Origin of the sequence: Corynebacterium silvaticum (assembly GCF_004382825.2) — a bacterium.
Taxonomy (GTDB): Bacteria; Actinomycetota; Actinomycetes; order Mycobacteriales; family Mycobacteriaceae; genus Corynebacterium; species Corynebacterium silvaticum.
Window position 1 is genome coordinate 286,686 of the sequence record NZ_SDQO02000001.1, and the last position, 57,671, is coordinate 344,356.

The window sequence follows — 57,671 nt, forward strand, 5'->3', positions numbered from 1 at the left end:
ACAGATCTACCTAATGATGTTGCTGCAGTGAAGGACTTTATCCTGGAGAGTATTGCTCGGGATTCTGAAGAGGCCTAAGTAGCCCCATGTTGAAAACCACCGGTTGTGCGCCTAAAGCTTGTGCGTAAACCGGTGGTTTTGCGTTGTTGGGCCCGTTGCGTGCACGTTGTATGCAAAGAAGCGGGGTCCTTCTAACTTGCTTGTTACTCAGCTTGGCAAACAAACACAGCTGGGTTGCGCCGAAAAACGTGTCGGACACTAGACTTTTATTAAAAGATTGCTACGTATCCTGAATAGAGAGAGCACTATGGCACAAGAACAATTTGCAGGTCCAGAGTATTTTACCGAGTTTGACCCCAAGGCTTTTGCCGAGAAACTTAAAAAAGAAGCTGCTGAGAAAGCTGCACGTGAGGCAGCACAAAGCTCGGAAGAACCATCTGCGGATTAGCCCGCAGAGGATACAACCGTAGCTTTAGATATAAGGACCTTTAGCATGCCAACACCCAATTTTATCCTTAAGATCAGAGACAAGATCGGCCATGACCCATTGTTTTTACCTGGGGTCACAGCCATCGTGATTAAGGATGTTCCTGAAGGCGCGCCTATTACGGCAGTACCGGAAGTACTGCTGGTTAAAAGGAGCGATAACGGGGAATGGACGCCCGTGACAGGCATCGTGGATCCCGGTGAACAACCGCACGCAGCAGCTGTGCGGGAGGTGAAAGAAGAAACGTGTGTTGACGTGACCGTAGACGCTCTGCTCGGCGTGGGTGCCGTGGGGCCTGTAGAGCATGCGAACGGCGATATTAGCTACTACATGGACACTGCGATGCGTTGTAGCGTCGTGGGGGATTGCACTCCGCGTGTTGGAGATGATGAAAGCACGGAGGTGCGGTGGTTCTCTGTCATGCAGATGCCGCCGATGAAGCCACGTTTCCGTTTGCTAGTTGGCGACGCAGTCGCACAGCTTAAACATCCAGCCGGATTCCGCCCTCGGATGGGTTATGAAAAACGCGATCGCACGAGATAATCCTGTAGTGTCCGAGGGTTTTACTGAGGAGCACCCGCGCAGGGCTTCATAAACTGTGAATATCTTGTGTAAAAGGGAAGGGGAGCCTATAGCTCCTCTTTTTCTTTTTATTGGGGTTATGCGCCCGGGTGATGCACCCAGAGCGCGTTGTGTGTGGACATAGCGCGGGGTTTTCCCACGTGAGAAGGGAGACCGTTGGGAAAGACCTGCCGCAACCCCTTGTAGCATGCATGGGGGTGAATGCTACAGAGAAGCAGGCGGTGCTTGATGTGCGAGGAGGAAGCGAAAAACCGCACCCAGAAGGCCTGTAGTACAAAAGCAAAACCTCGTAGAACAAAGGTTAAATTATGTGCTTGCTGTGGGTGGAGCTTCAAACGGGGGGCATTATAAGGGTTCTGGAATGGCTCATTATTACTAATAATTTAAACTCTGGCGTAATTTATTCCACATGAATGCTGTCTTGATCGCTGTCGTCGTGATGCTCGCGTTGGCCGTCGCGCGAGTCCATGTCGTTTTAGCGCTTTTTATCGGCGCTTTAGTGGGTGGACTTGTGAGCGGCATCGGGCTTGATTCCACGATGGTGGCGTTTCAAGAGGGGCTTGCAGGTGGAGCGAAAATCGCGCTGAGCTACGCGATGCTGGGCGCCTTCGCCATGGCGGTGGCTAGCTCGGGGCTTCCGAAACTGCTAGCAGATGCGATCATGAAGCGTATCGACGCCGGCTCTGAAGGCGCGGGGACCAAAGCCGTCGCTATGACCAAGTGGCTGATGCTGGCCGGTATCTTGGCTATGGCGATTATGAGTCAGAACCTCATACCTGTGCATATCGCGTTCATCCCGCTTATCGTCCCGCCATTGCTCGGGGTGATGAATAAGTTGAACCTCGACCGCCGTTTGGTGGCGTGTGTGATTACTTTCGGCCTGGTGACCACGTATATGTGGATTCCTTTGGGCTTTGGTTCGATCTTCCTCAATGAGATTCTCTTGGGCAACATTGAAGCGGCAGGTATGAATACGTCGGGGATCAACATCATGAAGGTGATGGGGATTCCGGCACTTGGCATGCTCGTGGGTCTGTTCGTCGCTGTGTTTATTAGCTATCGACGCCCTCGTCATTACGCATCTGTCGCTGTTGCGGAACAATCCGGAAGCGGTGCTGCGCAGCCGGAACACCGGGCAGTTTCCCGCTATAAGGTCGCAGTCTCCATCGTGGCTATCGTGGTCACTTTTGTTGTCCAGATCGTCATGCAATCAGTTGCTACTGACGCAGATCCGCTTCTTATCGGCGCGTTGGCAGGATTGGCTATCTTCATGCTGACCGGAGCAGTGAATTGGCGTGAAGCCGACGACGTATTTAGCCAAGGTATGAAGATGATGGCCATGATCGGTTTCATCATGATCACCGCCCAAGGCTTCGCCTCGGTGATGAAGCAAACAGGGGAAGTGGAAGCTCTCGTTCACACATCCGCTGAGCTATTCGGTGATAACAAAGCAATGGGCGCGCTCGTGATGCTGCTTGTCGGACTTGTAGTGACGATGGGAATCGGATCTTCCTTTTCTACGCTGCCCATCATTGCGACCATTTATGTTCCGCTATGTACTGCTATGGGATTTTCGCCTGCCGCCACCGTGGCGATTATTGGGGCAGCTGGCGCACTCGGAGACGCCGGTTCGCCAGCCTCAGATTCGACCCTTGGGCCAACCTCCGGTTTAAACGCGGATGGGCAGCACGATCACATTCGAGATTCGGTCATCCCGACGTTCCTTCACTATAACCTTCCGCTTATTGCTTCGGGCTGGATTGCTGCGATGGTTCTTTAGTTTAAAAGCGGCAAGGCTAGCGATGAAGCTGAGCCTTTCGTGGCCTCTGCGAAAAACGTCTGATGACGGCTGGGAGCCATCTATCAAGAACCGCTATATGGGGCGGTTTACACCGTTTGGGGGTGTTATGCGGATTTATTTTTGCTATTGGAAACGAAATTTTTTCCACGAAATAGGCCGGTTTTAAAGCTTTAAAAAACGCGCATAAACCCTTGTGAGGGTAAACCTTATGGCGTTTTTCTGAGAATTGGCTTTGTTGCAAAACGATCACGGTCGACGCACGCACGGATAACGATTTTTCCAAAAAGTACGCGAGATCCTTCAAACTGTGCCTACAGTGGAGTCACACTGAAGGCAACGAGAAAGGTTGTATGGATGGGTGATATAGAAAACAAACTGGATCAGCTTGGTGGCAAGGCCAAAGAAGCGATCGGTGAGGCTACCGAAAACGATAGTCTTGCTGACGAGGGTCGTGCAGACCAGACCAAAGCTGATGTCAAGGACGCAGTTTCCAATGCTGGTGAAAAGGTAAAGGACGCTGCAAATAAAGTCTTGGGTTCTTTCCAAAAGGAAGAAGACAAGTAAGTAGTTAGCGTAAGCTAAAAAGCAATGTCAGTGTAGCACTGGTTGCGATCTATTTAATATTTACTTTCTTTTTGAAAGTAAACCCCACAGGCCTTGAGGGATTTGGGCCTGTGGGAACCACTAATATGCCGCTGGATACTGGGCGAGGGGATGCTCACTATCGAGCAGCATATTTTTCAAGTCTTTGTGGCTGCGTTTTTTAAAAATGAGCCATGTGAATATAAAAAAGCGTTGCACATTTTGGCAACGTATGCAGGGAGGTAGTGTTTCATCTGTAACGATTCTTTGTAATGTTGAAAAATGCAGAGGCCAAAGAATCTTCATATAGAACGAGAAAACATGTATGGTAGGTGTACGTGCGATTTCTTAATGATCAAATTCCGCCGTACGAGCTAACGTATCACGATGTTTTCATGGTCCCTTCGGTATCGTCCGTAGGATCACGGATGTCTGTGGATCTTGCTACGAGCGATGAAACAGGAACCACTATTCCGCTTGTCATTGCGAACATGACCGCTGTTGCTGGTCGACGCATGGCAGAAACTGTTGCGCGACGTGGTGGCGTTGTGATTTTGCCTCAGGACGTTCCGGCAGAGATTGCTGCGGAGACCATTGCGCGGGTGAAAAACGCGCATCCGGTGTTTGAGTCTCCCATTACGGTGAAGCCTCACCATACCGTTGGATACACGCGCAATTTGCTGCATAAGCGTGCACACGGTGCGGCCATCGTGGTCGAAGGCAACCATCCCGTGGGTGTGGTCACTGAAAAAGACATTGCAAAGGTAGATAACTTTGCCCAGGTCGGCACGCTCATGTCGACCAATTTGATGACCCTCCCGGACACCATTACTCCGCAGGAGTCTTTCCGCATGCTCAATGAGCATGGGCGCAGGTTGGCACCTGTGGTCGCGAGTGATGGAACGCTCGTGGGCATTGTGACCAAGCAGTCTGCTTTGCGCGCTACGTTGTACAAACCGGCCCTCGACGCCAATGGAAAACTCCGCGTGGGTGCTGCAATCGGAATCAACGGCGATGTTGCAGGACGTGCACAAAAGCTTATCGACGCCGGCGCGGACGTCCTGGTCGTCGATACTGCGCATGGGCATCAGACTCACACCATGGAAGCCCTGAAGAAAGTTCGCGCGCTCAACCCGCCAGTTCCGGTTGCTGCAGGCAACGTGGTGACTGCCGATGGCGTTCGCGATCTGGTGGCAGCTGGTGCGAATATCATTAAGGTGGGCGTCGGACCTGGTGCTATGTGCACGACGCGTATGCAGACTGGCGTGGGCCGACCACAGTTCAGCGCTGTTTTGGAATGTGCTGCAGAGGCTAAGAAACTCGGCGCTCACGTGTGGGCCGACGGCGGCGTTCGCGATCCTCGCGACGTTGCGTTGGCACTTGCCGCTGGCGCGTCGAACGTAATGATTGGTTCATGGTTCGCCGGTACCTTCGAGTCTCCCGGCGACCTGCACTATGACGTCGATGGCCGTATGTACAAGGAATCCTTTGGTATGGCCTCACGTCGTGCCGTAGTAAACCGCAACTCGGATACTGAGGCGTTTGAAAAAGCTCGCCGCGAGATGTTTGAAGAGGGAATTTCCTCCGCAAAGATTTACCTTGAAGAGGGTAAAGGCGGGGTGGAAGATCTTATCGACCACATCATTTCCGGCGTTCGTTCCTCCTTTACCTACGCAGGTTCAGACAGCATAGCGACCTTCCAGGACCAGGCCGTGGTCGGAGTTCAGTCGGCTGCTGGCTTTGCTGAGGGCATGGCGCGACCGACTCGTTAGATACATACAAAGTTCAATCCCCGTGGGGAGACGCGTTAAGCGTCTCCCCACGGGGATTTTATGCATAAGAGCCGTTATTCAAAGTTCAGCTTGTAGTTCTCGGACGCAACCAATCCGGCTTTCTCGCATACCCAAAACGAGGCGAATGCCAGAATGATGGGTGCAATAACAAAGATCGCAAGGATGATGAGGACGTTGGCCGCCGACCAACCCCATCCCTCAGCATTGAGTGCAGCCAAGGGGCCTACCAGACCGGATATGCCAAAGCCTGCGGAGATCGGGGTGCCGGAGATTCCCAGGGCTCCTCCGGCAGCTCCCAGGACAGCAGCGCTGAGCCCCAGCGGTAAGAAGTTGAGGGGGCGACCCCAGATATTTGCCATGTGGACTTTTGGTGAACCCAGAATCGGCAGGAGAGAAGTGGCTAGTCCGTTGGCCTTCCAGCCGGCGATTGCCAGGCCGAAACCAGCGGCCACCACCCCTAAGTTGGCAGTTCCTGAAGCGACCCCAGACATATAGATTGCCGTAGCGATGCCAACCGTGGAGATGGGGGAGACAATTCCGAGGGCAAAGGCAACGGCCACGATTGCGCCCATAACGATCGGTTGAAGGCCTGTGACCCCATCGATTACGTCGCCAAGCCACACGCTAAAAGCGTTAACTGCGGGGTAAGTGATCACCCAGCCGATGCCACCTGCGATGACGATCACGATTGTAGAGAGCAAGAGGATTGTGTAATTCCCCAGCTTAGGGCCGATGAGTAGGACTACCCCCACCACAAGGGCCGCGGTGAGTCCAGTGTTAATGACAAGTCCCGTGCCTTGGAGGTGGAAACCACCATTGGGGTCCACCGTGGCAACGCCGGATCCCAGTACCGCTGCAATTCCTACGCTCGCCGTCTGGATCGGAGTCAGCTTGAACTGCATGGCTACCAAAACGCCAATGAGGATGGGGAGCATGGAGGAAGACAGCGCCACGAGCGTGAGCAGTGTCTTAAGCGTGGGCCAGTGGGGGACGAGCGCTTTGAGTAACTCGCCAAGGAGGGCTTGGGGGACCAACACCACCACAACGGCGATGGAGATTCCGTTGAGCACCTTCATGGTGAAAGAGCCGAGCGAATTCCACGTAGGTGTGGGGCTCGCAGCCGTTTCCGGATGCTCTATAGACGTACTGATGGCTTCAGGGGTTTCCGAGAGGGAATCCCGGGTTGCTTCTGTGTTTTTAGACATAGAGGGCCTTCGCGATATCTGATAAATAAAAAGTTCGCGTGCCCACTCAGGCTCGCTTACGACGTTCACAGCCGCCACACCGCTCAACGCAGCATGTTGGGCAATGATATCCACAAAACCAGCAAAGTTAATAATATTCGGTACAGAAGGGTGAATATTCTGCATAGTATTTGGTGTTGGGTGGCGGCTGGGGTAAAAGGCCGGTGCATAGGTGAACCCCCGAGAAACGCGGAGAGTGGTGTTTCTCGGGGGTGACGGGGTAATTCCTAGCAGTCGAAGTACATCTCAAACTCCTGCGGCGTCGGGCGCAGGCGGGTAGGAGTGATCTCTTCGTCGTACTTGAGTTTGATGTAGGTGTCGATGAGATCCTCGGTGAACACATCGCAGTCGGTCAGGAACTCATTGTCCTCTTCAAGGGCCTTGAGCGACTCCACCAGTGAGGTGGGGGCCTGCGGGATGCTTGTGGCCTCCTCTGGTGGCAGCTCGTAGAGGTCCTTGTCCACTGGTGCGTGCGGCTCGATGCGGTTCTTGATGCCATCAAGGCCGGCGAGCATCATGGCTGCAAAGCCAAAGTAGGGGTTGCCTGAAGGATCCGGTGCGCGGAACTCAATGCGCTTGGCCTTGGGGTTGGAGCCCGTGATAGGAATACGGATTGCCGCAGAGCGGTTGCGCTGTGAGTACACCAGGTTGATGGGGGCCTCGAAGCCGGGGACCAGGCGGTGGTAGGAGTTCAGCGTGGGGTTGGTAAACGCCAAGACCGCGCCTGCGTGGTGCAGGATGCCGCCGATGTAGTAGCGGGCCATGTCGGAAAGCCCGGCGTAGCCGGATTCGTCGTGGAAGAGGGGCTTGCCGTCTTTCCAGAGAGACTGGTGTGCGTGCATTCCCGAGCCGTTGTCGCCTGCGATGGGCTTGGGCATGAAGGTGGCGGCACGGCCGTTTTGAGCTGCGGTGTTCTTGATGATGTATTTGAAGGTCTGCAGGTCGTCGGCAGCGTGCAGCAGGGTGTTGAACCGATAGTTGATTTCTTGCTGGCCGCCGGTGCCTACCTCGTGGTGGAAACGCTCGATATGGAAACCGGCGTTGATGAGGTTGCGCGTCATCTCATCGCGAATGTCTACGGTCTGATCGTGGGGCGCGACGGGGAAGTAGCCGCCTTTGACGCGGTTCTTGCCACCAAGGTTGCGGGTGCCGTCGAGGTTGTATTCTTTGCCTCGGTTCCACCAGCCCTCGTCGGAGTCGACTTCATAGAAGCCAGCGTTGATGTCTGTGGAGTATCGGACGGAATCGAAGAGGTAGAACTCTGCTTCGGCGCCGAAATTACAGGTGTCGGCGATGCCGGTGGAGGTCAAATACTCTTCTGCCTTGCGGGCAACGTTGCGCGGATCGCGGGAGAATGCCTCGCGGGTAAAAGGATCGTGGACAAAGAACTTAATGTTCAAGGTCTTTGCTTTGCGGAACGGGTCCAAGGTCGCGGTTGCGAGGTCCGGAAGAAGGTTCATGTCGGACTCGTCGATGGTGGTAAAACCGCGGATGGAAGAGCCATCGAAAGCCAGGCCCTCTTCGATAGCGTCTTCATCCAACATTCCCGCAGGAATGGAGAAGTGCTGTTCGATGCCCGGGACGTCGGTAAAGCGAACATCGACGAATTCAACATTTTCGTCTTTGATGAACTTGATAACGTCTTCGGATGTACTGAAGGCCACGTTGACTCCTTGGGGGAACGTTGTTGTGTTTCGTTGTATGATCAGCCTTAATAGCGGAGCCAATCAAAACAAGTTGTGGGTTATGGCACCATAAAAGTCGGTTCCTCTAGGATAGCAGTAGAGAAGCTAATTACCTATCGTTCGACCGATACTCCTTGTCCATGGGTTTCCCACTCCGGCTGTTCAAGAACTACAGTAGTCCACATGGCAAAACCGAAGCGTAGTTGGCTCGACGGGCCGGAGATTCCCTCGCAAATCGACGGCGACACCCCCGCCCGCTGGCCGGGTGAACACCTTGGACTACCACAAAAAGGCCCGGGAGCTTTGGGTAGTGTCCTGCGGCGCTCGTTCGGAGTCCTCATCGACTGGGGCATCTGCTTGGCCAGTGCAACGGTGATTCACATGTTTACCCCTGCGCTCGGCGGTGTGTCCACCGCGACCCTCATCCTCTTTTTCATCCTCGGCGTAATAAGCGTCTGGCTTTTCGCCCGCACTCCTGGGCAAGCAATCCTAGGGATGGGGGTAGCCCGCGTTGACGTGCGAACTGAAAAAGTGGGTTTTGTACGCGCCCTCGTCCGCACAGCGCTTACGTGCTTTATCTTCCCCGCAGTGCTTGTCGACGCCGACGGCCGCGGTATGCACGATCGCGCCACGGGAACCGCAGTAGTTTTTGGATAAATAAAAACTACTAAGCAAAGAAAAGGCTTGGACACTAAAACAGTGTCCAAGCCTTATTGCGTAAAAAGATCCTCTTATTTGTTGCGATCTGCAGAACGACGAGCGCGACGATTCATTCCCGAGATCTTGCCGCCCTTAGGGATCGGACCTTTGGGAAGTCCTACGTTTGTCTGGATGTTATCCATGGACTCGATGCGGCTAGCGATTTCATACACATCGTTCTTCTTGTATTGGCGATCGAGCTTGAGCAAACTGGACTGCAGTTTTTTCAGTGGCACCTCGCCCTCGCCACTGCCCACAAACATCTCATGAATCGGAACACCAGGTGCTAGACGCGACAGGCGCTGACGCTGCTGATTGATCAGCGGACGCAGATGGTTCTTATTGCCCTCGCCTACAAGCACAATGCCGCAGACGCCGATAACGCGGTGAAGCACATCCATTTGCTTGGTCACGGCAATGCCGGTCTTGGTGCGCCATACAATGCCCACGCCCGAGCGTAGGTTCTCTAGCGCCCAACCTGCGGCGCCGGCCTGTCCCTCAGCCTTTTCGTAGACGCTATTTTGGAGCCTACGGGTGAAAATAAACATAGCAAGGAGCACGCCCAGCAAAAGACCAGTGGGAAGCGTAAACCACTGACCGTTCCACAACATTCCGATGAGGAAGAAAAGCAGGCCGAGGCCAAGGATCGATCCCACCATGATCGGCACCAGGGCTTTGTCCTGCTTGCGCTGGATGTTGAACGCCTGCCAGAGCTGAGACCAGTTCCGGCGGCGCTGGGCGCGCTTCGCCGCGCGCTGCTCCTTCTTCGCGGCCTTGTCGGCCTGCTTCTTCGCATCTGCCATGCGTACCAGCTTAGCGGGCAGCCCTGCACTATCTGCAATCAGACTCCAAGGCTTCCTCTATTACAGAAATATCTTTGGTGGGAATCTGCGGTGGCATACAAGGATGTCACCGCGTGGACGTGCATACTTTAAGTGAATGTAGAGAAAATGCGGAGAAAATATGTGGGCGATGAAATGGGAGTTTAGGGGCGAGGTCGGCCGATATACCAGTAAGGGCACCAGAAAATAGCGTCTGCTTCCAGTCCCCAGTCTTTGACTGCTAACCGTCGGATGTCTTTGCAAAGATTTCCTTCGCCGGAAACCCATACGTAGTCCGGCTTGTCGTGTGATTCTGACTGGAGATACTTCAGAACAGCATCTGCTTGTTCCGCGATTGGCCGGTAGAAAACCTCCACATGTTCGGCATGAGTGCGCAGCCATTCCACCGCGGAAGCCTCCACGTCGGCTTCGCTTTCCACTGTGATAACAAATCGTATGGACTGTAGCTGACCAGGGTGAAGGTCTGTCATGAACTCAGCAATGGCGAGTGCGGACGGAACAGACAAGGCATCTGCCACCACTAGTTGTCGGTCCCATCGTCGATCCCATAATCCCCGGGCGCTGAATATACCCACGGGGTCCCCAGGCCGGGCACACAACGCCCAGCGCAGGCCCGGCCCAACCTTGGTGTGAGTATGTGCGTCGGCGCTGTTAACGCTCTCACCCAGGGACTCCTGGGTGACTCCATGCGTGGCTATGTCGAAAGCCATGGTGCCTCGCTGCGCATCAAGATGGCGCACGGTGTACCAACGCAGTGCAGGGCGTTGGTCTTCATTAATGGCGTTGAGAGTTGAACGCAGGTTTGCGCGCTCCTGACGTGGGAGATTCTCTAACAGGGGAAAGAACTCGGACGTGGTGTTGAGATGCTCCGGTGGCATGACAAGCCCAAAAAACTCATCGGGTCCGGTCATGGTCATCGTCCAATCGTGAAAATCGGGGGAGGTGAGTTCAATGCGGCGCAGGTGTGGGGCAATCTCCGTCACGTCCACCACGCGTGCTTGGACCAAGTGATGGCCAGGTTCAGCTGGGGAATCCCTGAGCTCGTGATCGGCGAAGGCGGTGAGCGGTCTGGTCGTCATTAACACTCCTCAGTGTGAGTGGGGCCGGTGTTCTTGGCAGTTAGGATTTTGTCGGGGGAGTATGAGTAGGCGATGAGGTGCGAAGCTTTGTAAAGCTTACCTAAAATGTTGTAGGTTTGGCTTGCCTGAAAGGTCCATCGTAGATGGACCGTTTGAATCGACTTAAAGGTGCCCCATGACAACTGCACATCCCACACCACTTGCGTCTCGCAGTGTGCGCAACTACCGCGCTGTTGCGGTGACCGCTGCGATCGTCGTTACGCTTGCTCTCCTACTTACCGCGTGTTCCCGCAGTGACGAAGCCGCAAAGCCCGCCGCTGGCGGAGACACTAAAAACACAAGCGTTGCCGCCCTCGGACTAGGAGACGCAGACACGCTCCTTTCCCTGGGGATCACACCTGTTGCTGTCGCTCCGTGGGGAGCTCAGGGTGATGTGGACAAGAGTGGAGTGGTGTAGGGCCATGGTCCAAGGAACTCCTGGGAGACGCCACACCGGAACCCATTTACAACACGGCTCAGGGGTTCACCTCTCAGATCCTGGAAAAGTCACGGCTACCAATCCCGAGCAGATCATCGCCGTGAATCAGGCTGTGGATGCCCAAGCAAAGAAAGCGCTGGCAGCCATAGCGCCCACCACGACCCACTCAGAGCAGTTCACTGACTGGCAGGTGCCATGGGAGGATCAGGTAACCACGATCGCCCATGCCGTAGGAAAAGAAGCTGAGGGCCAAGAGCAGATCAAGAAGACCAAGAAAGCTTTTGAGGATTTCCAGGCACAGCACCCTGACCTCAAAGGCAAGCGGGCCGCTGTGATCATGCCTTATCAGGGCAAGATCGGCATCTACACCTCTGGCGACGGCCGCGGCCAGTTCTTAAAGAGCCTGGGCTTCCATATTCCCGCTGAGATCGAGGGCGACGGCAAGCAGTTCTACCGGGACCTCGCCCCAGAGAAGTACTCCGAGCTCAACAACGTCGATTACCTCTTTGTCCTGGATTACAAGGGTGCAGTGGACGCTCTGAAAAAGGACACCACATTTAACAACCTGGACGTGGTCAAGAGCGGCCGTGCACACTTCCTCCACGAAGACGTAGGCAACGCGATGAGCATGCCAAATCCGGTAACCATCCCGTGGGCGATACAGAAGTTCGCCGAATCGCTCTAATGCGCACGTCGCATAGAGCTTTGACAGTAGGAACGCTTGCACTCGTGATAGGCGCGGCGTTCCTCTCTGTCGTTGTTGGGTCCCGTTCCGTGCCCGTGGGGGACATTCTTGCGGTGCTGAGCCAAGGACCAGGAAGACTCTCGGATACCTCTGCGCTCCCGCTGTCTGCCCACCTCACCGAGGTATACGACGTGGTATGGAATTTGCGCATACCTCGCACGTTGTTGGCGTTGATTGTCGGGGCATCGCTGGCTATGGCTGGTGCCATCGCCCAGTCATGGACGGGTACCCCGTTGGCAGATCCGGGGATTATCGGAATCAACGCCGGAGCCGGCAGCGCTATTGCCATCGGATTGACATTGGGGGTGGGCGCGACCCTGACAGAACGCGGACTCTTAGGCCTAGTGGGCGCGGTGCTCACAGCAAGTGTGGTCATCCTGCTGTCTCGGCAGTCGCGCGACCCGCTCACCTTGGTTCTCGTCGGGATAGGCATCATGCTGGCGCTACAGGCCCTGACCAATCTCTTGTCCCTGTATTCTTCGCGCACTTTAGACGGCGCCAGGAGCTGGGCGGTGGGATCTACTGCGGGACGCGACATGGGCGACGTGACACTAGCGGGCATGGGGCTTCTCGTTGGCGCAGCATGCGCCGCATGGATCGCCCGCCTTTGGGTTTACTCTCCATGGGAGAGGAAAGTGCGGTGAGCTTAGGCCTATCCGTGAGATTCATCCGAGTGATCGCCGCTGCTTCAATCGTGATTCTTGCAGGAAAGGCCACTGCCGCAGTGGGCATGGTGGTATTTGTGGGGTTCGCGGCACCGCACATTGTCCGCCGTTTTACTGGCCCCACACTGACTCGGATGCTTGTGCCCTCCGCACTGATTGGTGCTCTGGGCGTGTTAAGTGCTGATATTCTGGGGCGATTCCTGCTACAACCAGGTGAGTTAGAGATGGCGATTGTCATTGCCGTGGTGGGGGCGCCTTTGATGGTGTGGTCGGTGAACACAACGAGGAGATCGGCAACGTCATGAGTCGTATCGTTGAACATTCTGCTTCCGTTGATCCCATGGCAGCAGCCGATCGCGCAGCTGCCTCTGCTTATCGACGCACCCATCGCGCGGTGCTGGTTACGGTTATCTTGTCCATCCTTGCAACAATGGCTTACTTCCTCCTACTGAGCTACGGCCCCGTTCAGCTCTCCCCACTGGAGGTGTTCGACGTCCTCACAGGCGGAGGCGATCAACGCGCTGTCGCGGTGGTATGGGAACTGCGCTTGCCGGAGGCTGTTGCCAGTGTGCTCATCGGTGCGGCGTTGGGAATGGCCGGGGCGTGGACGCAAACCATGGCTCGCAATCCATTGGCTTCTCCCGACATCCTGGGCGTGTCGGGAGGCGCAGCGGTGTGCGTGGTAGCAGGAACGGTCCTAACCCAGCCTGCTTTTGCCGCTTATATCCCAGGTTTCTGGTGGCGCGCGTTGCTGGCTCTCGTGGGGGCTGTGATCATCGTTGTGCTCCTCTTCCTCCTAGGCGGAGTAGGCACCGGAAACCGCGTGGTCCTTGTTGGCTTGGCGTTGTCGCTGCTATCCCAGTCTTTGGTGCACTACATGGTGGTGAAATCCGACTTGACCCGGGCTGCCGAAGCCCAAATGTGGCTTGCTGGCTCCACAGGGTTTATCAGGTCTGAAGCCCTGCCGCTCTTGCTGTTGGCTCTGCTTCCTTTTGTCGCGTTGGGGCTGTGTGCCAGCGCGATCTTCGCCTCCTTGCTCACGACGACGCGACGTCGCTAAGCCTCGGCGTCCACGTCACACGAATCCGCATGCTGTTACTGATCGCGGCTACTGGCGTGGTGGCCGTTGTGGTCTCCGTGGCTGGTCCCATCGGGTTTATCGCTCTTGTAGCCCCACAAATCGCCCGACTAGCTGCTCGGGCACCGACCCCGCAAGCCATTCCTTCTGCGGCCGCTGGCGTGGCCATGCTGACCTTATGCAACGTCCTGGCTGGACTTCTTCCGTTTACCGCACCCGTTGGCCTCGTCGCAGCAATACTCGGTGGGCCGATCTTGGTGTGGTTGGTGTGGAAGGAATCCCAAAAATTTCGTCGAGATTGACCGAGAAAGTGATCGCTGATATGTCCGCAACTCCTCCTAATCACAAACGCTGGTACACCTCGATCTCCGGACAGACAGACGGGCTGCGCGTGGAGGCCCGAGGCTTGCAGATCGGGTACGCGTCCGGTGAATTTGTCGTCGACGGACTAGACCTCACCGCAGAACCGGGCACAGTAACAACCCTGTTGGTGCCGAATGGCTGCGGTAAATCTACTGTGTTGAAGTCGCTGAGCCGCGTGCTCACCCCACAGGGGGGAACCGTGACAGTCGGCGGACACAATGTGCATCGCCTGCCTCCACGCGAGGTTGCGCGGATGATCGGGATGCTGCCGCAGTCGCCGCTGTGCCCCCAAGGGCTTACCGTTGGTGAACTCGTGGCGCGCGGCCGGCATCCGCACCAACGTCGCTGGATGCGACAATCGGAGAAGGATCGTCAGGCCATCGGCCAGGCTTTAGAGCACACCAACACTGCTGCGTTAGTGGATTGCGACGTGTCCGAGCTCTCAGGCGGCCAGCGCCAGCGGGTCTGGATGGCTATGGTTGTGGCACAAGAAACCCCGGTGGTGCTTCTGGATGAGCCCACCACATACTTAGACCCAGCTCACGCCATCGACATACTGAAGCTGGCCAAAGACCTGGCTTCTCAAGGTAAAACGGTCATCATGGTTCTGCATGACCTCATGTTGGCTGGAACGTATAGCGACCGGCTGGTGCTGCTCAAGTCGGGTGAGATCGTAGGGCAGGGCAGCGCCACAGAAGTGCTTACCCAAGAAAACTTGCTCAATGCTACGGCCTGCGCGCCGAAGTATGGGAAGACCCACGGGGACAAGCACCCGTTATCGTGCCACGCGGAACGATAAACCTGAACGAATAGCGCACTAGCTTATCGACGCCACAGGCTTGCCCACGCCATGGCTTGCCCATGCCACAGGCCGCGCAGATAGACCGGTTCGCGGTTACACCCGCGCACGGTGCCTCATGACGCAGAAAAAGAACTGCTCCCCACTATCGGACTGAAAAATCAGAATCCAGATAGTGGGGAGCAATTCAATTTTTCGTTACCGGGAAGAAACGACCGGCGTCTCCTGCGAGGGGCCGTATTTGTCTAGAAGCGTGGAAGCCTCTTGAGCTGTGGTTCCCGCAGACGTCTGCGCCAGGTGCGCAAGGTTTTCTGGGAGTGTTTCCCCACGGGCGGCAAGAGCTTCGGAATAGAGCTTGCCGGCTCGGTAGGAGGAGCGAACGAGCGGCCCGGACATGATTGCCCCGAACCCTAGCTCACGCGCAAAATCAGCGTGTTCGATGAATTCCTCTGGCTTTACCCAGCGCTCGATGGGATGGTACATCGGGCCAGGTCGCAGGTATTGGGTAATGGTGATGATGTCACAGCCGGCAGAATGCAGGTCTGTGAGGGCCTCTCGAATTTCTTCGACCGTTTCGCCCATGCCAAGAATCAGGTTGGATTTGGTCACTAGACCAAAGTCGTGCGCTTGACGGATGACGTCCAGGGAACGCTCATACCGGAACGCGGGGCGGATACGCTTGAAGATGCGGGGGACAGTCTCCAAGTTATGCGCAAACACTTCGGGGCGAGCCTCAAAGACTTCTTGTAAAAGATCAGGTTTGCCCGAGAAATCTGGGGTGAGATTCTCCACGCCTGTGTGCGGGTTGAGTTCGTGGATCTTGCGGACCACCTCGGCGTAGAGCCAAGCGCCCTCATCCTCTAGGTCATCGCGGGTCACTCCCGTGATGGTGGAGTAGTTCAGCTTCATTTCACGCACAGATTCAGCCACTCGACGCGGCTCATCGCGGTCGAGGGGTTCCGGCTTTGCGGAGTTAATCTGGCAGAAATCACAGCGACGCGAGCAATTGGCGCCACCGATCAGGAAGGTTGCCTCACGAGACTCCCAACACTCATGGATGTTGGGACAACCGGCCTCCTGGCACACGGTGTGCAGGCTGGCCCCGGACACTTTTTTCTTCATGTCCTGGTATTCGGGGCCAGTTTTTACCGCAGTGCGGATCCAACGTGGTTTGCTCTCGATGGGGGTCTGCGAGTTGCGGGCCTCAACTCGGAGCATTCTGCGTCCTTCGGGTGCTGTAGTCACCCTATGCACACTACTCGTGCTGCAGGTGCACGTCGAAAAGCACTCACACAATGGGGGTTAAACAGGGAAAATGGCGCGGGGGTGAGGCGATACATTTTTAATGTGTGTCGTTGTGCACAGTCCTGGGAAGTCCCTTGGTGGGATCTGGCGCAGAAGCAAACGTGTGGTCTGCGACGATCAGCTTTCCAGAGAATGCATCCAGTAGCGCCTGGATAAGCGGTTGCGTTATGGATTCGACTGTGATGTCTTCCCCCAGTTCCTGGGAAAGGGTGGTCACCCCGGCATCGGAGATACCGCAGGGGATGATGTGCTGATAGTACTCAAGGGTGTTAGAGCAATTAAGCGCTAAACCATGCATCGTCACGCCGCGGGTGATCCGGATGCCCAAAGCGGCTATCTTACGGTGATTGGCATCGCACGCGTCGGGGACCCACACTCCGGAGCGTCCGTCGATACGCCCGGCCTGGCTAATGCCGCGTTGGCGTACAACCTGGATGAGAGCCTCCTCGACGCGACGCACATAATCGACGACGTCGATGGGGTCTGCGAGTTTCAAGATCGGGTATATCACCAGCTGGCCAGGGCCATGCCAGGTAATACGACCGCCTCGATCGACATCAATAACAGGCAGCCCGTTGGTGGGGCGATCCTCCGGCTGAGTCCGCTTTCCTGCGGTGTAAACGCTGGGGTGCTCCAGAACTAAAAGTACGTCGCCAACCTCATCGGCCGCGCGTTGCTTGGCCAGAGCAGCTTGGTAGTCCCATGCCTCTTGATAATCCATCACGCCGAGATGGCGGATCTCTACGGGCTGTGTAGATGCACGGATGGATTGGTCGGCGGGGAAGAATGGGTCACGAGGCGCAGTCATGGTACTGAGGATACGCCTGAGGCGCTGCGGCTAGAAAATGCGTGAACTCTTAGCGCATTTGCGTTGACGTTAGGGCAATCGTTCAGGGTAAAAGCCATGAGTATTACACCAGATCGGGATATTTATCCCATGCCAATGTTTGTCACCCTTGCCGTTCAAGATTTTCAACGGAGTGAAGCCTTTTTCCACGCTGCCGGTTTTATTACTCTGGCCACCGTCCCAGGCCCGCAGGGTAACCCGGTGCTTGTCCATTTACGCAGGCTAAGGAACCAAGATGTGTTGTTGGTCGTGCAAGAAAACACGGAACCTATGACACACGGCGTCGCACCTGCAACCGTTCAGGTTTCCTTTTCCGCTCATGGAGAAGACCTTGATGAGCTGGCCTTGCGCTTAGAAGCTGCTGCCAGCGGGTGCGCTGAGGCGGAAAAGCCCCACGATACCTTGTGGTTTAGCAGGGATCTTGCCGTTACAGACCCAGACGTCCACCGGATTATTTTTACCCAACAAAGAGAAGAAGACGTGGCAGCAGCCACGCGTTGGACAGAAACTTTCTCGTAGAACTCGGACAAGACAAGCAGTGCCGCCATGGTGTGGCGCAATCCATGGCGGCACTGCTGTGAGCGTGGAACTTACAAAGAGGTATTTAGACCCCGTTAGCTTCCGCGTATTCGGCGGCGGTGAGAAGCTTTCCGACGGACTCAACTTCTACCTCAAAGAGCCAGCCGTCACCGAAAGGATCGTTATTGATAATGGAGTAATCGTCGTGGACTGCGTCGTTGACGGCGGTTACTGTCCCCGTGACAGGGGAGTACAGGTCGGAGACGCTCTTGGTGGACTCGACCTCGCCACACGTTTCACCGGCCTCTACGGAGTCGCCAACCTGGGGCAGCTCGGCAAAGACGACTTCGCCCAAGCGGTCAGCTGCCACCGAGGTGATGCCCACTTTGACAGTCGTCCCGGCAGCGGAATCAGCAGCTGCATCGATCCATTCGTGGTCTTCGGAATAGGAGAAGTTCTCAGGAAGAGACATAGGTTTGGTTCTACCTTTCTAGAATGCGAAACGACTCGTGTAGATCATTGTGGAGTCTATCGGTTTAGTCTTTCTGGCGGGAGTAAAACGGCAAAGAAACTACCGTGAAGGGATATTTTTTCCCTCTGATATCTGCGGTGAGTTCTGTGCCAACCTCACTGAGGTCTTTTTCCACATACGCCAGCGCGATGGGATGCCCCAGTGTTGGCGAGGGCTGCCCGGAGGTCACGGTTCCTACGACATTTCCGTCGGCGTCGAGAATATCTGCGCCGTGTCGTGCTGCACGACGTTCCGTGGAAGACAGGCCAACGAGCACTTTTGTATGAGTACTAGGAGCACTTAAGGCCTCTTTACCAACAAAGTCGCCTTCTTTTTTCTTACTCACAAGCATGCCTAGCCCCGCATCCATGGGGGTCAGCTCCCGGGAGAGCTCGTTTCCATAAAGCGGCATTCCGGCTTCAAGACGCAGCGAGTCCCTAGACGCAAGTCCGCATGGTACAAGCGAGTAGCGCTCATCCTGACCAGCTTGATAAATCGCATCCCACAATGCAGGCGCCTTATCGTTGGAGATATAGAGCTCGAATCCGTCTTCGCCTGTGTATCCGGTCCGGGCCAGGAGCACAGAAAAGCCAGCTATAACAGCGTTGCCGCATGCGTAGTAGCGCATGGTGGAAATTAGACGTGCGGTATCTGCATCCGCGTCTGCGTCGACAAGCGAAAGAAGCAGCGCCTGAGCATTGGGCCCCTGAACTGCGATGAGGGCTGTTTCTGCCGACTCATCCGTGACGGTGACCTGGAATCCCGCAGCCCGTGCGTGGAGCTCTTCCGCCACTACAGCTGCGTTTCCAGCATTGGGAACAACCAAAAATTCATCGTCAGCCAAGCGATACGTAATGAGGTCATCAATGATGCCGCCATCCTCGGAAACAATCATTGAGTATTTCGCTTTATTAACGGCGATGGCAGAAAGCTGGGAGATCAGTGCGTAATCAAGGAAATCCCCAGATTGTGGGCCACTCACCCGAATCTCTCCCATGTGGGACAGATCAAAGAGCCCACATGCTTTACGCACTGCATGGTGTTCTTCAAGCTCGGAACCATACTTCAGCGGCATATCCCAATCGCCAAAGGGCGTAAAAGCAGCCCCTAAGTCCTGGTGACGGCTATGCAGGGGTGAGGTACGGAGTTCGGAAGCCATATGCGTTAGGTCCTTTCATCGAAAAATATGTGAGCAAGCTACTGGCTTACGTGGCGCGAACACGAAAAGTCGACATCACGCCACGTAAACGTGAAGCGAGTCTAGTCCTCGCGAAATTAAAAGCCTCAGGTAGCGGGCAGGAACATGCGAAGTTCCTATCGCCATAAGCCTCATCGAGACGACGAACGGATGGGAAATACTTGTTGACTCGCAGCGAGGCCACCGGATAGGCAGCCTGAGTACGGCTAAACAAGTAGTCCCAGTTATCTCTAGCGATGGAGTAAGAGGTGAACGGTGCATGATGCAGCACGGATTCTTCATACTCGATAGCGCCGTCAGCAATTTGCTGAATCTCTGCGCGAATAGCAAGCAACGCCTCAATAAAGCGGTCGAGCTCGCCCTTGTCTTCAGACTCAGTGGGTTCCACCATCAACGTTCCCGCGACGGGGAAGGACAACGTGGGCGCGTGGAAGCCATAATCCATCAAGCGCTTAGCCACGTCTGCAGCCGTGACCCCTGTGTGATCAGTAATCGGGCGCAGATCAAGGATGCACTCATGAGCCACCAAGTCATTGTCACCGGTGTAAAGGATAGGGAACGCATCCTGTAACGACCTCGCCAGGTAGTTTGCCCCAAGAATCGCCGAGGCAGTGGCCTCACGCAGCCCTGTGCCGCCCATCATCGCAATATAAGACCACGAAATCGGGAGCACGCCGGCCGATCCATACTGCGCGGAAACCATGGGAACCCCTGTGCGGGTAGGACACGGAATTGCAGCGTCTAACTCCAGCGGATCCGTGGGCAAGAAAGGCACAAGGTGCTCTGCTACGGCCACTGGGCCGACACCCGGGCCGCCGCCCCCGTGGGGAATCGTGAAGGTCTTGTGCAAGTTGAGGTGGCTAACGTCACCTCCGAACTTTCCTGGCTGAGCTACGCCGGCTAGCGCATTGAGATTTGCTCCATCGATGTAGACCTGACCACCTGCTGCGTGAACCTTCTCGCACACGGCAGTCACTGTGTCTTCAAAAACACCATGTGTGGATGGATAAGTGATCATGATGCCGGCCACGTGTCCCTCATGCTTGGCGAGCTTTGCATCGAGATCATCGACATCAATGGACCCATCCGTGGCCGTAGCCACAACAGCTACCCGAAGATTAGCCAGAGTCGCCGACGCCGCGTTTGTCCCATGGGCCGACTGCGGAATCAGAATGATATCGCGTTGATTATCGCCACGAGATTGGTGGTAGCGACGAATCGCCAACAAACCAGCCAGCTCTCCCTGGGATCCGGCATTGGGCTGAACCGACACCCGGGCATAGCCGGTGATATCCGCAAGCCATCCCTCAAGCTCATCAATCAATGCTCGCCAGCCTCGGGTCTGAGAATCTGGGGCAAAGGGGTGAATATTTGCAAACTCCGGCCACGTGATGGGCTCCATGCCCGTGGTCGGGTTGAGCTTCATTGTGCATGAGCCCAGCGGAATCATCGAGCGATCGAGAGCAAGATCCTTGTCCGACAAAGCGCGAAGATAACGCAGCATCTGCGTCTCCGAATGCACAGAACTAAAGATCGGATGAGTAATAGGCTCGTCGCTGCGTACTGCCCATTCTGGGAAGTCGCTATAGGCCTCCTCTGTAACGCTCGCACCAAAAGCAGCGGTGAGTTTGTCGACGTCTTCCGCAGTCGCCGACTCACCAAAAGCAACGCTCACCAGATCGGCTCCGATGGGGCGCACCAAGTAGCCAGATTCCGCCAGCGCATCGGTAATCTCTTGAGCCCGCCCCGGAACACGAACCGTGACAGTATCAAAGAAGTCTTTATGCACGACCTCTAACGCAGGCTCGTTTTCTAACGCCGCAGCAAATGTGGAGGCATGGCCATGGACACGGCGAGCGATGGCCTTGAGCCCCTCAGGGCCATGCCAGACTGCGTACATCGACGCACACACAGCTAGCAGGGCCTGAGCGGTACAAATGTTACTGGTGGCGCGCTCCCGGCGGATATGCTGCTCCCTGGTCTGCAAGGCCAACCTATAAGCCGGATGCCCCTCAGCGTCCACAGAGACACCGACAATTCGACCCGGCAGCTGCCGCTTGAACTTGTCAGATACCGCCATAAAAGCGGCGTGTGGGCCACCAAAGAACAACGGGACACCAAAACGCTGGGAAGAACCCACAGCGATATCTGCATCCATCGCGCCGGGGGACTCCAGGAGAGTGAGAGCGAGGAGATCCGTGGACACAGCGGCCAGTCCACCACGCGCATGAATATCAGCGATGATGGGGCGAATATCAGCGATATCGCCTTCCGTACCCGGATACGCGATGACCACGCCTACCAGACTGTCTCCGACTAGCCCCGACGTGACATCGGCGATTTCAACCTCCACGTCGATGGCACGTGCGCGCTCGGCTGCAACAGAGAGCACCTGGGGATGCAGGCGGGCGTCGAGAAGCACTCTGTGGCCCTTCTTATTGGTGCGCGCCATTAATCCAACGGCCTCGGCAACTGCGGTGGCCTCGTCGAGCAGCGACGCATTGGCTACAGGAAGCCCCGTGAGCTCACTGACCAAAGTTTGGAAGTTAAGCAGTGCCTCCAGACGGCCCTGTGAAATCTCGGGCTGATAAGGGGTATAAGCGGTGTACCACGCGGGGTTTTCTACGACATTTCGCCGGATCACTGATGGCGTGAGGGTGTCATAAAAACCCTGTCCAAAGAATGATTTGAGAACCACATTCTGATCTGCGTACTTGCGCAGCTTGGCCAGGGCTTCTTCCTCCGACAGTGGGTGCGTGGGTTCAGGAAGATCGTGGGACCTAATCCCGGCGGGAACTGCCGCGTCTAACAGCTCCTCGAGGGAGGCGTATCCGACGCGTTTGAGCATCGCCGCCCTCTCAGTTTCGTTGGGGCCGACGTGTCGGCTCACGTAGCTTGCAGAGGGCGAGGATATCGTCATAGTCTTCAACTTCTCCTTGGGTGAAGGATGGCTAGTGATGTTCGCCATTATATGGATGAAACAGTGGCTTTGGATACGCATTGAGAAAGAGAATGCATAAAAACTCTGTGAAATTAATCGGCCGCTAGCCGTGAGGTGGGAGAATCAAAGTCGAAGGCATTAACCATGGATCTCGCTACCAGTCCGCTCTGATTGTCGTTTTTGAGAACGCTAGGCCTTATGCGTCCAGAAAACTGCAGGTTGTCATTTCTAGCGTTCTCAAAAACGAGAATTGTGCTCGCAGGGATCAAAGAAAGGCGGCAGCCCGACTCCCCTGGAAGAAGAGAGTCGGGCTGCCGCCTGAACACCAACGGAACCGCTAGTCGCGGAACCGCAGGTGCTTTAGAACGTTGTCCTAGAGGTTGAGGTCGTCCTGGAACTTAGCCTTTTCCAAACGATCCTTAATCGTTGCGGTGAAGCGACCTGCATCAGCACCGTCTACGATCTGGTGGTCATAAGAGAACGGGATGTAGCACATCTGGCGAATCGCGATGGCGTCCGAACCGTTTTCAGTGATCACTACGGGGCGCTTCTGGATTGCAGCAGTGCCCAAGATACCGACCTGTGGCGGAACCAAGATCGGGGTGTCAGCCAAAGCGCCCTCGGAGCCAATGTTGGTCACGGTGAAGGTTGCACCGGAGAGGTCATTTGGCTTCAGCTTATTGTTGCGGGCACGATCAGCCAGATCAGCAATAGCCTGAGCGATCTCTGGCAGCGTAAGCTCCTGAGCCTTGTGAATCACAGGAGTAAGCAGGCCGCGCTCGGTATCCACTGCGATCGCCACATTGACGTCGGAGTGGTAGGTGATCTCCTTGGTTGCAGCGTTGTAGGACGCATTCACGTTCGGGTGTAGGACCAGAGCCTCAACCACTGCCTTAACAAAGAACGGCAGGTAGGTCAGGTTAGCACCATACTTTTCGATGAACGCCGGCTTACTTTCCTTGCGCAGCGTTGCAACGTTGGTCATATCGACCTCTTGAAGGTGAGTGAGCTGTGCAGAAATCTGCAGTGCCTCAACCATCTTCTTGGCCGTAATCTCGCGGATGCGGTTGACCTTCTTGGTGGTACCAATGAGCTCTGCCTTTGCAGAATCAACGCTCTTGGTAGACCAGTTAGCGCGAGGATCCTTAGCCGCGGCAGCAGGAGCTGCCGCTGGAGCTGGCTCAGATCCTTGGCCGGCTGCGGCGAGGACATCCTGCTTACGGATGCGACCGCCAACACCAGTTCCTTCGATTGCATTGAGGTCAACGCCGTGCTTGTCTGCAAGCTTGCGAACCAACGGAGTCACGTAAGGAACATTCTGGTTATTGACTGGCTTTGCAGCCTCCTTAGCAGGTGCTTCCTCTTGCTTAGGCTCTTCCTTGGCGGGTTCTGCCTTGGTTTCTGGTTCGGAGCCTGGTTCGCCGATGCGGACGATGACCTCGCCGACGTCAACGGTGTCGTCTTCGTTGAAGAGGACTTCTAGGATGGTGCCTGCAACGGGGGAAGGGACCTCGGTGTCTACCTTGTCGGTGGAAACCTCGAGCAACGGCTCGTCAACGTCGACGGTGTCGCCGACAGACTTGAGCCATTGGGTGATTGTTCCTTCGGTGACGGATTCGCCGAGTTCTGGCATGACCACGTCGGTGGAGGAACCGGAGCTCTTGGGTGCTTCCTTGGCTGGTTCTTCTTCCTTTGGCTCTTCCTTCTTCTCATCGGAATTGCCAGCTGCAGGAGCCTCGCCTTCCTCACCGATGATAGCGATAACCTCGCCGACATCAACGGTGTCGTCTTCGTCGAAGCGAGCCTCCAACAGAACGCCCGCAACTGGGGAAGGAACCTCGGTGTCAACCTTGTCAGTGGAAACCTCGAGCAACGGCTCGTCAACGTCGACGGTGTCGCCGACAGACTTGAGCCACTGAGTAATTGTTCCCTCAGTGACGGATTCGCCCAGCTCAGGCATTTCAACGGAGTGCGCCATAGTGTTTAGACTCCTCGAAAGTCGTGTAGATCAAAAAGCTAATACCTAACGAGCGTACCGCCTAACCCAAACAGATGTGATGTTAAGGGGGGATTCTCTGTAGATTTTGCCCCTACAATGAACTTCTGTGTTCAATTTTTTCGGACGAAAGACCCCCAGATCTAACATCAAACCGCCCCGAGGGCCGGGCGACACTGTTCGTGAAAAAGACTTGCTCTACCTCAAACAATGGAGCGAGTCGCGCGCAGTGGTTGAGGGTTTTGTGGAGCCTGAGACCATTGTCAACGAGATGTCGATGGTGCTTGTGGACATTACGGGCGATTTCACGCGACGTAGGATTGGCGGCCCTAAAGGCATCGACGTCGTAGCAAAAGAACTGGGAATTCCCGTGTATGACGTGGAAGAAACTGGGTACCCGCAGCGCATGCGGGAAAAAATTGAGCGTGACAGGATTTTGCGTAAACGCGAAGAACAACGACTCCGGCGTGCGCAGTTTGAAAAAGACAACGACACCAACTCTTAGCCGTTTATAGCGTGTCGACGCCCCTCTTGAACCCAAGAATCGAATATTCAAGGGAAGAAAAAACCGATGACGGCCAGGCGACTGCCTCGACCATCAGCGGAATATGCGAGCTACTTTTCCTCAGAAATTTCTGCAAGAGCCGCTAGGAAGGTGCGCACCGGCACACCTGTTGCACGCTTCGGGGTGTAGCCATACACCCCTGCGCTGTTGTATGCCGGGCCAGCAATGTCTACGTGGGCCCAGTTGATACCTTCTGCAACAAAATGGCTGAGGTACCATCCTGCGGCTAGCATGCCGCCAGAGCGTGACTTGGTGATGTTGCGAATATCCGCAACAGGGGACTTGATTGCTTCGCCGAGCTCTTCCGGAAGCGGCATAGCCCAGGCCTGCTCGCCGACGGAGCGACCGATTTCTGCGATGCGGTCACGGAAAGCGTCAGAGCCCATGACACCAGCCGTGCGGTCGCCAAGGGCCACGAGCTGTGCGCCGGTGAGTGTTGCAGTATCGATCAGGTAGTCGGGCTTATCCTCGCATGCCCGCGCGATGGCGTCGGAAAGCACAAGACGGCCCTCTGCATCGGTGTTGAGGATCTCCGAGGTAATTCCGCCGTAATGGGTGATAACGTCGCCTGGTCGATAAGCATCCCCGCTGGGCATATTTTCTGCGAGTGGGATCGTCGCTGTGATCTTCACCTTGAGGTCCAGGCGGGCTGCGCCGATGACGGTTGCCACGACTGCAGCGGAACCGCCCATGTCGGAGATCATGTCATCCATGCCAGCACCAGGCTTGAGCGAAATTCCACCGGTGTCAAAGGTAATTCCCTTTCCGACCAGCGCAACGCTCTTCTTGGCTTTCTTGGGATCCCAGGTTAGCCGCACAAGGCGTGGCTTGCGTGCAGAACCGTTGCCGACCGCAAGGATGCCGCCGAAGCCCAATTTTTCGAGTTTCTTTTCATCGAGGATCTCCACGTCGATGCCGTGGCCTTCTGCTTCCTTCTTGATGATCTCAGCGTAGGACTCGGGGTAGAGGTGAGAGGACGGTGCGTTGACCAAATCACGGGCGAACATGACGGATTCTGCCGTGATCTGCGCGGCCTGGAATTCCACCTTGGCGGTTTTCTTATCGCCCAGGGACAAGAAGGTGACCTTGCCTACCGGCTTCTTGGCTGCGACAGCTTCCGCGGACTTAGAACGGATGCCCTTGTAGTCATAAGCTCCCAGTGCAAAGCCCTCTACTGCTGCGCGCAGACCAAAAGTGCCGAGGGTGGTTGCTACGGAGTCCACTCCGACCAAGGAACGAGCCGCGGTGCCAGCGGCACGACGCAGAGCCTCGTCGTCGAGCTTGTCGTTGTCGCCTAGGCCTACGCCGACGATGAAGTCCACTTCAATGCCTTCGATAGAAGGAACTCGGTGGATTTCTCCCGCCTTACCGGTTGCACCAACAGCGCTAAAGAGCTCCCAGATTGCCACCTCTAGGTCGTCATCAAAAAGCCCAGTCGCAGCAAACTCCAAACCGTCCTCGCCGGCGAAGAGCGCAACTACAAGGGCAGTGGTGTCGTCGGGAAGCTTCTTTGCGAGCGCAAGTTCTGTCGCAGAGCCACGGGACGCAAGTGAAAACTGAGTGCTCAAAGTTTAGTACCTCCAAAAGTTGGTAACGAGGCCTTTAAGACCGCGTGGAAAACGTTATTTATCAGACTATCCAATTGAGCAGAGCAATGTGGGGTGTACCTTTGGGTCATGACGTCTCTCAACTTCAGCATCCATAAAACCGAATCTCCGACTTCCGCCGAAGAACTTGCGGATATCCTTGCTAACCCAGGTTTTGGTAAGCGCTTCACTGATCACATGGTGACCATTGACTGGGACGCAGAGCAGGGGTGGCATGACGCACAGGTTGTTCCTTATGCGCCACTTACTCTTGATCCTGCCACCAGCGTCTTGCACTACGGTCAGGCGATTTTTGAGGGCATTAAAGCGTACCGTCATGCCGATGGCACGATTAAGACCTTCAGGCCGGAGGCCAATGCTGCTCGATTCCAGCGTTCCGCAGAGCGCATGGCCATGCCGGAACTCCCCACGGAGGTGTTTGTTGAGTCGCTGCGTCAGCTCGTAGACATTGATCGTGACTGGGTGCCAGTAGCTGGGGGCGAGGAAGCTTTGTACCTGCGGCCGTTTATGATCGCTACTGAGGCGACACTCGGAGTGCATCCTTCGAGCTCCTACCGCTACGTGGTGATTGCGTCGCCAGCCGGCGCGTATTTTTCGGGTGGCATCAAACCGGTATCGGTGTGGCTCTCCGAGGACTATGTTCGTGCTTGCCCCGGCGGTACGGGCGCTGCAAAGTTCGCGGGCAACTATGCGGCATCTCTGGTAGCTCAAGCTCAGGCCGCAGATAAGGGCTGCGACCAAGTGGTGTGGCTGGATGCTCACGAGCACCGTTACATCGAAGAAATGGGCGGAATGAACCTCTTCTTTGTCATGGGTGAGGAATCCGCTCCTCACATCGTTACCCCTCAGCTCTCTGGCTCGCTCTTGCCGGGAATCACGCGTGATTCCCTCCTGCAGATCGCTCGCGACCTGGGGTACACCACAGAAGAGCGTCTTATCTCTACGGAAGAATGGCAGGAGACGGCCACAAACGGCTCCATGCGAGAGGCGTTTGCTTGCGGCACTGCTGCGGTGATCACCCCCGTGGGATTTGTTAAGTCAAACCACGGTGACTTTGAAGTCAACCACAATGTCGCTGGCGATATCACTATGAAGCTGCGCGACATACTCACAGGAATCCAGCGTGGCACGGTAGCCGATCCCCATGAATGGATGCACACACTGATATAGGTCCGGGGACGTTTGGGCCATAAGTCGGTGCAGAGAAGAGCTTCGGCTTATGGCTTATGCATTCCCGCTGAAGAAATCCGGGGAAAAGGGGAGCACTTAGATAACGCATACCCCGATAGCTAAGAAAACCGCCGATGCTGCTGTACAAGAATGCATAATAAAGCCGGTGGTGTCTCCGTTCATCCCATCAAAACGCCGGCTGCAATGCCTGATCTCTATCACGGCAACACCGATGCTGAGTAGGAGGGCGATGATGACGACTACAGCTATGACGGGGCTTCCGACGAACAGCGGGATGGACACGGACACTGCAGAAATAATGCTGAACCATATCGCGATTGTGGCCGTAGGGACTGTACCGATCATCATGGCGCCAAATCCAGTCGGTTGCATCGGGTTTAAAGAGGAATGCGCACCAAAGATTGCGCATAGTCTGCCGATCATCGGTGCAAAGAAAATCATCCACCAATAGCCTCGTTCGATGAGGGCGTCAAAGCTCGCGATTTGAAGCGTCAACGAGATAAAAGCAGCGCCCATTCCGATAAGCCCGGTGGTCGGGTCCGCAATAATTTCCCTCGCTCGCTCAGGGGGCGCGTAGCTGCCTAGCGCATCGGCTACGTCTGCGAGTCCATCAAGGTGCATGAATCGTGTGAAAAGTTCCCAGAAACAAACAATCACAACTGCGATTAAAAAGGGCGTGATGTGGAAGTGAACGCCTAGTCCCGCCAACGTAGTGCCAAGAGCCCCGAGCAAAATACCGATAAGGGGGACTGAGGCCAACACCCGTCCACCAGTGATGCGGTCAAAGGCTGTGGCTCCCTGAACCGGCAGAATGGTGAGCCAGCTTAAGGCAGTGAGCGGGCCCTCGATAATCGCAGGACGATGTTCGCCTTCCACAAATCCGACTTTGCCCGACATTGTGAGAAACCAACTTTCTGTGTGAAGGGTGCACACTGAATACTTAGGCTGGCAGGAACCAATTACCACAGGCCTCAAAGGGCTTTGAGCAGTGTATTAACCCATACGGTTGGTGGGAACAGCGTCTGCCCCGAAGACCCCAGCGCTATCAAAATTAGCCATGTCATTCATAATGTCTGCGCTGATGCGAAGCAGCGGGAAAGCCGCAGCAGCTCCGGAACCTTCTCCTAGTCGCAGGCCCAAGGTCAGTAGTGGCTCAAGCCCTAAATAGTTAAGCGCAAAGCGGTGGGCAGGTTCTGCTGAAAGGTGCCCTGCCTGCATCCATTTTCTGGCACCGGGAGCAAGCTGCTCCGCAAGCATGGCTGCGGCGGTGACCACGACGCCGTCGAGAAGCACGGGCGTGCGGCGTACAGCAGCCTGCGCGATGAAGGCACCCATAGCGACCAACTCAGGCGAAGTAACCTTTTGCATCATGAGCAGCGGGGTATAGCGCAAATCGCGGGCACGGAACATTGCATCGCGGACGGCAGAGACTTTTCGCTTCCAGCCCTCATCATCAACGCCTGAGCCGCGGCCCGTGACCACCACCGGTTCTTGATTAGCCAACAATCCGATGATCACGGCAGAGGGTGTGGTATTGCCAATGCCGAGGTCTCCTGCCATGAGGACGTCCGCGCCGGAATCGACTTCCTGATCTGCGATGCGCTTTCCTATCTCAATGGCGCGTACCAGCTGATCCTGCGTCATCGCGTCCTCCCGGTCAATAGACCCGCAAGAACGCGACACCCTTTCATCGTCCCAAACATCGTGGTTTAAAGAAATATCGGCAACGCGTACGCTAATGCCGGAAGAATGTGCCACTGCGTTGATCCCGGCACCACCATTGCGGATATTTTCCGCCATTTGGATTGATACCTCGATGGGATAGGGGGAGACATTATTGGTAGCGATGCCGTGGTCGCCAGCAAAGACCACCATGCGAGGGCGCACGATTTTTTTAGGAGGAACCTGCCCCTGGCAGGCGCTGAGCCATACCCCAAGATCCTCCAAGCGTGACAGCGAACCCGTTGGTTTAGTGAGCGTGAGCTGGAAAGCTCGTGCCTGATCCGCTACCTCGGAACTCGGGGCATCGATCTTGGGAAAGAAATCGGATGGCTGCATGTTGTTGCACTCCCATGTGTTTGGCTATCGCGATGTAGTACGTAACGTCAAAGAACGCTTTTTAACTGTAATGGTTGTCCGGCTATAACAAGGAACACTCGATCGCAGACATCCGCAATCATGTGATTAAGCCTGCCTATCTCATCCCGGAATAACCTGGCTGAATGATGCTCGGGGATAATGCCCATTCCCACCTCAGGAGTGACAAGAACCACGTCGCGGTCGGTGGGGAAGACTCGGAGCAAATCTGCCAGACGCACTGATTCCAAAGTGGTGCTGCCAGCAGGGGAATCCCAGGCATTTTTAGTATCAATGAGATGGGTAAGCCATGTGCCGAGGTCGTCGACAAGCAAAGAATGCTCTGTGTGTTGCCGCAGATATGCGGGGGAGAGAACCTCACAGAGGTCTGCGCGATCCTCTGTGACCCAGTGTGGTGGGCGGCGTTGCACGTGCTGGGAAATCCGGCGTTGGAAATCCGCATCAAAGTTGTCATCACCGTAGGGGCGGGCCGTTGCCACATAACGGCAAGAGCCCGCCCCCACAAGTGCCTCCGCAAAAGCAGACTTGCCGGAACGGGCCCCTCCCAAAACCAAACTACGCACGGAATTACGCTACCGTGTCACCGATGCTGACCTGTGGTTTTGGTGTGCGCCAGCGTCGTGGCTGGGTTACACGGCCGTATGCGTAGGCGCCGATACCAAAGCCTGTTTCAGAGGTATCAGGGAAGCGTTCGCGCACCGCTCGGGCTGTTTTTCTACCGAGCACGATGGCCTCGATGGCAAAGGAAGCGATGAAGATGAGCGCTACAAAGGACATTGCGCTAGCAAATGCCGGTACCCATCGTCCGATAAAGAGAATGACAAGAAGAATCAGGGCAAGGGGCATAACAAAGTTGCCGATGTAGCGCTTGGAGTCTACGAGATCGCGGACATAACGACGCTCTTCGCCGCGGTCGCGCTGTAGGAGGTAGCGCTCATCGCCACGATCCATGGCAGCTTGAGCTTCTCGACGTCGCTGCTTGCCTTCGTCCGCGCGCTCCCGTTTATAAGCCTTCCACTCCTCCTTGGTCATGGAAGCTTTGAGCTCCTTGCGCTTCTTGCGCGATTCTCCGTAGCCTTCGCGAGCACCAAAACGAGCCTCGAAGGTTCCCGGATGTGCCTGAGACTGCTTGCGAGAAGGAGTAGCGTGGCCTTTTTTAGGTGTATAAGCCTTGGAACGATTCGCGGCATCGCCGAGACCTGAATTATGAGAAGTCGAAGAGGCCGAAGAAGCCGCTGTAGCTGCCGATGAGGAGGTACCAGTACTGGCAGAATCTTGAGAGGAGTCTTTGTTCCAAGGTAATTTCACGGTTACTAGGCTACAAGGTATCGCCATAAAAGTGGAACGCGGAAGTAACCATTGTGTGTAGGGTGCCTATAAGAGGTTAAAAACGCCAGGTAGAGCGATATATCACGGGCCTTGTATGATCTGCATATCATGCGTGGGGAGATCCCGGAGATGTCTTGGGAAGTCCTTGGTTCCACGAGTGCTTAAAGCTTTGGAATAAAATATGGCGATGTGTAGTTCTTTTATAGGAGCCAGCAGAGTCGTGGCGGAGATAAACTCCATGTCGGATTTTGCCGGACTCAATCGCTGAAAATAGAGGGTATAGTTGTCGGCTATAGCTTCTTGTAGAAGATGACAGCCGTACTTGTTGTAAGTAAGGGAACCTGTTGTGGGTTCTGTCAGGGTGCGCAGCGTCTACCACATGGGGTGGACTGCCGCATGGTGCGGACACTGCACACATCTACACGAACACGAAAGAATGAAACCGAGTAACCGCAGCGGCGGAGAACTCGAATAAGGAGACATGATGACTGCACCTACAACCTCCAACACAGGCGTTATCCTCAGCGCAGCCGCAGCTGCCAAAGCCAAGGCGCTCCTTGAGCAGGAGGGACGCACCGATTTGTCTCTGCGTATTGCAGTGCAACCCGGTGGCTGTGCAGGCTTGCGCTATCAGCTGTACTTCGACGACCGGGACCTCGATGGCGATAAGGTCGACGTTATCGATGGCGTCCGTCTTGTTGTAGACAAGATGTCGGTTCCCTACCTCGCCGGGGCAACCATTGATTTTGCGGACACGATTGAGTCGCAGGGCTTTACCATTGACAACCCCAACGCAGACGGCTCCTGCGCTTGTGGAGACTCATTCAACTGATTTTTGGCATAATACCCCTTTTAGTGGGAGATAATGCCGGTTATAAAAAATCCTCCTAACGGTGATGCATTCACGATTAGGAGGATTTTTGCTTTTCCTAGCTACGTTTGTCTGAGCCGCAAAAGACCAAGAAAAGGGAGAAAGTCCCAGGTAGAAAGAAAAATGGGCGGTGGGATTAGATGAACTACCGTCTAATCCCACCGCGGCGCGAGGGGCGCCCCACTATTCTACCGTTAGAGGTAGACCGGATAATCCTTTTTCTCGATTCCAGGATCGATTCGGTTCTCTATAAAGATTCCATGCCACACCATGAAGGCAAGCACAGTCCATAGCCTACGAGAATGATCGCTGGCTCCTGCACGATGCTCATTGAGCATGTCCAAGACGGCCTTCTTATCAAAGATATGGTCTGTGAGGGACTCCGTAATGGTGTCTTGGGCCCAGCCGAATAGTTCATCGCCGGCTAGCCAATGGCGCATAGGAACGGGGAAACCGAGCTTCTTACGGTGCAAGACATGTGGCGGAACGATCTGTTCCATTGCCTTACGTAGTGCGTATTTGGTGGTGCCCTGCGTGACTTTCAAACTATGGGGGATAGTTTCAGCTACGGCAAACACTTCTTTATCCAAGAACGGAACGCGGAGCTCAAGGGAATGCGCCATATTGATTTTGTCGGCTTTAACCAAAATATCGCCGCGCATCCAGGTAAATAGATCAAGGTGCTGCATGCGCGCGACCGGATCCATATGCGTGGACTGAGCGTAGATCGGGGCTGTTACTTCACGGTGGTCCCATTCCTTCTTGGCCCAAGGCAGAACGCGTTGCATCTGCTCAAAGTTAAAGGAGCGGGCGTTGCCATAGTAGCGTTCTTCCATCGGCATGGAACCGCGTTCCAGCAAGGATTTGCCACGCATTCCCTCGGGGAAGACCTTTGCGAGTTGCCCTAGTCCTCGACGTAGCGGAATCGGGATTTTTTCAAAGGGAGCGAGAGACAACGGCTCTTTATAAATCGTGTAGCCGCCGAAAAGCTCGTCCGCGCCCTCGCCGGAGAGGACAACCTTGACGTGCTTCCTAGCTTCTTGAGCCACAAAGAAGAGCGGAACAAGGGAAGGATCGGCCACGGGGTCGTCCAAGTACCACATGATCTGAGGGATGGCGTTGGCGTATTCCTCTGGCGACACAACTTTAACGATGTGTTCCACGCCGATCGCAGCCGCAGACTCAGCAGCAACATCAACCTCTGAGTAGCCCTCCCGCTCAAAGCCAGTGGTGAAGGTCAACAAATTAGGGTTATGGCGCTTGGCCAATGTAGCTATCGCAGTGGAATCGATGCCGCCGGAGAGGAAGGACCCGACGGTGACGTCGGCACGCATATGCTTTTCGACGCTGTCCTCTAACGCGCGAGCGATTCGATCAAAAAGATCTTGTTCCTTGCCCTTGGGAACTTCCTGTGCTGGGAATTGGGGGCGGAAATAACGAGTCTGCTTGACCTTGCCGCCGGGGACAAGCTCCCCGTAGCAACCCGATTCGAGCCGGCGGATGTGCGTGTGAAGGCTCTCTGGCTCTGGTACGTACTGCAGGTCAACGTAGTGCTCAATAGCCCGTTGATCAAGGCTGAGATCTAGACCCAGATCCTCGGCGGCCTCCAAAATGCATTTCTTCTCCGAAGAGAACATGGTTCCGGCATCTGTGGTTGCGTAATACAGCGGCTTGATGCCGAATTGATCGCGGGCGAGGAAGAGTTTTTCTTCCTGGGAATCCCAAATGGCAAAGCCAAACATGCCACGCAGGTGCTGGACGACGTCCGCACCCCAGTGGTGATAGCCGACGACAATGGTCTCGCCATCGCCTGAAGTATTAAAGGTGTAGCCGAGTTCCTGTAGCTCTGCCCTGAGCTCCACATAGTTATAAATTTCGCCGTTAAACGTCATCGCATAACGATCGGCCTGGTCTTGTGGTCCCCATTTCAGTGGCTGATGGGAGTGTTCGAGATCGATGATAGAAAGGCGATTGAACCCAAAGACGGCTTGCTCGTCATGCCACGTTCCGGCTTCGTCTGGCCCCCTGTGACGCATACACGGTAGCGATTTTTCGATGGCTGGGACGTACCTTTGGGCATCCCTTGTGCTCGTAAGCATGCCAAGAAGTCCGCACATAGTTCGCCGCTCCTTCTTATATATGAACAAAGTACTTAGCTGTCTAAGGGTACCCCGTTGGGGTTGTAGAAGGTATTGCGACGATCAGCTCTGTGGAATGTGAGCGAAAACGCTCTTAAATCCCGGGGGAGGGGACTTGGAGGCGTTCCTGATTTCTCTTATTTTTCCGTGCTGCGGCTTAAGCGGAAACGGTTTTTTGGGGCACTAACGTGCTGTTTTCTTGGGGAGGGTATACATAAGGTTGATTGCCCGTTTAGTTCCTGTGATTTGGGGCACTATATTCCGGCGTGATCTGTGCTACTGGGGTGGATTTTCCTAGGAAACCCGAAGGTTCTCGGAGAAAATACAGTGAGAAGAAGGGGGAGAGCGTGCCATGACATTCAGGAAAACAAAGAGGGGTGGACTATCCTGCACTAATAGGCGTGGGTTTTGGACTGTCCCCAATCAGAATCTGATGAGTTACGGATGGCCTAAGACTCCAAGGAAATAAGTGCGACAGGAAGGCAAACGCGCGTGGAACAGCAGCAAAAGCGTGGCATTGGGCGCAAAGCATTGCTTGGTGGCGCCATCGGCTTTGGTGGCCTTACCCTTGCGGGATGTGACGTAGATGCACCAGGCGGTGTTTTGGGTAAAGCTCTAGCCTTTGGTTGGCCAGAAGGCGTTACGCCCGAAGCTACTTCGATGTATAACTTCTGGGTCTGGGTCTGGGTAGCTGCCTGGATCATCGGCTTCATCATGTGGGGGCTTTTCATCTACGGCATGTTCGCATGGAGTGCTAAGCGTGCGGAGAAGGCCGGCAAAGATGAGTTCCCTCGTCAGACTCAGTACAACATTCCGTTGGAACTGGTGCTAACGATAATCCCGATCGTTATTGTTATGGGCCTCTTCTTCTTCACCGTCCAGACCCAGGACAAGGTAACCGCGATGGATAAAGATCCTAAGGTCACCGTGGACGTTACTGCCTATCAGTGGAACTGGAAGTTTGGCTACTCGGATATTGCTGCCGAGTTTTCGCCCACCGGTGCTGAATATAAGGGTGTCGACGAAGCTCGCCAGGCTGCAGCCGAGGCAAGCAAGGTAGACCCTAACGGCAAGAACCCAATCAACGGAATGTCTAAGACTGACACGTCTTACCTCCACTTCAACAAGATTGAGACTTTGGGTACTTCTGAAGAGATCCCAGTGTTGGTTCTCCCAAGTGACACCGCAATTCAGTTTGACTTGGCTTCTGCCGATGTCTCCCACGCATTCTGGGTTCCAGAGTTCTTGTTCAAGCGTGACGTGTACAACCACCCGGAGCAGAACAAGCAGCAGCGTCGTTTCCAGATCGCAAAGATCGAAAAGACTGGTGCGTTCGTGGGTCGCTGTGCGGAGATGTGTGGCACCTACCACGCAATGATGAACTTTGAGATTCGCGTAGTCACTCCAGAGAAGTTCAAGCAGTACATCTCTTTCCGTAATAGCAATCCGCAGGCTACAAACTCTGATGCTCTCAAGAGCATTGGAGAGGAGCCCTACGCAACCACCACGCACCCGTTCAACTCTGAGCGTGCTACGCGTGATGGCGACAACTTTGATAAGACCAGCCCCGCTGCGTAGGAACAAGGAGAAGTAGAGAACATGAAAGCTACATCCAAGATCATGTATTCGATGGCAACGTTCCTTGCCGTCATGTCAGTGATCTATGTTTTTGCCACAATGTACGTTAGGGATTCTGGTAGCCACCCTGGTTTTGAATGGGCTGGTGGAGTTTCGCTGATTCTGGCGACGCTACTCACCCTGATGTTGGGCGGGTACCTGCACTTTACTGAAAACCGCATTGACATCCTTCCTGAGGACTGGGAAGAGGCTGAGGTTGCAGATGCTGCTGGAACTCTCGGATTCTTTAGCCCTAGCTCTATCTGGCCTGCGGCTATGAGTGGTGCCATTGCTGTTCTTGGCTTTGGCGTTATCTTCCTTCACTACTGGCTCATTGCAGTTGGTGCGGCATTGCTTATCTACACCACAACCATGCTGAACCTTCAGTACGGTATGCCAAAAGAAAAGCACTAGTTGTATAGTTAGCCTTCCGCTTTTGGTCGTACCCGAGGCGCACTTTCCTTAGAAAAATAAACCCGATCCCCACTGTCGTTATGACGGGTGGGGATCGGGTTTTATCTTTGTATCTCGGCTGTCTGATTAAAGACACTGTCGATGGGTGGGAAAAGTTCCCGCGGGGTTAAAAATAATTTTAAAGGGGCAAAAAGCGTCAGACTATCCGATATTGCGCATAAAAGCGCAGGTAGTTGGGGGTCATACTAAAGTTGCAACCTTGGCAGATGCCTTCTCTTTGGAATGTGAAATATCTCTCAGGCAAATAGAGGGAAAAATAAAACTGAAGAGAACTACGCCTGAGGCCGGGGAAAGGGCTTGTGGGAAAAACTGGGCAACCTTCAGGTTTCTACTGTGGTGACCTGCGGAAACCCTCCCTCGTATGGAAAGGGTGTTTAGTTCCCGTTGTGTCTAAGAAAAACTGTGGGCTGTGGAACAGAAAAATATTGCTATGTGCAAGAAATGAGGACCTAAAAAAGGCGGGGGCAGAATGTGACTTGATCGGAAGAAACGACCATACTAATTAACGTGACGAGCGCAATAGGAAACAAAGATATGGCAGCACCGCAGCGTGTTGCGGCACTGAACCGGCCAAATATGGTCAGTGTCGGCACGATTGTGTTCCTGTCCCAGGAATTAATGTTCTTCGCCGGTTTGTTCGCGATGTACTTCACCTCGCGTGCAAATGGAATTGGTAATGGCTCTTGGAAAGAAGGAGCTGCGCACCTCAACGTGCCTTACGCATTGGTGATCACCGCTATCTTGGTGTCCTCCTCTGTGACGGCTCAGTTTGGCGTGTTCGCGGCGGAACGCGGAGATGTTTTTGGTCTTCGTCGTTGGTTCTCTCTGACCATTTTGCTGGGAGCAATCTTCTTGCTCGGTCAGAGCTATGAGTACTACCACTTGATCGAGCATGGAATGACGATCCCGAGCAGTGTGTACGGTTCTGCGTTCTACATCACCACGGGCTTCCATGCAGCACACGTGCTTGCGGGTGTTTTGGCATTTGTGGTTGTGTTGCTTCGCATTTCTAAGTCGAAGTTCACACCTGCACAGGCGACTGCTGCGATGGTGGTGTCCTATTACTGGCACTTCGTTGACGTGGTCTGGATCGGCCTGTTCATCACGATCTACTTCATTCAATAGGCGGTCTTGGCTCATATAACCGCTCAATCCGGTTATATGAACTGAGATAGCCCCTCACTTTCCGTATTCGAGAACATTAAGGGAAATGATGGATACCACCCAGAACAAGACTGAAGCGGTAGAAGTACCCTCAGCTTCAGTCTCCAAGGCCAAGAAAGTTCGAGCACGCCGCAAGGTGCGCCGGACTGCTGTTGGTGCTTTAGCGCTAGCTGTTGGCCTTACCGGTACCGGACTTTTAGTTAACGCTGTGACGCCTGACGCTCAGGTAGCTACGGCGCGCCAAGACGAGCAAGCAATGATTCAGGAAGGTAAGGACCTTTATGACGTTGCTTGTATCACCTGCCATGGCGCAAACCTCCAAGGCGTGAAAGACCGGGGTCCTTCGCTGATTGGTGTTGGCTCCGGTGCAACGTACTTCCAGGTTCATTCTGGACGTATGCCAATGCTGCGCAATGAGGCGCAGGCCATGCGCAAGGCTCCACGCTACTCTGAAGCACAGACCCTAGCGTTGGCCGCATACGTTGAGGCTAACGGTGGCGGCCCCGGCATCGTATACAACGAGGACGGCTCTGTCGCACTAGATACTCTTCGTGGCGCTAACTACAACGGAAAGATCGATCCAGCCGATGTCGCTCGCGGCTCGGATCTCTTCCGTTTGAATTGCGCTTCTTGCCACAACTTCACGGGGCGCGGTGGCGCACTTTCTAGTGGTAAATACGCACCTGTTCTAGACCCTGCAAATGAGCAGGAAATCTACCAGGCAATGCTTACTGGTCCTCAGAACATGCCTAAGTTCTCGGATCGTCAGCTCTCCGCTGATGAGAAGAAAGACATTATTGCTTACATCAAGTCTGCTAAAGAGACACCTAGCCCAGGCGGCTGGAACTTGGGCGGCCTAGGCCCAGTCTCTGAAGGCATGTTGATGTGGCTCGTTGGAATCGTGGTCTTGGTGGCCGCTGCTCTGTGGATTGGATCTCGCTCATGAGCAATAGCAATGAAAAGAAATACACAACGCAAGAACTAGAAGCGATGTCTAACGACGAGCTAGCACGTTTGGGTACAGAGCTCGACGGTGTGACTGTTGCTTATCGTAAAGAGCGTTTTCCAGTTGAGGGCGATCCGGCTTCCAAGCGTGCTTCTATAAAAGTTGGCGTTTGGTTCGGCATCGGCATCGTCTCAGCCTTGGCATACTTGGCTATTTACCTGTTCTGGCCATGGCACTATAAAGGCCTCGGCGATGACGGATTGTGGACCTACACGCTGTATACTCCGCTGCTTGGTTTGACCGCAGGTCTTGCCATTTTGGCACTGGGCTTCGGCGTGATCATTTGCATCAAGAACATCATCCCTGCAGAGATCTCTGTACAGCGTCGCCACGATGGACCTTCGGAAGAAGTGGATCGTCGTACGATCACCGCACTGCTCAATGATTCTTGGGAAACCTCCACCTTGGGGCGTCGTAAAGTGCTCAAGTCGATGCTTGGCGTCGGCGGACTCCTTGCGGGACTAGTTATTGTTGCTCCGCTCGGCGGCATGGTGAAAAACCCATGGAAGAAGGGCGAGCTAGGCATTCAGGGTGACGGAACCCTGTGGACCTCCGGTTGGACGTTGCATGAGAAAGGCGTGAAGCTTTACCTAGGGCGCGACACCGGAACGACCGCTGAGAAGCACAGCACCTCTGTTGGCACGCACTACACGACGCACGGCGTTAGCCGCCTGGTTCGTATGCGTCCGGAAGATCTGTCTGCTGCTGCAATGGAAACCGTTTTCCCGCTCCCAGAAGAGCTGGTTAACGATGGCGATAAGTACAGTGCAAACGCTGACGTGTACACGGAGCAGATGCACTCGATTCACGGCCCTCGAAACGCAGTCATGCTTATTCGTCTTCGTGCTTCTGATGCTCAAAAAGTTGTTGAGCGTGAAGGACAGGAAGAGTTCCACTACGGCGATTACTACGCCTACTCCAAGATCTGCACGCACATTGGTTGCCCGACGTCCCTCTACGAGGCTCAGACGAACCGCATCCTTTGCCCGTGCCACCAGTCGCAGTTCGATGCATTGCATTACGGCAAGCCGGTCTTCGGCCCAGCCGCCCGTGCTTTGCCTCAGCTGCCGATTACCGTTGACGAAGAGGGTTACCTCATTGCCGCAGGAAACTTTGTTGAACCTGTCGGCCCGGCATTCTGGGAGCGTCGTTCATGAGCAACAAACTAGCTGACATTGGCAATAATATTGACTCTCGATACACAGCTGCTGCTGGTATTCGTCGTCAAATTAATAAGGTATTCCCGACGCATTGGTCTTTCATGCTCGGCGAGATCGCTCTCTACAGCTTCGTTATCCTGTTGCTGACCGGCGTATACCTAACACTTTTCTTTGACCCTTCCATCACCAAGGTCATCTATGAAGGCGCTTACTTGCCTTTGAATGGTGTGGAAATGTCTCGTGCATACGAGACCGCGCTGAACCTTTCCTTCGAGGTGCGCGGTGGTCTCTTCATCCGCCAGATGCACCACTGGGCTGCGTTGACCTTTATGGTTTCCATGACGGTTCACATGCTCCGCATCTTCTTTACCGGTGCGTTCCGGCGCCCGCGTGAAGCTAACTGGATCATTGGCTGCGTGCTTTTGTTCTTGGGCATGGCGGAAGGCTTCATGGGTTACTCCCTTCCTGATGACCTGCTTTCCGGCGTCGGTCTGCGCATTATGTCTGCCATCATTTTGGCTCTCCCCATCATCGGTACCTGGTTGCACTGGTTGATCTTCGGTGGAGACTTCCCATCTGATTTGATGCTCGACCGCTTCTACATCGCACACGTGCTCATCATTCCAGGCATCATCCTTGGCCTGATTGCGGCTCACCTTGCTTTGGTGTGGTACCAAAAGCACACTCAGTTCCCGGGTGCTGGTCGCACAGAGAATAACGTCGTCGGCGTTCGTATCCTGCCGGTCTTCATCCTGGAGACCACCTCCTTCGGTTTGGTTACCTTCGGTTTCTTGGCACTCTTGGCTGGTTTGACCTCTATCAACGCTATTTGGAACCTGGGTCCTTATAACCCGTCACAGGTTTCAGCTGGTTCGCAGCCTGATATTTACATGCTGTGGACTGACGGTGCAGCGCGTGTGATGCCGGCTTGGGAACTCTACTTTGGTAACTACACGATCCCTGGTGCTTTCTGGGTTGCCCTTCTTTGTGGTGTCCTTGTCGCACTGCTCGTGGCTTACCCGTTCATCGAGAAGAAGATCACTGGCGACGACGCCCACCACAACCTGTTGCAGCGTCCCCGCGACGTTCCGGTGCGCACGTCCCTTGGCGTGATGGCAATTGTCTTCTACTTCTTGCTCACGCTCTCTGGTGGTAACGACCTATTCGCGTACCACTTCCAGGTTTCCCTGAATGCTATGACATGGGTTGGACGTATCGGTCTGATTGTTCTTCCCCCGTTGGCTTACTTCATCACCTACAGGATCTGCCTTGCTCTGCAGCGCTCTGACCGTGAGGTTCTGGAGCATGGTATTGAAACCGGCGTTATCAAGATCATGCCTAACGGTGCCTTTGTAGAGGTTCACCAGCCGCTCGGCCCAGTCGACGAGCATGGACACCCAATTCCGCTTCCATACGCTGGTGCTGCTGTTCCTAAGCAGCTCAACCAGCTTGGCTTCGGCGGAAGCCCTGGCCGTGGTTCATTCTTCACTCCAGATTCGGAGTCTATCGCGGCGAAATACGATGAAATTGAGCATGAGAATCATCGTGAAGAAGTTGAAATGTATGAGAATCTGCAGAAACAGAATCGCATCAAAGATGGGGTAGAGAAAGACTAGCCCTAAAACGTTCTCGAATACGACAGTGTCCTTCCTGGTTAACGGGAAGGCCACTGTCGTCTTTATAGGATTACTCCTTATATATAAGGAGACAACGCAGAAGACGCGACTGCAGGAGGGGGAGATAAAACAGCCAGGGGCACAAGCGTAATAACGCTGAAGTCTGTGTTGTTGGTTCCTCATTATTACGTGGCTTATCTAGTTATTGATGTGACCTAAGTGCTTCAAGTGTCTCGGAATGCTATGTAGTGGCTGTTACTTTTGATGCTTTAGTTACGTGAGAGGCGTCTTTACGTAGGGGAAATGGATGACATACTGCGCTTTTTCCCGTGGGGAAAACGGTATTGGTGACCTTGGATATGGAGAAAATTACAAAACGTGACCGGGATCATACATATTTATATTTCGGCGATTGTGGCGAAAGTGTGGTGGGGGGTTGGGGTGTTTTTCGCTTCTAAAGGAAGTTCCTATTAGTGCAGTTCGATGGGGGGATTTTGCCACTCAATGCCACTGCCTGCCGTCAGTGGGGGTGAACTTATCTAAATTTAAGGAATGGAGACGTTTGTTAAGTAACGGTTTTATAACGTGTGGATCTTTGTTGATGGGTGGACATGAAGCGTTGCCGTTTCGTAACCTAATCGAGACATTTGAGTTGGTCCCGTGTGATGGGGCTGCACGTACTTGAAGATAGGGTCGCCTGCTTCCTTGAAAAGGGAAAGCAGCCACTATGTGGCAGACCGATAAGGATTTGGAGTTTCTTTCGTGGCTAAGCACCGTCGCAGCAATCAGAACACCGCACGTAATGCAGCAGCTTCTGCTGTCGTGGTGGGTGCCACCGCAACTCTTACCGGACAGGCACATGCCGCTGAGGTTGTAGTTCCTAACACAGGAATCAAGTTTGAGGTTCAGGGAATTGAAAATGTACCTGGCATTGCAAACGTTCCGGGTAGCGATCAGTGGATTCCTTCTCTGCAGGGACAGGGTGGGAACGCTAACTACTCTGCACTGGTAAATGTTCCTACCATCAGCTCTTCTCCGGCAACTTCTTCCGGCCAGGCCGTGGTTGATGCTGCACGTTCCAAGATTGGTTCCCCTTACGTCTGGGGTGCTGCAGGTCCTAGCGCTTTCGACTGCTCTGGTTTGACCTCATGGGCATACGCGCAGATCGGCAAGTCCATCCCTCGTACTTCCTACGCACAGGCTGCAGGTGGAACAAAGGTTGCTCGACAGGATCTTCAGCCTGGCGACATTATCGCTTTCTACTCTGGCGCTTCCCACGTTGGAATCTATACCGGCAATGGCACTGTTATTCATGCCTTGACTGAAGGAACTCCGCTTTCTGAGTCTCCCATCGATTACATGCCTTATTACAACGCAGTTCGGTACTAAATAGACCGATGATTAATAGTGAAGGTTCGGCTGTGCATGCCGGACCTTCACTATTTTCACTTTGCTTACAGTTATGCAGGGCAATGCTTGTTTTTTGCTGTGTGGGCTATATAGTTGTTGTGTTCATCTAGCTAGACATTATGGGGAAAACAGTGAAAAAAACGCGCCGAATGCTTTTCGTTGCACCTTTGCTGGTCATGGTTTCTGTAGGTGGATCTTTGGCGCCGGCTGTTTTTGCAGACGATGTCGAATCACTCATTAGCTCGATGGAAGCTATTTCCCAAGATGCAAACGCCAAGAATGAGGCGGTGAAACAGCTGGAGCTTGATTTAACGGCAGGGGAAGAGTCTTTGCGGAATCTTCAATCTGATGTTGATCGAGCTACCCAGGAAGCGGACGAGGCGAAGGCTAAAGAAGACGTCTATCGCAGTGAGATCAATCGTCTGGCGGCTTCAAAATATCGTGGCGCTGTTATTGATCCATTAACTAATGCTGTTTCTGCAGAAAATCCCCAGAACGCTATTGACCGTGCCGCGTATATGTCGGTTCTCACGAGGAATGCACAGGCAGCTTTAGGCGAGTTGTCTAAAGCAACAGAAAACTCTGCAGTCAAGCGAGGATCTGTTACTCGTGCGATTGCTGAAGCGAAGTTTAAGCAAGCTGAGCTTGAAAGACAGCACGGGGTTTTACTCAAAGAGCAAGAAGCGCTCAAGACCAAGACTGAAGATCTCCGTAAACAGGTAGAAAGTCTCAGTCGCGAAGATAGGGCGCGGTGGGAAGCTAAGAATGGCCCTGTAGCATATTCGCTCGATGGAGTTGTCGGTTCCAACCCCGAGGGGATGGGTGCTCTGCAGGCGGCGATGACTAAACTCGGTTCGCCCTATGGGTGGGGTGCGGTAGGACCGTCGCAATTTGATTGCTCTGGATTGGTGTATTGGTCTTACCAGCAGCAGGGCAAGTCGCTTCCACGAACGTCCCAGGCGCAAATGGCTGGTGGAACTCCTGTTTCTCGTAGTGAGCTACAACCGGGAGACGTCGTCGGATATTATCCTGGTGCCACGCACGTGGGAATCTATGCAGGCAACGGCATGCTCGTGCATGCGTCGGATTATGGCATTCCAGTTCAGGTCGTGCCTGTTGACTCAATGCCTTTCTATGGAGCTCGCCGTTACTAATCTTCGCAGTGCATGCCCGACGATCAATGATCGTCGGGCTCTCACTATTCATGGGAGAATCAAAGCATGACCCGGGTGCTCTTAGTTACTAATGATTTTCCGCCGACGCTTGGCGGAATCCAGTCGTACATTCGTGACTACTTGGATGAGCTGGAGCCACAGGATGTGGTTGTGTTCGCTTCTACGCAGGATGCCGCTGCTGTGGAGGCTTATGATGCGTCTCTGCCTTATGTGGTGTATCGCTGGCCGCACAAGATTATGCTTCCTATCCCTGCTACGGCTCGTCGAATGGCAGAGATTATAGAGAAGGAACAGATAGACACCGTGTGGTTTGGTGCGGCCGCTCCATTAGGGCTTCTTGGCGGAAGAGCTAAGAAAGCCGGCGCGCGTCGGGTTGTTGCGTCGACTCATGGGCATGAGGTGGGCTGGGCAATGTTACCGATAGCACGCCAGCTATTGAGGCGCATCGGTCGATACAGTGACGTAGTCACGTATATCTCTGAATTCACGCTTGGTCGCATCCGAGGGGCCTTTGGTTCTCACGTTGAGTTTGCGCATCTTCCTTCAGGTGTGGATGTGGAGCGCTTTCATCCGGTAGAAAACGGTGTAAGGGCGCGTATCCGTGAGGAACTGAGGTGGGGCGAGGATGAGTTTGTTATCGCATGTATTTCTCGTTTAGTTCCTAGGAAAGGGCAAGACCGGCTCATCGAGGCTCTTCCTGAGATACTTAGCGGAGGCCAGTCGGTTCGGCTGGTGCTCGTGGGCGGGGGGCCGTATGAAACTAAACTAGTGGAACTAGCGGAAAGGCATGGGGTAACAGATTACGTAGCTTTTATGGGCAGAGTCTCTGAGGAATGCATGGTGGAGATTCTTCAGGCCTGTGATCTCTTTGCTATGCCGTGTCGAACGCGGGGGCGCGGGCTTGATGTCGAGGGGCTAGGGATCGTCTTCTTGGAGGCCCAGGCGTGCGGCGTGCCGGTCATTGCTGGGGACTCTGGTGGCGCACCGGAGACGATCGCTCCTGGGGGTGGTGTGGTTGTGGATGGGCATAGTGCGGCGGCGGTGGCTCTTGCCGTGAACTCTCTTGTAGCAATGGGCGGGGAGCGCCGACAAGCTATGGCAGGCAAAGGGCGGCAGCACGTGAAAGAGCAATGGAGTTGGGAGATTATGGGGCGGAGACTACGCGCATTGCTATAAGCGTAAATGTGATATTGGGGTGGCGGCTCGCTATACTCTGTTAGTTATGCTTTGTGCGGTTCCATAGTGCGTGGCCGCATAGAGTGCGCGTTTTCCAAAAAGTCGAGGACAGTTGAGGCGAGATATGTCTGAAAGATCCGACGCAGTCACCGTGGGCTTTGATATTGGTGGCACTAACATGCGGGCGGCGGCGGTGACTTCGGATGGTCAAATCATTAACTCTATGTCGGTTCCTACGCCATCGACTCCTGAACTGCTTGAATCGGGCATTATCGGGCTCGTAGATAACCTGCGGCAGCGGCATGATGTCTCCGCAGTGGGGCTCGCGGTAGCTGGTTTTTTGGACCCTGATTGTGAGGTCGTTCGTTTTGCTCCGCATCTTCCGTGGCGAGATCGGGCTGTCCGCGCAGAGCTTTCGGAAGCTCTAGGCTTACCTGTCCGGCTTGAACACGACGCAAATTCGGCAGCATGGGGAGAATACCGGTTTGGTGCCGCACAGGGGGCATATAACTGGGTCCTCTTTGCAGTAGGAACGGGAATTGGTGCAACCCTTATGCATCAAGGAGAAATTTATCGTGGGGCGTTTGGCACGGCGCCGGAGTTCGGCCACCTCACTGTGGTGCCAGGGGGCCGAGCGTGCTCTTGCGGCAAGCGGGGATGCCTTGAGCGCTATTGCTCAGGAACGGCTTTGGAAACTACTGCTCGTGAAATGATCGCGGCGGGCAAGGCAACCGATTCCGTGCTTATCGACGACCTAGCCAACGGTTCCCTAAGCGGTAAGCGCATTATGGCTGCAGCTGGTGACGGTGATCAGCTGGCGTGTGCTGTAGTGGAAGATTTTGCGCAATGGATGGGGCGCGCCCTCTCAGTGGTGGCGGATGTCCTTGATCCTGGTCTTATCGTGATCGGTGGGGGAGTATCCACTGCAAGCGCACTTTATATTGATACTGCCGTGGAGACGATGGCTGCATCTATGGTGGGGGCAGGATACCGCCCCCTTCCCAAAGTTTCGTGTGCGAAGCTAGGCGGAGATGCGGGTATGATCGGGGTATCTGATTTGGCTCGCCAATTGGTCTGATCGCCCTCGCTCTCTGATATTCAAGGATTCCCTGATGCACAACAAGTGGTACTGGACCTTCAAGCACATCCTGCTAGGTCCTATTCTGCGCCTGTATAATCGGCCCGAGGTTGAAGGAGTAGATAAAATCCCTTCGTCGGGAGCAGCGATTCTAGCCTCGAACCATCAGTCGGTTCTGGATTCTTTCTATTTTCCTTTGGTGTGTAGTCGTCAGATCACTTTTCCGGCAAAGAGCGAGTATTTTACTTCCTCGGGGTGCATCGGCCGGTTGCAAAAGTGGTTTTTTACTTCTGTAGGCCAGGTTCCTATTGATAGAAACTCTCCGACTGCTGCTGTGGAATTGATCAGTACGGCTCGTGAGATCTTGGGGCGGGGAGACGTGTTCGGGATTTATCCTGAAGGTACGCGCTCACCTGATGGGCGGGTTTATAAAGGGCGGACGGGAATGGCCCGGATCGCGTTTACCACCAATGATCCGGTGATTCCCGTCGCCATGATTGGAAGCCGTGAGGCTAATCCGATCGGCTCGTGGATACCACGTCCTTATAAGGTTCGGATGAAGATAGGCGATCCGATCATTCCCTCTGAATTTGCTGCGAAGCGGGGGCTGGACCCAGAATCTCACGAGGCATATCGTGCACTCACTGATTATGTGATGCATGAGCTTTCGTGTTTGAGTGGCCAGCCGTATGTGGACATGTACGCAACGGATGTAAAAAAATCCCTTGAAGAGGACAAAGGATATCCCGCGGGCGCGGAGTAAATTTGGGTGCCCTTAGTTTTAGCTGCTCTGGTGATCAACTAGGCTTATGGTCATTTCGCATGGCTATGTGCCTATGTCCAGAGCTCGAACATTCTGCAACAGTGGAATGGGCTCGTTGACAAGCAAAGCATAGGGCGGTCAATTCAAAGACAGTGCAGCCGGTTTTAGGCCGGCGCTTTGCTTTGTATAGCAAGAAAACGAGTAAGGCGACAGCCTGTAGAGGGAGCATAATGGATCGGCGAGTAGTAAAGCCGCGTGTTTTTCGCTTTCCCTCTAGTGTGAGACTCCCTGGAAAAAAGAAGACGCAAGCAAACAAGAGCAAGAACGCTGCCTGCAGAATGCGGGATTTTCGATGCGAGCGCCCTCTCTACAGGTCTAGCGACGTCGTGTCTTTAGAGGAAAAAGCCCACGAAGCTACTCGAATGCACCTTACAGTGGTCACTGAGCCTCAGAAGTCTTTGGCGATCCCGGCAGCAGCACCGCCAGCAACGGTGCCGGCAACAGCTCAGAAGAAACCGCGCATGGCATGGCCCGATGTGGCCAAAGGGTTGTCGATCATCGGGGTGGTGCTGCTCCACATTTGTTTGTCTGTTCCTGATGGGATGTACACGGCGGCGGCGCAGGTAAATGAACTTATTGCGCCTCTTCGGATGCCGTTATTTTTTCTGGTAAGCGGTTTTTTCTCCATCAAAGTATTCCGGTTTAGCTTTGCGGAGCTATTTGTACATCGCCTGTGGTTCCTTTTGGTTCCCTACGTGCTGTGGACTCCACTGGAGTTATTTGCCAAGCGGATAGAGTTTTTTGTGTTTTGGGATGAGCCTCTCCCGGACCAGGACTTCTACGTGGAAGCCTTGTGGACTTCTGAAAATATGTATTGGTTCCTCCACTCCCTGTTCTTCTTTACTATCGCGCTGTGGAGTACAAAGTTCCTGCATCCGTGGTTGCGTTGGTTTATCCCACTCGCCATTATCGTGTGTGCGCCGATAGCTCCGGAAACTCCCATGACAGAAAAAGTCGTGGCGTATCTTCCGTGCTTCTTGATAGGCGCTTATGCACGACCCTTGATTGAGCGCTATGCGGAGAATGCTCTTAAACCCGTAGAGCTTGCAGTGGCGTGCGGGACGCGGCTCTTGAGCCGCGAAATATCGCATGTGTCGGTGTCAGAAGTCTGGGAGCTTTCCCTGCTTACGCTCACGCATCTGTTGTATTTGCCCGCTGCTATCGTATGTGCGGTTCTGCTCTCTAAGGTCTCATTAGTAGGGGAGGGACTGCAGTGGATTGGTCGGCATACATTGGTTATCTATCTGAGCCATCCCATCGTGTTGACTCTGCTCTTCGGATATTTCTTCCGCTATCGCGAGGAGGGGATCGAGCTGTATAGCGATACTCTCCTAGGGTCTTCTGAGGTGTGGGTTTTGCTGTGCATCGGTTTTACGATCGCCGGAGCTGCAGCGATGGAGCTTTTGTCGCGTCTTCCCCTCATTGGGCGTTCCATCGCGCCACGCGGGTTGGTTCCCCGCCAGGCGGGCGTCGCAAAGCAAACACCCGTAGCGGCTAAGACTTAAGCTAGGGGGCGATGCATGGCCGATGCATGGTGGTTTATTACTGTGGTGATTAATTGACAGATAATGTGCGCTGGGGCTTTCTTTGCCTCTGTGAGACGCATGACAAAAAACCGTTGATTTTATCGCAGTGAGGCAAGGTCGGATGAGGTATTTTTATGACACCGAGTTCATTGAAGACGGCCGCAGTATCGAACTTGTCTCGATCGGCATTGTCGATGAGGACGGGCGAGAGTACTATGCAGTGTCTACCGATGCTGATCACTCCAAGGCGGGGAAATGGGTTCGGGAGAATGTGTTAAACAAACTGCCAAATCCTTCGAGTGAACTATGGAAGACTAACGCGCAGATCCGTGATGATATCGTGGAGTTTCTTTTATCCGCAGACTCACATCCTGAGCTGTGGGCGTGGGTAGGCGCGTACGATCACGTGGTACTTGCCCAGCTTTGGGGTGATATGACGGGGCTACCGCGAAAGATCCCCCGTTTTACGCATGAGCTTAAACAATATTGGGAATTCGCCGGACAGCCTGCGTTGCCTAAAGCGCCTGACGGAAACCATGACGCTCTCGTCGATGCGCGGCATAACCTGCAGAAATTCAAGGTGTGCGCGATGCGTCTGCCGATCGATAAGAAGAATCGAGTATAAGCTGGCCTGTTTTTACCCTGTTTTCCACTCTCGACGAAGCGCGATTTCTGCATAAAATGTCCAAGTATAGAATTTTATGTTCCGCCGACGCGCTGATTTTAACGGTGACGTGCTAAACATAAGAGTGTGAGTTGGACAGTAGACATTCCTAAAGACGTTTTGCCAGATCTTCCGCCGTTGCCGGATGGATTGCAACAGCGATTTGAAGACGTCATCGCTCGTGACGCAAAGCAGCAGCCAATTTGGGACACGAAAACCGCCAAGAACGTTCGCAAGATCCTAGAATCGGTGCCCCCTATCGTGGTTGCGCCGGAGGTCCGCGAGCTCAAGAAGTTGCTTGCCGACGTTGCCAACGGCAAAGCCTTCCTACTCCAGGGTGGGGACTGCGCCGAAACGTTTGAGTCCAACACGGAACCGCATATTCGTGCCAACATTAAGACACTTCTGCAGATGGCAGTTGTGCTTACCTACGGTGCCTCCACGCCGGTTATTAAAATGGCTCGTATTGCGGGACAATACGCTAAACCACGCTCATCCAATCTCGATGAGAACGGTCTGCCCAACTACCGCGGGGACATCGTTAACGGGGTGGAAGCGACCGAAGAAGCCCGTAAGCACGATCCCGCACGTATGATCCGCGCTTACGCTAACTCCTCTGCTGCCATGAACTTGGTTCGCGCATTAACCTCATCGGGCACCGCTGATCTGCATCGTTTGACGGGCTGGAATAGGCAGTTCGTTGCCAGTTCTCCTGCTGGAGCGCGCTATGAGGCGTTGGCTCAGGAGATTGAGCGGGGATTGCGTTTTATGAACGCCTGCGGCGTTACGGATAACACGCTGCATTCCGCAGATATTTTCTGTTCCCATGAGGCTCTCGTCGTGGACTATGAGCGTGCCCTGCTGCGCCTGGCGGAAAACGAAGAGGGAGAAACAGAGCTTTACGATCTCTCTGCACATCAACTATGGATCGGCGAGCGTACGCGTGGCATCGAAGACTTCCATGTTAATTTCGCGGCAATGATCGCCAACCCCATCGGCATCAAGATCGGTCCTACCTGTACGCCTGAAGAGGCCGTGGCTTATGCGGATAAGCTGGATCCGAATTTTGAACCGGGTCGCCTCACCATGGTTGCACGTATGGGGCATGACAAAGTTCGTTCCGTCTTGCCGGGCATCGTCCGGGCTGTTGAGGACTCCGGACACAAAGTGATCTGGCAGTCGGACCCGATGCACGGGAATACCTTTACCTCTTCCAACGGCTATAAGACTCGTCACTTTGACAAGGTGATTGATGAGGTTCAAGGTTTCTTTGAGGTTCATCGTGCGCTCGGTACACACCCAGGCGGAATTCACATTGAACTTACTGGTGAAAACGTCACTGAGTGCCTTGGCGGTGCAGAAGACATCACGGATGTGGATCTGCCCGGACGCTATGAGTCTGCCTGCGATCCACGTCTTAACACCCAGCAATCGCTGGAGCTATCCTTCCTCGTCGCAGAGATGCTGCGGAACTAAGAACTGCTGCGCTGGTCGCGCAGTCACAGCTAATATGATCTAAAAATGCCTCGCTTTCTTAGTTAGTGAACTAGCTCAAGAAATCGAGGCATTTTGTTTCCCTACTAGGAACCTATTGTTCGTAGCTTGATCTCGGCTCCAGGGATTTCTCGACCTCCCGTGGGGGATTGCCAATAGACGCGGGAGGAAGGTTTCTTAGCCCCGGTGCCTTTGACCGTAAAACCAGCTTCTTCAAGAATCTTCTTAGCCTCGGAGTATTTCTTTCCCACGACGGAAGGAACGTTGACCTCGCCGGCAAGAACAAGATCCACGGTGGTACGCGCGGGGTCAATGAGACTGCCGGACGGCGGCATGATGGAGGTAATTTCGTCCGCAGAGTTGCCGGATTCCGACTCCGATCGCGTGACACTACTTACTCTGATTCCGGCAGCAGCGAGCTCGCTGGTGGCTTCTTGCTTGGATTTTCCACGCACGTCAGGGATCTCCACGGCCGTTGAGACCCGAAGAGTGGCAGTAGTGCCACGGGGCAGGGTGGTGCCGGCCTCAGGTAGCGTCCCGATGGCATCTCCACCGCGTATTTCTGAGTTAAATTCCTCGGTGATATTCACTTTGAGGCCAAGCTTTTCCAGTTGCTCGCGTGCTGATTGTTCAGACATTTCTGCGACATTGGGAACATTAACAGGGGCGGGACCTCGGGATAGTGCAACGGCTACTTCTGAGCCCACGCGGACTGTGGTTCCCGGTTCTGGTTTTAAGGAAACAACTTTTCCTTCGGGAACGTCATCAGAATATTCTGGCGGTGCCTCTGAATAGGATAAGGAGCGTTCCTCTAAAAGCGAGCGGACTTCCGCAATATCGTGGCTGCTTGGAATAGAAGGGACGGTGGGCTTTCCTTGGGATACCAAAAGGGTAATCTCGTTGCCTTTTACTGCTCGATGTCCGATCTCTGGTACGGCTCCCGCGACTAAATCAGCTGGAATATCATCGCTATAGACGGGGGACGTGGTTGTGCTAAAGCCCGCATCCTGAGCTAACGCAGTTGCCTCTATCTGGCTCATTCCGAGTACCTGAGGAACTTCTCCGTATCGTCCGGAGCCAAACCACCAACCACCGACTGCCACGGATGCCGTTACTACAAGGACAAGGACAAGCCAAATGATAAAACTTGCCTTTGACCTGTTAGTTATTGGAGGTTCCGCGGGCGGTTCTTCTCCTGGCACTGGGGGAATAGCCTCAGGAACAGCAGGCGCTGCTGCAGCATAGGGATCGGGCGCCATACTGGGGGTGGGGCGCGCAGCTTCGACTATTCCTTCGTGGGGAAAGATCTGAGTCTCTGCGGCAGCTTCTGTCGCCGGGAAGACGGATGTTTCCTGCGTGGTCGGGTACTGCGAGTGCGGGAACAATCCTTGGTCCGGGGCATCGTCGATGAGCTCAGTTGCATCCCTGGGAATATCTGTGGTGAGTAGATCCGTAGCGCTGAGTGCCCCGTTGATATTTTCGGAGGCGCGGTGGGCTGCGGCGTTAGCGGGGACGGGAACTTTGAAAGCTGGAAGCTGGAGTTCAGCAGTAACGTCATCGAGTGCCGTGAGGAACTCGTCGGCATCGGTAAAGCGATCGTGCGGGCTTAGCGTGGTGGCTGAGGCGACGAGGGCGTCGAAAAGCGGGGGAATGCCGTCAATGACGTCGCTTGGCGCGGGGACCGTGCGATCGAGACGTGAATACGCGTGGGCGATTTGCGTGTCGCCGCTAAACGGCGTGGTGCCAGTAAGTAATTCGTAGAGCAAAATACCGGCCGAATATACATCGCTGGCGGGGCCAATATCGTCACCAGAAACTTGTTCAGGGGATAAGTAGGAGACCGTGCCGATAATGCTTGCAGAGGTTGCTTGGCTTGCCGACGCAGCCCGGACAAGTCCAAAGTCTGCAAGTTTTACCTGATGATCGCCATTGATAAGAACGTTGTCGGGTTTGATATCCCGGTGCACCATTCCTGCTTTGTGCGCAACGGACAAACCGGTAAGAACAGAGTGCATAACGGCTGCCGCTGCATGAGCAGGCATGGGGCCGCGTTCTGCAAGCAGCTCACGCAGAGTGCCACCTGTTATGAGCTCCATGATCAAAAAGACTTGATCGCCATCGGAGGAGAAATCGTATACTCCCACTAAGCATGGGTGGGAAAGCTGTGCCATAGAGCGCGCTTCACGCTGGAAGCGCTGGCGAAATACAGGATCGTCGATATACCGGGCATCCATCACTTTTGCAGCGACGTGGCGCTCCAAACGTAGGTCTAAACAGCGATAAACTGTGGACATGCCGCCGCGCGCGATGGGGGCCTCAATGCGGTATCGATTCTCCAGAACATCGCCTACTATCAACTCTGCCATGATAAACAGTATGGACGACGTGTACCTGCCTTTGCTAACTCGCCGCACTATTTATCGCGCAGTTCCAGCAGACAAGCTAGATTAACAAGGGTGAGTAACAACAACGTGTCACGTAGCGCCTTGCCAGACAACGAGCCCCTTCTTACCGTCCCCGATTATGCGGAACGTTTGGGACTACCTGTAACCAGAGTTTTTGATCTTCTCGGTGAGCACAAACTCATCGGTGTTTATGACAACGGTGTGCGCAAGATTCCCGAAGCTTTCCTCTCTGTGAAAGGAACCACTAATAAGTTTGTTCCTGGAGTCATTGCGTTGCTTTCCGACGGCGGCTTTACCGACGAGGAGATCTTCCAGTACCTGTTCACAGAGGATGAAACCTTGCCAGGGCGGCCTGTCGACGCCCTTCACGGACACCTTGCCCGTGAAGTCATGCGTCGCGCACAGGCAGCGGCATTTTAGACGGCCTTAGCACTCAGAGCGTCGTCGTCAACGGCGGCCTCAAAAATTGAGCGGGTCATCCACCAGCCTGCGATTACCGTGGCTACCATCCACACCGGATTGTACAGCTGGTGGTTTCCGCTTCCTGTGAATGCCATTGCTACAACGATAGAACCTCCCACGGTTATTTTCTTTAACCACAGCGGCGGCGTGAACGTACCGATGAGGGAAAGCACGCTTGCGTAGTACCAGGGGAGGGTTACTGCGTTGAAAAAGAATGCGACGGCGTATGCGGAGGCTGTGCCACGGATGGCATCGCGGTGAGTTTTCCGGAAAACCCACCAGCAGATTACAAGCCCCAGGGCCATGAGAATCATGGAGAGTACGCGTAACACACCCACAACAGCGTTGAAGGGGAACGGGTCAATCCACAGGCTTCCCACGCTAGAAATCGCAGTGGCTACGAGGGAGGGAAAGGCGAGCGGGTTAATAACCTTGGTGTTGCCGCTCAGTGCCGCAATCCAACCCCAGGAAGCCCCTGAGGCCCAGGTTACCGCGGCTAAGACGGCGAGAGTCTCTAGTGCACCGACGATTCCAGCTGCGAGGAAAACGCGCGTTTTTGTTTTCCATGAGCCCGGAACATGAGCAACAGCTATCCAGACCACGAAGGGAAGCGCGAGTGCGGCAGTCGCCTTCAAGGACATAGCAATTGCGATGATAGCGATGGCACAGAGATAATTCATTACTGATTTACGCAGTGCCAGCACTAAGCCGATGCTGACCAAGCCCACCATGATTGCCTCATTGTGCATACCCCCGATGAGATGAAAAACCATCACTGGGCTAGCTACTCCCAACCATTGCGTCATTGCAGGATTACTGCCCAGGGCGAGAGCTATTTTAGGAATAGCCCACATGATCCCCATAAAACCGAGGATCGACAGCGCTTTAAAACAAAAAATCCCGTAAGCGATGTGATTGCCGCATAGCCGCACTATGCCTTCACTAATCCATAAATGGAGTGGACCATAAGGAGTGGTGGTGTTTCGCCAATCGTGCGAGACCTCGTAAAGGATAGGGCTGGGGTTGGCGGATGCTCCTTGGGTATAGGCGTCGAAGCCGTCGCGAAGCAGCGTGCCTTGCATCAAATAGGAATAGATGTCCCGAGACATGATGGGGGCGGCAAGTGCAAGGGGAATAATCCACAAAGACAGCGTTCGGGTTACTTCCTGGACTGTCGCATGGCCCGCGACGACGCGTCGTCCGAGTAGGAACCACGCCACGACAAAGAGCGCAGAGCCGATCCACAGCGTGATATTGGAAAAACCAGCGCCGTGGCCATAAGACAAAAATTCCAGGTTGAGGATGTCCAACAGCCCGCCGCGGTTTCGGATGGCGCCGCCGCCAAAAGAACCTAGAGTGATTAAGACCGTGGCTATCAGGCCTGTTCGGACTGGGGAAAGCGAATAGAGCTTTGTTAACACAAGAGTCATTGTTGTCACGCAGAATTACATTGAGCGGGCTGTGGCTTTATGAGCCAAAGATACGAGTATGTTGCGTGCGTCGTCACTGATATCTGCAGTACAAAGGTGAGAAATTCCCCGTTCTGCGAGCTCGTCAATGCGCTTTTCCACGCCAGCTTCTGCGCCAGTTTGCCGAATCGTATCGGCCAAACGCGCAATATCATGTGGCTCGGTAACCGTTCCTACGCCTTTTCGGATGGCTTCCACGGCATCTGCGTTATCCGTGGCATGCGCAAGCTCTAGAGCCTTGGCCACGAGAACAGTGCGCTTGCCCTCGCGCAGGTCATCGCCTGCTGGTTTCCCCGTGACCTCGGGGTTACCAAATACACCGAGTAGATCGTCGCGAAGCTGGTATGCCACGCCGATGTCTCTTCCGTAATCGCGGAGTGCACGCACAATATTTTCATCGGCACCGGCTATAGCAGCGCCGATGTGTAATGGGCGTTCAATCGTATAGGCCGCAGTTTTAAAGCGATTGACGTTTTCTGCAAGTTCGATGCTTTCGCTTCCCGCAGACTCTAGGAAGACATCCAGGAGCTGTCCGCCAATAACTTCTGTGCGCATACCTCGCCAGGCATTAGAAGTCCTGGCGATAGCTGCATCGCTTAGCCCAGAAGTCCTAAACATATCGTCTGCCCAAGCAAAAGCAAGATCGCCAAGCAAGATTGCAATCGACTCGCCGAAGTGCGCAGAGTCGCCATTCCAAGCGCTATCCCTATGACGAGCCTCCGCGGTTCGGTGAACAGTCGGCCGTCCGCGACGCGAATCGGAGGCATCGATGATGTCGTCGTGGATTAAAGCGCAGGCCTGGATGAGTTCGAGAGAGCTTATCGACGCCAATACGGCTTCCGGATCTTCTGCGCCTTCCAGTCCGTTACCCGCCAAAAAACCGGCCCATGCATAGCTCGGGCGAATCCGCTTGCCGCCGCCTAAGACAAAATCTTCCAGATAAGTCACCACGCGAGATACTGGCTCGCCGATGACGGAGATTTTGTGGGAGCGTCCTTGGAAAAATTCGCGCAGTTTTTGTCCCACAGCCGGTTCGATTTCGGAGAAAGTTAAGGAACGTGCATCGAATTGAGGAGACGGAGTGGAACGAGACACTGTAGCGGGATCCTTTTCTCTTACAGGAGATGCGGCGTGCGCGTCTCGGAAGTGGTGCATATATATCGCTCAAGCCTATATCTAAGTGGCACATCTGCTGGCGCGCCACTAGGAAAGTCGAGAACAAGGGGATATCCGAATGTACCCCTCACCTTGTACACAAAGAGTGAATAAAACAGGTCGATGTACCCTCGAAACGCGAAGATTTTGTTTCTCACCCTTTAAGATACCGAGTCATGTCTGCTTCGCATATCCCCGCTGCCTATCAGCGTTCCATCACTGAGGTACTTAAGATGCCTAGTCCTGGTCGGGTCCCATTTTCTGTGGAGTTTATGCCACCTCGGGATACATCGGCGGAACAAAGACTGTGGAAAGCAGCTGAGGCATTCCATGATTTAGGAACAGCTTTTGTCTCCGTAACCTACGGGGCCGGTGGGTCGAGCAGGGAACGCACGATGCGCGTAGCCCATAAGCTATCCAAGCTTCCGCTTACAACGCTCGTTCACTTAACCCTGGTGGAGCATACAGAAGCCGAATTGGTAGAGATTCTGGATGATTATGCTGCGCATGGCCTGTCCAACCTTCTTGCGCTCAGAGGTGATCCTCCCGGAACTAATCCCATGGCGGAGTGGGTTGCCACTCCCGGAGGCCTGGAATATGCCAGTGAACTCATTGAGCTCACCAAGAAGAACCCGAAAACATCACATTTTCAAGTGGGCATTGCGAGTTTCCCGGAAGGTCATTATCGAGCGCCGTCGTTGGACGCAGATACAGAGTTCACGTTGCAGAAACTGCGCGCCGGGGCTGACTTTTCCATCACCCAGATGTTCTTTGACATCGAGCATTTTCTTCGGCTCCGTGATCGCCTAGCCAAAGCGGACCCTGAGCATGGTTGCAAACCTATTATTCCTGGCCTTATGCCGATAACAAGTATTCGTTCTGTTCGACGGCAGATGGAGCTAGCCGGTGCTTCTTTGCCACGCGAGCTGGAAAAACAGCTTCTCGACGCCGCCAAGAGGGATGAAGAATCCCATAAAGAAGACATACGTAAAGTTGGGATCGAGCTGACAACTCAGATGGCGGAGAAACTTATTGCTGAGGGAGTGCCTGACATTCACTTCATGACGATGAACTATGTGCGGGCTACCCAGGAAGTCCTACATAACTTAGGTATGGCTCCTGCGTGGGGAACCGATCATGGGCATGACGCAGTGCGTTAACCGACGTTGAGCACTTTGTGCTCTTTGCCGAGCTCTGCCCGGAGGATGGCAAAAGCCCTGGAGTCGCCTTGAAAATAAAAGTCGCGTAGTAAGTCGTAGAAACCGTGGCGTCGATAAAGCGAAAAAGCTGCGTTTGACTCGTTGGGTACTTCCGGCGTGGAGAGCAAAACTGTTGTTGACTGCGCGTTACGGAGCAACGACGAGAGTAATTTATGGCCAATGCCCTGGCCCTGAGCTGTGGGGGACACATGGATCTCCGCGAGCTCAAAATAGTGATCGGGCATGGATGCGCTCGTTCCTGAGACGGTTGCCTTGGCGTTTCTAATCCCTCGGCGAACTTGTCGATTCCACCAGTGCTCGCGCCTGCCGAGAAAACCATAGGCGACTCCGGCTATGCCATCGCCATAAGTATAGGAATGGCCCTCATCCGATTCGACTGCGCATACGGCAGTGAACCCGGATTCCATCACGGCTCGTCGCCACACAGAGATTCTGGAGTGGCGGAGAGTCGGGTTATACCCCATCGCATCGATATAAAGATCGACAAAGTCGGGGCAATGGAATGCAAAGGCTGTACTCGAAAGACTCTGAATGGAAATG

Annotated in this window: 47 protein-coding genes and 4 pseudogenes (2 of these 51 cut by a window edge); 31 read left to right on the forward strand and 20 right to left on the reverse strand. The window is 54.4% G+C overall.

Translation table 11 applies throughout. The features are described 5' to 3' along the window. The 6 genes from thrC to ET810_RS01420 all read left to right on the forward strand — a co-directional run. Nucleotides 1-78, forward strand: partial view of a threonine synthase gene (thrC, locus tag ET810_RS01400; RefSeq protein WP_087454313.1) — the final stretch only. Its footprint begins 1,371 nt before the window's first position; 78 of the gene's 1,449 nt are visible here — the last part of the coding sequence; its start codon lies off the left edge, out of view; the stop codon is at nt 76-78. Nucleotides 79-307: 229 nt separating this feature from the next. Then, nucleotides 308-448, forward strand: coding sequence for a hypothetical protein (locus ET810_RS11925; protein WP_166740990.1), 141 nt, complete (start codon nt 308-310; stop codon nt 446-448). A gap of 45 nt (nt 449-493) precedes the next feature. Next, nucleotides 494-1,030, forward strand: a complete 537-nt coding sequence (locus ET810_RS01405) for an NUDIX hydrolase (protein ID WP_013911929.1) — start codon at nt 494-496, stop codon at nt 1,028-1,030. A 448-nt stretch (nt 1,031-1,478) separates the two neighbouring features. Beyond that, entirely contained in the window at nt 1,479-2,849 is a 1,371-nt protein-coding gene (locus ET810_RS01410) for a Na+/H+ antiporter family protein (protein WP_134315967.1), read from the forward strand. Between the two features lie 375 nt (nt 2,850-3,224). Next, on the forward strand, nt 3,225-3,434 hold the full coding sequence (locus tag ET810_RS01415) for a CsbD family protein (protein WP_087454311.1): 210 nt from the start codon (nt 3,225-3,227) through the stop codon (nt 3,432-3,434). Nucleotides 3,435-3,790: 356 nt separating this feature from the next. After that, nucleotides 3,791-5,224, forward strand: a complete 1,434-nt coding sequence (locus ET810_RS01420; protein ID WP_013911926.1) for a GuaB1 family IMP dehydrogenase-related protein — start codon at nt 3,791-3,793, stop codon at nt 5,222-5,224. 74 nt (nt 5,225-5,298) lie between these two features. Here ET810_RS01420 and ET810_RS01425 read toward each other — a convergent pair whose 3' ends face one another. Further along, nucleotides 5,299-6,321 (reverse strand): PTS sugar transporter subunit IIC, encoded by a 1,023-nt coding sequence (locus tag ET810_RS01425; protein WP_087454918.1) that lies wholly within the window; start codon nt 6,319-6,321, stop codon nt 5,299-5,301. A 395-nt stretch (nt 6,322-6,716) separates the two neighbouring features. Continuing rightward, on the reverse strand, nt 6,717-8,153 hold the full coding sequence (gene glnA, locus ET810_RS01430; RefSeq protein WP_013242302.1) for a type I glutamate--ammonia ligase: 1,437 nt from the start codon (nt 8,151-8,153) through the stop codon (nt 6,717-6,719). A 204-nt stretch (nt 8,154-8,357) separates the two neighbouring features. Here glnA and ET810_RS01435 point away from each other — a divergent pair, with 204 nt between their 5' ends. Further along, nucleotides 8,358-8,831 carry an RDD family protein gene (locus tag ET810_RS01435; RefSeq protein WP_046096131.1) on the forward strand — a complete coding sequence of 158 codons (474 nt, stop codon included), beginning with the start codon at nt 8,358-8,360 and terminating at the stop codon, nt 8,829-8,831. 74 nt (nt 8,832-8,905) lie between these two features. Here ET810_RS01435 and ET810_RS01440 read toward each other — a convergent pair whose 3' ends face one another. Together ET810_RS01440 and ET810_RS01445 are read right to left on the reverse strand one after the other, a co-directional pair. Then, nucleotides 8,906-9,676 carry a DUF4191 domain-containing protein gene (locus tag ET810_RS01440; RefSeq protein ID WP_054468374.1) on the reverse strand — a complete coding sequence of 257 codons (771 nt, stop codon included), beginning with the start codon at nt 9,674-9,676 and terminating at the stop codon, nt 8,906-8,908. Between the two features lie 182 nt (nt 9,677-9,858). Further along, nucleotides 9,859-10,794, reverse strand: a complete 936-nt coding sequence (locus ET810_RS01445) for a siderophore-interacting protein (RefSeq protein WP_134315966.1) — start codon at nt 10,792-10,794, stop codon at nt 9,859-9,861. 175 nt (nt 10,795-10,969) lie between these two features. Between ET810_RS01445 and ET810_RS01450 the strand changes: the two are divergent. From ET810_RS01450 to ET810_RS01465, 4 pseudogenes are all read left to right on the forward strand, one after another. Further along, a pseudogene (locus ET810_RS01450) lies at nt 10,970-11,957 on the forward strand (ABC transporter substrate-binding protein). Next, nucleotides 11,957-12,987, forward strand: a pseudogene (locus ET810_RS01455) (FecCD family ABC transporter permease). Before ET810_RS01450 ends, ET810_RS01455 begins: the two co-directional pseudogenes overlap by 1 nt. Nucleotides 12,988-13,112: 125 nt before the next feature. Further along, nucleotides 13,113-14,062, forward strand: a pseudogene (locus ET810_RS01460) (FecCD family ABC transporter permease). Then, nucleotides 14,020-14,936 (forward strand): annotated as a pseudogene (locus tag ET810_RS01465) (ABC transporter ATP-binding protein). Before ET810_RS01460 ends, ET810_RS01465 begins: the two co-directional pseudogenes overlap by 43 nt. 184 nt (nt 14,937-15,120) lie before the next feature. On the opposite strand, the gene lipA reads toward ET810_RS01465, so the two are convergent. Together lipA and lipB are read right to left on the reverse strand one after the other, a co-directional pair. After that, nucleotides 15,121-16,167, reverse strand: a complete 1,047-nt coding sequence (gene lipA, locus ET810_RS01470) for a lipoyl synthase (protein WP_087454308.1) — start codon at nt 16,165-16,167, stop codon at nt 15,121-15,123. A 97-nt stretch (nt 16,168-16,264) separates the two neighbouring features. Continuing rightward, on the reverse strand, nt 16,265-17,035 hold the full coding sequence (gene lipB / locus ET810_RS01475; protein ID WP_087454307.1) for a lipoyl(octanoyl) transferase LipB: 771 nt from the start codon (nt 17,033-17,035) through the stop codon (nt 16,265-16,267). 96 nt (nt 17,036-17,131) lie between these two features. On the opposite strand from lipB, the gene ET810_RS01480 reads away from it, so the two are divergent. Continuing rightward, nucleotides 17,132-17,593, forward strand: a complete 462-nt coding sequence (locus ET810_RS01480) for a VOC family protein (RefSeq protein ID WP_134315965.1) — start codon at nt 17,132-17,134, stop codon at nt 17,591-17,593. Between the two features lie 85 nt (nt 17,594-17,678). On the opposite strand, the gene gcvH is transcribed toward ET810_RS01480, so the two are convergent. From gcvH to sucB, 4 genes are all read right to left on the reverse strand, one after another. Continuing rightward, nucleotides 17,679-18,065, reverse strand: a complete 387-nt coding sequence (gene gcvH, locus ET810_RS01485) for a glycine cleavage system protein GcvH (RefSeq protein ID WP_014526035.1) — start codon at nt 18,063-18,065, stop codon at nt 17,679-17,681. Between the two features lie 64 nt (nt 18,066-18,129). Continuing rightward, nucleotides 18,130-19,263: a glycine cleavage system aminomethyltransferase GcvT gene (gene gcvT / locus ET810_RS01490; RefSeq protein WP_087454305.1), complete on the reverse strand. Its 1,134-nt coding sequence runs from the start codon at nt 19,261-19,263 to the stop codon at nt 18,130-18,132. Between the two features lie 46 nt (nt 19,264-19,309). Then, the gene (gene gcvP / locus ET810_RS01495; protein ID WP_241657929.1) at nt 19,310-22,222 is read right to left on the reverse strand and encodes an aminomethyl-transferring glycine dehydrogenase; all 2,913 of its coding nucleotides are present in this window, start codon (nt 22,220-22,222) and stop codon (nt 19,310-19,312) included. A 394-nt stretch (nt 22,223-22,616) separates the two neighbouring features. Beyond that, a complete protein-coding gene (gene sucB / locus ET810_RS01500) occupies nt 22,617-24,221 on the reverse strand; it encodes a 2-oxoglutarate dehydrogenase, E2 component, dihydrolipoamide succinyltransferase (RefSeq protein WP_134315964.1) in 1,605 nt (534 codons plus the stop codon). Nucleotides 24,222-24,348: 127 nt separating this feature from the next. Here sucB and ET810_RS01505 point away from each other — a divergent pair, with 127 nt between their 5' ends. Next, on the forward strand, nt 24,349-24,744 hold the full coding sequence (locus ET810_RS01505) for an oxidoreductase (RefSeq protein WP_087454303.1): 396 nt from the start codon (nt 24,349-24,351) through the stop codon (nt 24,742-24,744). A 110-nt stretch (nt 24,745-24,854) separates the two neighbouring features. On the opposite strand, the gene ET810_RS01510 is transcribed toward ET810_RS01505, so the two are convergent. Then, the gene (locus ET810_RS01510; protein WP_087454302.1) at nt 24,855-26,372 is read right to left on the reverse strand and encodes a leucyl aminopeptidase; all 1,518 of its coding nucleotides are present in this window, start codon (nt 26,370-26,372) and stop codon (nt 24,855-24,857) included. Nucleotides 26,373-26,480: 108 nt separating this feature from the next. Between ET810_RS01510 and ET810_RS01515 the strand changes: the two genes are divergently transcribed. Continuing rightward, nucleotides 26,481-27,581: a branched-chain amino acid aminotransferase gene (locus ET810_RS01515; protein ID WP_134315963.1), complete on the forward strand. Its 1,101-nt coding sequence runs from the start codon at nt 26,481-26,483 to the stop codon at nt 27,579-27,581. A gap of 96 nt (nt 27,582-27,677) precedes the next feature. Here ET810_RS01515 and ET810_RS01520 read toward each other — a convergent pair whose 3' ends face one another. From ET810_RS01520 to ET810_RS01535, 4 genes are all read right to left on the reverse strand, one after another. Further along, nucleotides 27,678-28,499 (reverse strand): adenosylcobinamide-GDP ribazoletransferase, encoded by an 822-nt coding sequence (locus tag ET810_RS01520; RefSeq protein ID WP_087454301.1) that lies wholly within the window; start codon nt 28,497-28,499, stop codon nt 27,678-27,680. 96 nt (nt 28,500-28,595) lie between these two features. Continuing rightward, nucleotides 28,596-29,660, reverse strand: a complete 1,065-nt coding sequence (cobT, locus tag ET810_RS01525; protein ID WP_087454300.1) for a nicotinate-nucleotide--dimethylbenzimidazole phosphoribosyltransferase — start codon at nt 29,658-29,660, stop codon at nt 28,596-28,598. Between the two features lie 47 nt (nt 29,661-29,707). After that, the gene (locus ET810_RS01530) at nt 29,708-30,262 is read right to left on the reverse strand and encodes a bifunctional adenosylcobinamide kinase/adenosylcobinamide-phosphate guanylyltransferase (protein WP_087454299.1); all 555 of its coding nucleotides are present in this window, start codon (nt 30,260-30,262) and stop codon (nt 29,708-29,710) included. 4 nt (nt 30,263-30,266) lie between these two features. Then, nucleotides 30,267-31,007, reverse strand: coding sequence for a DUF3043 domain-containing protein (locus ET810_RS01535; RefSeq protein ID WP_087454298.1), 741 nt, complete (start codon nt 31,005-31,007; stop codon nt 30,267-30,269). A gap of 505 nt (nt 31,008-31,512) precedes the next feature. Here ET810_RS01535 and ET810_RS01540 point away from each other — a divergent pair. Next, on the forward strand, nt 31,513-31,860 hold the full coding sequence (locus tag ET810_RS01540; RefSeq protein WP_087454297.1) for a HesB/IscA family protein: 348 nt from the start codon (nt 31,513-31,515) through the stop codon (nt 31,858-31,860). A gap of 233 nt (nt 31,861-32,093) precedes the next feature. Here the strand turns inward: ET810_RS01540 and asnB are convergent, their stop codons facing one another. After that, a complete protein-coding gene (gene asnB, locus ET810_RS01545; RefSeq protein ID WP_087454296.1) occupies nt 32,094-34,016 on the reverse strand; it encodes an asparagine synthase (glutamine-hydrolyzing) in 1,923 nt (640 codons plus the stop codon). A gap of 513 nt (nt 34,017-34,529) precedes the next feature. Between asnB and ctaC the strand changes: the two genes are divergently transcribed. The 14 genes from ctaC (at nt 34,530) to ET810_RS01615 (ending at nt 50,402) form a co-directional block, all read left to right on the forward strand. Continuing rightward, the gene (gene ctaC / locus ET810_RS01550) at nt 34,530-35,615 is read left to right on the forward strand and encodes an aa3-type cytochrome oxidase subunit II (RefSeq protein WP_087454295.1); all 1,086 of its coding nucleotides are present in this window, start codon (nt 34,530-34,532) and stop codon (nt 35,613-35,615) included. Between the two features lie 21 nt (nt 35,616-35,636). Beyond that, nucleotides 35,637-36,068: an aa3-type cytochrome oxidase subunit IV gene (gene ctaF, locus ET810_RS01555; protein WP_087454294.1), complete on the forward strand. Its 432-nt coding sequence runs from the start codon at nt 35,637-35,639 to the stop codon at nt 36,066-36,068. A gap of 567 nt (nt 36,069-36,635) precedes the next feature. Further along, nucleotides 36,636-37,253: an aa3-type cytochrome oxidase subunit III gene (ctaE, locus tag ET810_RS01560; RefSeq protein ID WP_087454293.1), complete on the forward strand. Its 618-nt coding sequence runs from the start codon at nt 36,636-36,638 to the stop codon at nt 37,251-37,253. 88 nt (nt 37,254-37,341) lie between these two features. Next, complete coding sequence (gene qcrC, locus ET810_RS01565; protein ID WP_013911895.1) at nt 37,342-38,238, forward strand: cytochrome bc1 complex diheme cytochrome c subunit; 897 nt, start codon at nt 37,342-37,344, stop codon at nt 38,236-38,238. Further along, a complete protein-coding gene (gene qcrA, locus ET810_RS01570) occupies nt 38,235-39,455 on the forward strand; it encodes a cytochrome bc1 complex Rieske iron-sulfur subunit (RefSeq protein WP_087454292.1) in 1,221 nt (406 codons plus the stop codon). Before qcrC ends, qcrA begins: the two co-directional genes overlap by 4 nt. After that, nucleotides 39,452-41,074, forward strand: coding sequence for a cytochrome bc1 complex cytochrome b subunit (gene qcrB, locus ET810_RS01575; RefSeq protein ID WP_087454291.1), 1,623 nt, complete (start codon nt 39,452-39,454; stop codon nt 41,072-41,074). Before qcrA ends, qcrB begins: the two co-directional genes overlap by 4 nt. Before the next feature lie 762 nt (nt 41,075-41,836). Beyond that, nucleotides 41,837-42,463 carry a C40 family peptidase gene (locus tag ET810_RS01580; protein WP_087454290.1) on the forward strand — a complete coding sequence of 209 codons (627 nt, stop codon included), beginning with the start codon at nt 41,837-41,839 and terminating at the stop codon, nt 42,461-42,463. Nucleotides 42,464-42,633: 170 nt separating this feature from the next. Continuing rightward, nucleotides 42,634-43,638: a C40 family peptidase gene (locus tag ET810_RS01585; RefSeq protein WP_087454917.1), complete on the forward strand. Its 1,005-nt coding sequence runs from the start codon at nt 42,634-42,636 to the stop codon at nt 43,636-43,638. Between the two features lie 66 nt (nt 43,639-43,704). Beyond that, nucleotides 43,705-44,835 carry a glycosyltransferase family 4 protein gene (locus ET810_RS01590; protein ID WP_087454289.1) on the forward strand — a complete coding sequence of 377 codons (1,131 nt, stop codon included), beginning with the start codon at nt 43,705-43,707 and terminating at the stop codon, nt 44,833-44,835. Nucleotides 44,836-44,959: 124 nt separating this feature from the next. Next, nucleotides 44,960-45,913, forward strand: coding sequence for an ROK family protein (locus ET810_RS01595; RefSeq protein WP_087454288.1), 954 nt, complete (start codon nt 44,960-44,962; stop codon nt 45,911-45,913). Nucleotides 45,914-45,947: 34 nt separating this feature from the next. Then, nucleotides 45,948-46,676, forward strand: coding sequence for a lysophospholipid acyltransferase family protein (locus ET810_RS01600; RefSeq protein WP_087454287.1), 729 nt, complete (start codon nt 45,948-45,950; stop codon nt 46,674-46,676). A gap of 230 nt (nt 46,677-46,906) precedes the next feature. Beyond that, complete coding sequence (locus ET810_RS01605; RefSeq protein ID WP_134315961.1) at nt 46,907-48,241, forward strand: acyltransferase family protein; 1,335 nt, start codon at nt 46,907-46,909, stop codon at nt 48,239-48,241. A 142-nt stretch (nt 48,242-48,383) separates the two neighbouring features. Next, complete coding sequence (locus ET810_RS01610) at nt 48,384-48,887, forward strand: polyadenylate-specific 3'-exoribonuclease AS (protein WP_087454285.1); 504 nt, start codon at nt 48,384-48,386, stop codon at nt 48,885-48,887. 126 nt (nt 48,888-49,013) lie between these two features. After that, on the forward strand, nt 49,014-50,402 hold the full coding sequence (locus ET810_RS01615; protein WP_087454284.1) for a class II 3-deoxy-7-phosphoheptulonate synthase: 1,389 nt from the start codon (nt 49,014-49,016) through the stop codon (nt 50,400-50,402). Nucleotides 50,403-50,506: 104 nt separating this feature from the next. On the opposite strand, the gene ET810_RS01620 is transcribed toward ET810_RS01615, so the two are convergent. Continuing rightward, entirely contained in the window at nt 50,507-52,786 is a 2,280-nt protein-coding gene (locus ET810_RS01620; protein WP_166740991.1) for a PASTA domain-containing protein, read from the reverse strand. A 90-nt stretch (nt 52,787-52,876) separates the two neighbouring features. On the opposite strand from ET810_RS01620, the gene ET810_RS01625 reads away from it, so the two are divergent. Continuing rightward, the gene (locus tag ET810_RS01625; protein WP_166740992.1) at nt 52,877-53,245 is read left to right on the forward strand and encodes an Rv2175c family DNA-binding protein; all 369 of its coding nucleotides are present in this window, start codon (nt 52,877-52,879) and stop codon (nt 53,243-53,245) included. Here the strand turns inward: ET810_RS01625 and ET810_RS01630 are convergent. Together ET810_RS01630 and ET810_RS01635 are read right to left on the reverse strand one after the other, a co-directional pair. After that, nucleotides 53,242-54,717, reverse strand: a complete 1,476-nt coding sequence (locus ET810_RS01630) for an alpha-(1->6)-mannopyranosyltransferase A (RefSeq protein WP_134315993.1) — start codon at nt 54,715-54,717, stop codon at nt 53,242-53,244. The genes ET810_RS01625 and ET810_RS01630 overlap by 4 nt on opposite strands. Nucleotides 54,718-54,732: 15 nt before the next feature. Then, nucleotides 54,733-55,911, reverse strand: coding sequence for a polyprenyl synthetase family protein (locus ET810_RS01635; protein WP_087454281.1), 1,179 nt, complete (start codon nt 55,909-55,911; stop codon nt 54,733-54,735). Nucleotides 55,912-56,087: 176 nt separating this feature from the next. On the opposite strand from ET810_RS01635, the gene ET810_RS01640 reads away from it, so the two are divergent. Beyond that, the gene (locus tag ET810_RS01640) at nt 56,088-57,071 is read left to right on the forward strand and encodes a methylenetetrahydrofolate reductase (protein ID WP_087454280.1); all 984 of its coding nucleotides are present in this window, start codon (nt 56,088-56,090) and stop codon (nt 57,069-57,071) included. Here ET810_RS01640 and ET810_RS01645 read toward each other — a convergent pair. Continuing rightward, nucleotides 57,068-57,671, reverse strand: the 3' portion of a protein-coding gene (locus tag ET810_RS01645) for a GNAT family N-acetyltransferase (RefSeq protein ID WP_087454279.1). The gene runs 5 nt beyond the window's last position; the window shows 604 of its 609 coding nt (coding positions 6-609); its start codon lies off the right edge, out of view; it ends in the stop codon at nt 57,068-57,070. The genes ET810_RS01640 and ET810_RS01645 overlap by 4 nt on opposite strands.

Coding starts and splice junctions, on each gene's coding strand:
- ET810_RS01415 (WP_087454311.1), top strand. CDS start 3,225: ATGGGTGATATAGAAAACAAACTGGATCAGCTTGGTGGCAAGGCCAAA.
- cobT (WP_087454300.1), bottom strand. CDS start 29,660: ATGCAGCCATCCGATTTCTTTCCCAAGATCGATGCCCCGAGTTCCGAG.
- qcrB (WP_087454291.1), top strand. CDS start 39,452: ATGAGCAACAAACTAGCTGACATTGGCAATAATATTGACTCTCGATAC.
- ET810_RS01635 (WP_087454281.1), bottom strand. CDS start 55,911: ATGCACCACTTCCGAGACGCGCACGCCGCATCTCCTGTAAGAGAAAAG.
- ET810_RS01640 (WP_087454280.1), top strand. CDS start 56,088: ATGTCTGCTTCGCATATCCCCGCTGCCTATCAGCGTTCCATCACTGAG.
- ET810_RS01585 (WP_087454917.1), top strand. CDS start 42,634: ATGCTTTTCGTTGCACCTTTGCTGGTCATGGTTTCTGTAGGTGGATCT.
- ET810_RS01440 (WP_054468374.1), bottom strand. CDS start 9,676: ATGGCAGATGCGAAGAAGCAGGCCGACAAGGCCGCGAAGAAGGAGCAG.
- ET810_RS01605 (WP_134315961.1), top strand. CDS start 46,907: ATGGATCGGCGAGTAGTAAAGCCGCGTGTTTTTCGCTTTCCCTCTAGT.
- ET810_RS01425 (WP_087454918.1), bottom strand. CDS start 6,321: ATGAAGGTGCTCAACGGAATCTCCATCGCCGTTGTGGTGGTGTTGGTC.
- ET810_RS01600 (WP_087454287.1), top strand. CDS start 45,948: ATGCACAACAAGTGGTACTGGACCTTCAAGCACATCCTGCTAGGTCCT.
- ET810_RS01620 (WP_166740991.1), bottom strand. CDS start 52,786: ATGGCAGAGTTGATAGTAGGCGATGTTCTGGAGAATCGATACCGCATT.
- lipB (WP_087454307.1), bottom strand. CDS start 17,035: ATGACTGCGCCTCGTGACCCATTCTTCCCCGCCGACCAATCCATCCGT.
- ctaF (WP_087454294.1), top strand. CDS start 35,637: ATGAAAGCTACATCCAAGATCATGTATTCGATGGCAACGTTCCTTGCC.
- ET810_RS01520 (WP_087454301.1), bottom strand. CDS start 28,499: ATGTCGGGCAAAGTCGGATTTGTGGAAGGCGAACATCGTCCTGCGATT.
- gcvH (WP_014526035.1), bottom strand. CDS start 18,065: ATGTCTCTTCCTGAGAACTTCTCCTATTCCGAAGACCACGAATGGATC.
- ET810_RS01515 (WP_134315963.1), top strand. CDS start 26,481: ATGACGTCTCTCAACTTCAGCATCCATAAAACCGAATCTCCGACTTCC.
- ET810_RS01595 (WP_087454288.1), top strand. CDS start 44,960: ATGTCTGAAAGATCCGACGCAGTCACCGTGGGCTTTGATATTGGTGGC.
- ET810_RS01435 (WP_046096131.1), top strand. CDS start 8,358: ATGGCAAAACCGAAGCGTAGTTGGCTCGACGGGCCGGAGATTCCCTCG.
- ET810_RS01540 (WP_087454297.1), top strand. CDS start 31,513: ATGACTGCACCTACAACCTCCAACACAGGCGTTATCCTCAGCGCAGCC.
- ET810_RS01445 (WP_134315966.1), bottom strand. CDS start 10,794: ATGACGACCAGACCGCTCACCGCCTTCGCCGATCACGAGCTCAGGGAT.
- qcrA (WP_087454292.1), top strand. CDS start 38,235: ATGAGCAATAGCAATGAAAAGAAATACACAACGCAAGAACTAGAAGCG.
- gcvP (WP_241657929.1), bottom strand. CDS start 22,222: ATGACGATATCCTCGCCCTCTGCAAGCTACGTGAGCCGACACGTCGGC.
- ET810_RS01630 (WP_134315993.1), bottom strand. CDS start 54,717: ATGACTCTTGTGTTAACAAAGCTCTATTCGCTTTCCCCAGTCCGAACA.
- qcrC (WP_013911895.1), top strand. CDS start 37,342: ATGGATACCACCCAGAACAAGACTGAAGCGGTAGAAGTACCCTCAGCT.
- ET810_RS01590 (WP_087454289.1), top strand. CDS start 43,705: ATGACCCGGGTGCTCTTAGTTACTAATGATTTTCCGCCGACGCTTGGC.
- ET810_RS01610 (WP_087454285.1), top strand. CDS start 48,384: ATGAGGTATTTTTATGACACCGAGTTCATTGAAGACGGCCGCAGTATC.
- ET810_RS01480 (WP_134315965.1), top strand. CDS start 17,132: ATGAGTATTACACCAGATCGGGATATTTATCCCATGCCAATGTTTGTC.
- sucB (WP_134315964.1), bottom strand. CDS start 24,221: ATGGCGCACTCCGTTGAAATGCCTGAGCTGGGCGAATCCGTCACTGAG.
- ET810_RS01405 (WP_013911929.1), top strand. CDS start 494: ATGCCAACACCCAATTTTATCCTTAAGATCAGAGACAAGATCGGCCAT.
- asnB (WP_087454296.1), bottom strand. CDS start 34,016: ATGTGCGGACTTCTTGGCATGCTTACGAGCACAAGGGATGCCCAAAGG.
- gcvT (WP_087454305.1), bottom strand. CDS start 19,263: ATGGCTTCCGAACTCCGTACCTCACCCCTGCATAGCCGTCACCAGGAC.
- ET810_RS11925 (WP_166740990.1), top strand. CDS start 308: ATGGCACAAGAACAATTTGCAGGTCCAGAGTATTTTACCGAGTTTGAC.
- ET810_RS01410 (WP_134315967.1), top strand. CDS start 1,479: ATGAATGCTGTCTTGATCGCTGTCGTCGTGATGCTCGCGTTGGCCGTC.